Origin of the sequence: Mycobacterium uberis (assembly GCF_003408705.1) — a bacterium.
Taxonomy (GTDB): Bacteria; Actinomycetota; Actinomycetes; order Mycobacteriales; family Mycobacteriaceae; genus Mycobacterium; species Mycobacterium uberis.
Map to the genome: position 1 here is coordinate 57,672 of NZ_QAYL01000007.1, position 57,099 is coordinate 114,770.

The 57,099-nt window shown below is 57.8% G+C and carries 54 protein-coding genes and 10 pseudogenes (1 of these 64 cut by a window edge); 35 read left to right on the top strand and 29 right to left on the bottom strand.

Annotated features, from left to right (window positions below):
* Window positions 1–870 precede the first annotated feature (870 nt).
* Window positions 871–1,718: pseudogene (locus MUBE_RS06105) on the top strand (MaoC/PaaZ C-terminal domain-containing protein).
* A gap of 7 nt (window positions 1,719–1,725) precedes the next feature.
* Here the strand turns inward: MUBE_RS06105 and otsB are convergent.
* The 3 genes from otsB to MUBE_RS17510 all read right to left on the bottom strand — a co-directional run bounded on the left by otsB (window position 1,726) and on the right by MUBE_RS17510 (window position 4,433).
* On the bottom strand, window positions 1,726–3,009 hold the full coding sequence (otsB, locus tag MUBE_RS06110; protein ID WP_116539856.1) for a trehalose-phosphatase: 1,284 nt from the start codon (window positions 3,007–3,009) through the stop codon (window positions 1,726–1,728).
* Between the two features lie 41 nt (window positions 3,010–3,050).
* On the bottom strand, window positions 3,051–3,359 hold the full coding sequence (locus tag MUBE_RS06115; RefSeq protein ID WP_116539857.1) for a WS/DGAT domain-containing protein: 309 nt from the start codon (window positions 3,357–3,359) through the stop codon (window positions 3,051–3,053).
* Window positions 3,360–4,277: 918 nt separating this feature from the next.
* Window positions 4,278–4,433, bottom strand: coding sequence for a hypothetical protein (locus MUBE_RS17510; RefSeq protein WP_243632886.1), 156 nt, complete (start codon window positions 4,431–4,433; stop codon window positions 4,278–4,280).
* Window positions 4,434–4,599: 166 nt separating this feature from the next.
* On the opposite strand from MUBE_RS17510, the gene MUBE_RS06125 reads away from it, so the two are divergent.
* Window positions 4,600–5,244 (top strand): nitroreductase family protein, encoded by a 645-nt coding sequence (locus tag MUBE_RS06125; RefSeq protein ID WP_116539858.1) that lies wholly within the window; start codon window positions 4,600–4,602, stop codon window positions 5,242–5,244.
* Between the two features lie 108 nt (window positions 5,245–5,352).
* Here MUBE_RS06125 and MUBE_RS06130 read toward each other — a convergent pair whose 3' ends face one another.
* Window positions 5,353–5,817, bottom strand: a complete 465-nt coding sequence (locus tag MUBE_RS06130) for a tRNA (cytidine(34)-2'-O)-methyltransferase (protein WP_116539859.1) — start codon at window positions 5,815–5,817, stop codon at window positions 5,353–5,355.
* A gap of 372 nt (window positions 5,818–6,189) precedes the next feature.
* Between MUBE_RS06130 and MUBE_RS18920 the strand changes: the two genes are divergently transcribed.
* From MUBE_RS18920 to MUBE_RS15655, 6 genes are all read left to right on the top strand, one after another.
* Window positions 6,190–6,312 (top strand): hypothetical protein, encoded by a 123-nt coding sequence (locus tag MUBE_RS18920; protein WP_279386679.1) that lies wholly within the window; start codon window positions 6,190–6,192, stop codon window positions 6,310–6,312.
* Window positions 6,309–6,587, top strand: a complete 279-nt coding sequence (locus MUBE_RS06135) for a hypothetical protein (RefSeq protein ID WP_133297063.1) — start codon at window positions 6,309–6,311, stop codon at window positions 6,585–6,587. The genes MUBE_RS18920 and MUBE_RS06135 overlap by 4 nt, the downstream gene beginning before the upstream one ends.
* 234 nt (window positions 6,588–6,821) lie before the next feature.
* A complete protein-coding gene (locus MUBE_RS06140) occupies window positions 6,822–7,166 on the top strand; it encodes a hypothetical protein (RefSeq protein ID WP_133297064.1) in 345 nt (114 codons plus the stop codon).
* A 6-nt stretch (window positions 7,167–7,172) separates the two neighbouring features.
* Window positions 7,173–7,466: a hypothetical protein gene (locus tag MUBE_RS06145; protein ID WP_116539862.1), complete on the top strand. Its 294-nt coding sequence runs from the start codon at window positions 7,173–7,175 to the stop codon at window positions 7,464–7,466.
* Between the two features lie 24 nt (window positions 7,467–7,490).
* Window positions 7,491–7,748 carry a hypothetical protein gene (locus MUBE_RS06150; RefSeq protein ID WP_116539863.1) on the top strand — a complete coding sequence of 86 codons (258 nt, stop codon included), beginning with the start codon at window positions 7,491–7,493 and terminating at the stop codon, window positions 7,746–7,748.
* Window positions 7,749–7,882: 134 nt separating this feature from the next.
* Entirely contained in the window at window positions 7,883–8,056 is a 174-nt protein-coding gene (locus MUBE_RS15655; RefSeq protein ID WP_165849727.1) for a hypothetical protein, read from the top strand.
* Window positions 8,057–8,573: 517 nt separating this feature from the next.
* Here MUBE_RS15655 and MUBE_RS20045 read toward each other — a convergent pair.
* From MUBE_RS20045 to MUBE_RS18925, 3 genes and pseudogenes are all read right to left on the bottom strand, one after another.
* Window positions 8,574–8,739 (bottom strand): annotated as a pseudogene (locus MUBE_RS20045) (hypothetical protein); the annotation flags it as partial.
* Between the two features lie 102 nt (window positions 8,740–8,841).
* Window positions 8,842–9,060, bottom strand: a complete 219-nt coding sequence (locus tag MUBE_RS06165) for an FHA domain-containing protein (protein WP_165849734.1) — start codon at window positions 9,058–9,060, stop codon at window positions 8,842–8,844.
* A 200-nt stretch (window positions 9,061–9,260) separates the two neighbouring features.
* Window positions 9,261–10,467, bottom strand: a pseudogene (locus tag MUBE_RS18925) (oxidoreductase); the annotation flags it as partial.
* A gap of 141 nt (window positions 10,468–10,608) precedes the next feature.
* On the opposite strand from MUBE_RS18925, the gene MUBE_RS06175 reads away from it, so the two are divergent.
* Both MUBE_RS06175 and MUBE_RS06180 read left to right on the top strand, forming a co-directional pair.
* Window positions 10,609–11,457, top strand: a complete 849-nt coding sequence (locus tag MUBE_RS06175; RefSeq protein WP_116539866.1) for a bifunctional methylenetetrahydrofolate dehydrogenase/methenyltetrahydrofolate cyclohydrolase — start codon at window positions 10,609–10,611, stop codon at window positions 11,455–11,457.
* Window positions 11,454–11,735, top strand: a complete 282-nt coding sequence (locus MUBE_RS06180; protein ID WP_165849738.1) for a DUF3017 domain-containing protein — start codon at window positions 11,454–11,456, stop codon at window positions 11,733–11,735. Before MUBE_RS06175 ends, MUBE_RS06180 begins: the two co-directional genes overlap by 4 nt.
* Here the strand turns inward: MUBE_RS06180 and MUBE_RS06185 are convergent.
* Both MUBE_RS06185 and MUBE_RS17530 read right to left on the bottom strand, forming a co-directional pair.
* On the bottom strand, window positions 11,732–12,151 hold the full coding sequence (locus MUBE_RS06185) for a DUF732 domain-containing protein (RefSeq protein WP_116539868.1): 420 nt from the start codon (window positions 12,149–12,151) through the stop codon (window positions 11,732–11,734). The two genes, MUBE_RS06180 and MUBE_RS06185, sit on opposite strands and share 4 nt — an antisense overlap.
* 760 nt (window positions 12,152–12,911) lie before the next feature.
* Window positions 12,912–13,088, bottom strand: coding sequence for a hypothetical protein (locus MUBE_RS17530; RefSeq protein WP_243632889.1), 177 nt, complete (start codon window positions 13,086–13,088; stop codon window positions 12,912–12,914).
* Between the two features lie 55 nt (window positions 13,089–13,143).
* Between MUBE_RS17530 and MUBE_RS17535 the strand changes: the two genes are divergently transcribed.
* Entirely contained in the window at window positions 13,144–13,293 is a 150-nt protein-coding gene (locus MUBE_RS17535; RefSeq protein ID WP_243632890.1) for a BBE domain-containing protein, read from the top strand.
* A gap of 260 nt (window positions 13,294–13,553) precedes the next feature.
* Here the strand turns inward: MUBE_RS17535 and MUBE_RS15660 are convergent, their stop codons facing one another.
* The gene (locus MUBE_RS15660; protein WP_165849657.1) at window positions 13,554–13,724 is read right to left on the bottom strand and encodes a hypothetical protein; all 171 of its coding nucleotides are present in this window, start codon (window positions 13,722–13,724) and stop codon (window positions 13,554–13,556) included.
* On the opposite strand from MUBE_RS15660, the gene MUBE_RS20050 reads away from it, so the two are divergent.
* The gene (locus tag MUBE_RS20050) at window positions 13,704–13,877 is read left to right on the top strand and encodes a DUF222 domain-containing protein (protein WP_165849658.1); all 174 of its coding nucleotides are present in this window, start codon (window positions 13,704–13,706) and stop codon (window positions 13,875–13,877) included. The two genes, MUBE_RS15660 and MUBE_RS20050, sit on opposite strands and share 21 nt — an antisense overlap.
* 419 nt (window positions 13,878–14,296) lie before the next feature.
* Here MUBE_RS20050 and MUBE_RS20055 read toward each other — a convergent pair.
* From MUBE_RS20055 to MUBE_RS19375, 4 genes and pseudogenes are all read right to left on the bottom strand, one after another.
* A pseudogene (locus MUBE_RS20055) lies at window positions 14,297–15,383 on the bottom strand (phosphodiester glycosidase family protein); the annotation flags it as partial.
* A 1,135-nt stretch (window positions 15,384–16,518) separates the two neighbouring features.
* On the bottom strand, window positions 16,519–16,671 hold the full coding sequence (locus MUBE_RS17540; RefSeq protein WP_243632891.1) for a hypothetical protein: 153 nt from the start codon (window positions 16,669–16,671) through the stop codon (window positions 16,519–16,521).
* A gap of 201 nt (window positions 16,672–16,872) precedes the next feature.
* Window positions 16,873–17,592: pseudogene (locus MUBE_RS06210) on the bottom strand (pirin family protein).
* A gap of 817 nt (window positions 17,593–18,409) precedes the next feature.
* Entirely contained in the window at window positions 18,410–18,844 is a 435-nt protein-coding gene (locus MUBE_RS19375) for a sigma factor (protein ID WP_341537702.1), read from the bottom strand.
* On the opposite strand from MUBE_RS19375, the gene MUBE_RS06220 reads away from it, so the two are divergent.
* From MUBE_RS06220 to MUBE_RS06230, 3 genes are read left to right on the top strand one after another with little or no spacing between them, the layout of a single operon-like run.
* Entirely contained in the window at window positions 18,792–19,631 is an 840-nt protein-coding gene (locus MUBE_RS06220) for an alpha/beta hydrolase (protein WP_116539869.1), read from the top strand. The two genes, MUBE_RS19375 and MUBE_RS06220, sit on opposite strands and share 53 nt — an antisense overlap.
* 58 nt (window positions 19,632–19,689) lie before the next feature.
* The gene (locus tag MUBE_RS06225; protein WP_116539870.1) at window positions 19,690–20,439 is read left to right on the top strand and encodes a DUF2786 domain-containing protein; all 750 of its coding nucleotides are present in this window, start codon (window positions 19,690–19,692) and stop codon (window positions 20,437–20,439) included.
* A 14-nt stretch (window positions 20,440–20,453) separates the two neighbouring features.
* On the top strand, window positions 20,454–20,954 hold the full coding sequence (locus MUBE_RS06230) for a TIGR04338 family metallohydrolase (RefSeq protein WP_116539924.1): 501 nt from the start codon (window positions 20,454–20,456) through the stop codon (window positions 20,952–20,954).
* A gap of 478 nt (window positions 20,955–21,432) precedes the next feature.
* On the opposite strand, the gene ilvD is transcribed toward MUBE_RS06230, so the two are convergent.
* Complete coding sequence (gene ilvD, locus MUBE_RS06240; RefSeq protein WP_116539871.1) at window positions 21,433–23,124, bottom strand: dihydroxy-acid dehydratase; 1,692 nt, start codon at window positions 23,122–23,124, stop codon at window positions 21,433–21,435.
* 174 nt (window positions 23,125–23,298) lie between these two features.
* On the opposite strand from ilvD, the gene ricR reads away from it, so the two are divergent.
* The 3 genes and pseudogenes from ricR to MUBE_RS06250 form a co-directional block, all read left to right on the top strand.
* Window positions 23,299–23,589, top strand: a complete 291-nt coding sequence (ricR, locus tag MUBE_RS06245) for a copper-sensing transcriptional repressor RicR (RefSeq protein WP_116539872.1) — start codon at window positions 23,299–23,301, stop codon at window positions 23,587–23,589.
* 87 nt (window positions 23,590–23,676) lie between these two features.
* Window positions 23,677–23,896 (top strand): annotated as a pseudogene (locus MUBE_RS17555) (MFS transporter); the annotation flags it as partial.
* Between the two features lie 111 nt (window positions 23,897–24,007).
* Window positions 24,008–24,340: pseudogene (locus MUBE_RS06250) on the top strand (molybdopterin dinucleotide binding domain-containing protein); the annotation flags it as partial.
* On the opposite strand, the gene MUBE_RS06255 reads toward MUBE_RS06250, so the two are convergent.
* A complete protein-coding gene (locus MUBE_RS06255; RefSeq protein WP_116539873.1) occupies window positions 24,324–26,327 on the bottom strand; it encodes a M13 family metallopeptidase in 2,004 nt (667 codons plus the stop codon). The pseudogene MUBE_RS06250 and the gene MUBE_RS06255 overlap by 17 nt on opposite strands.
* Before the next feature lie 95 nt (window positions 26,328–26,422).
* Here MUBE_RS06255 and MUBE_RS06260 point away from each other — a divergent pair, with 95 nt between their 5' ends.
* Window positions 26,423–27,061 (top strand): hypothetical protein, encoded by a 639-nt coding sequence (locus MUBE_RS06260; RefSeq protein WP_207801669.1) that lies wholly within the window; start codon window positions 26,423–26,425, stop codon window positions 27,059–27,061.
* Window positions 27,058–27,747 carry a hypothetical protein gene (locus tag MUBE_RS06265; protein WP_116539875.1) on the top strand — a complete coding sequence of 230 codons (690 nt, stop codon included), beginning with the start codon at window positions 27,058–27,060 and terminating at the stop codon, window positions 27,745–27,747. Before MUBE_RS06260 ends, MUBE_RS06265 begins: the two co-directional genes overlap by 4 nt.
* 45 nt (window positions 27,748–27,792) lie before the next feature.
* Here the strand turns inward: MUBE_RS06265 and MUBE_RS06270 are convergent, their stop codons facing one another.
* The 3 genes from MUBE_RS06270 to MUBE_RS06280 form a co-directional block, all read right to left on the bottom strand.
* Entirely contained in the window at window positions 27,793–28,302 is a 510-nt protein-coding gene (locus MUBE_RS06270) for a helix-turn-helix transcriptional regulator (RefSeq protein ID WP_116539876.1), read from the bottom strand.
* On the bottom strand, window positions 28,299–31,343 hold the full coding sequence (locus MUBE_RS06275) for an MMPL family transporter (protein ID WP_165849739.1): 3,045 nt from the start codon (window positions 31,341–31,343) through the stop codon (window positions 28,299–28,301). Before MUBE_RS06275 ends, MUBE_RS06270 begins: the two co-directional genes overlap by 4 nt.
* 763 nt (window positions 31,344–32,106) lie before the next feature.
* The gene (locus MUBE_RS06280) at window positions 32,107–33,321 is read right to left on the bottom strand and encodes a lysylphosphatidylglycerol synthase transmembrane domain-containing protein (RefSeq protein ID WP_116539877.1); all 1,215 of its coding nucleotides are present in this window, start codon (window positions 33,319–33,321) and stop codon (window positions 32,107–32,109) included.
* Between the two features lie 163 nt (window positions 33,322–33,484).
* Here MUBE_RS06280 and MUBE_RS06285 point away from each other — a divergent pair, with 163 nt between their 5' ends.
* The gene (locus MUBE_RS06285; protein ID WP_116539878.1) at window positions 33,485–34,573 is read left to right on the top strand and encodes an AI-2E family transporter; all 1,089 of its coding nucleotides are present in this window, start codon (window positions 33,485–33,487) and stop codon (window positions 34,571–34,573) included.
* A gap of 65 nt (window positions 34,574–34,638) precedes the next feature.
* Here the strand turns inward: MUBE_RS06285 and mmpL3 are convergent, their stop codons facing one another.
* The 3 genes and pseudogenes from mmpL3 to trmB form a co-directional block, all read right to left on the bottom strand.
* Entirely contained in the window at window positions 34,639–37,506 is a 2,868-nt protein-coding gene (mmpL3, locus tag MUBE_RS06290; protein ID WP_116539879.1) for a trehalose monomycolate exporter MmpL3, read from the bottom strand.
* A gap of 63 nt (window positions 37,507–37,569) precedes the next feature.
* A pseudogene (locus MUBE_RS06295) lies at window positions 37,570–38,293 on the bottom strand (NYN domain-containing protein).
* A 60-nt stretch (window positions 38,294–38,353) separates the two neighbouring features.
* On the bottom strand, window positions 38,354–39,046 hold the full coding sequence (gene trmB, locus MUBE_RS06300) for a tRNA (guanosine(46)-N7)-methyltransferase TrmB (protein WP_243632901.1): 693 nt from the start codon (window positions 39,044–39,046) through the stop codon (window positions 38,354–38,356).
* A gap of 425 nt (window positions 39,047–39,471) precedes the next feature.
* On the opposite strand from trmB, the gene MUBE_RS06305 reads away from it, so the two are divergent.
* The 5 genes from MUBE_RS06305 to MUBE_RS06325 all read left to right on the top strand — a co-directional run bounded on the left by MUBE_RS06305 (window position 39,472) and on the right by MUBE_RS06325 (window position 43,635).
* The gene (locus MUBE_RS06305; protein ID WP_116539882.1) at window positions 39,472–39,735 is read left to right on the top strand and encodes a hypothetical protein; all 264 of its coding nucleotides are present in this window, start codon (window positions 39,472–39,474) and stop codon (window positions 39,733–39,735) included.
* A 615-nt stretch (window positions 39,736–40,350) separates the two neighbouring features.
* Window positions 40,351–40,692: a hypothetical protein gene (locus MUBE_RS06315; RefSeq protein WP_116539884.1), complete on the top strand. Its 342-nt coding sequence runs from the start codon at window positions 40,351–40,353 to the stop codon at window positions 40,690–40,692.
* A 170-nt stretch (window positions 40,693–40,862) separates the two neighbouring features.
* Window positions 40,863–41,171, top strand: a complete 309-nt coding sequence (locus MUBE_RS06320) for a hypothetical protein (protein ID WP_116539885.1) — start codon at window positions 40,863–40,865, stop codon at window positions 41,169–41,171.
* Window positions 41,168–41,329: a hypothetical protein gene (locus MUBE_RS15670; protein WP_165849735.1), complete on the top strand. Its 162-nt coding sequence runs from the start codon at window positions 41,168–41,170 to the stop codon at window positions 41,327–41,329. The genes MUBE_RS06320 and MUBE_RS15670 overlap by 4 nt, the downstream gene beginning before the upstream one ends.
* Window positions 41,330–41,805: 476 nt before the next feature.
* Window positions 41,806–43,635: a phosphoenolpyruvate carboxykinase (GTP) gene (locus tag MUBE_RS06325; protein WP_116539886.1), complete on the top strand. Its 1,830-nt coding sequence runs from the start codon at window positions 41,806–41,808 to the stop codon at window positions 43,633–43,635.
* 890 nt (window positions 43,636–44,525) lie between these two features.
* Here MUBE_RS06325 and MUBE_RS06330 read toward each other — a convergent pair.
* Both MUBE_RS06330 and MUBE_RS06335 read right to left on the bottom strand, forming a co-directional pair.
* On the bottom strand, window positions 44,526–44,657 hold the full coding sequence (locus MUBE_RS06330) for a CD225/dispanin family protein (RefSeq protein WP_116539887.1): 132 nt from the start codon (window positions 44,655–44,657) through the stop codon (window positions 44,526–44,528).
* A 326-nt stretch (window positions 44,658–44,983) separates the two neighbouring features.
* Window positions 44,984–46,061: pseudogene (locus MUBE_RS06335) on the bottom strand (acyl-CoA dehydrogenase family protein); the annotation flags it as partial.
* 112 nt (window positions 46,062–46,173) lie between these two features.
* On the opposite strand from MUBE_RS06335, the gene MUBE_RS06340 reads away from it, so the two are divergent.
* From MUBE_RS06340 to MUBE_RS06375, 7 genes and pseudogenes are all read left to right on the top strand, one after another.
* Window positions 46,174–47,193, top strand: coding sequence for a MaoC family dehydratase (locus tag MUBE_RS06340; RefSeq protein WP_116539888.1), 1,020 nt, complete (start codon window positions 46,174–46,176; stop codon window positions 47,191–47,193).
* Between the two features lie 620 nt (window positions 47,194–47,813).
* A complete protein-coding gene (locus tag MUBE_RS06345) occupies window positions 47,814–48,605 on the top strand; it encodes a crotonase/enoyl-CoA hydratase family protein (RefSeq protein ID WP_116539889.1) in 792 nt (263 codons plus the stop codon).
* A 629-nt stretch (window positions 48,606–49,234) separates the two neighbouring features.
* On the top strand, window positions 49,235–49,480 hold the full coding sequence (locus MUBE_RS06355) for a Kelch repeat-containing protein (RefSeq protein ID WP_116539890.1): 246 nt from the start codon (window positions 49,235–49,237) through the stop codon (window positions 49,478–49,480).
* Complete coding sequence (locus MUBE_RS06360) at window positions 49,481–49,666, top strand: hypothetical protein (RefSeq protein ID WP_116539891.1); 186 nt, start codon at window positions 49,481–49,483, stop codon at window positions 49,664–49,666.
* Window positions 49,667–50,300: 634 nt separating this feature from the next.
* A pseudogene (locus MUBE_RS06365) lies at window positions 50,301–50,657 on the top strand (sugar porter family MFS transporter); the annotation flags it as partial.
* 67 nt (window positions 50,658–50,724) lie between these two features.
* Window positions 50,725–50,880: a hypothetical protein gene (locus MUBE_RS17560; RefSeq protein ID WP_243632903.1), complete on the top strand. Its 156-nt coding sequence runs from the start codon at window positions 50,725–50,727 to the stop codon at window positions 50,878–50,880.
* The gene (locus tag MUBE_RS06375; protein WP_116539894.1) at window positions 50,881–51,120 is read left to right on the top strand and encodes an MFS transporter; all 240 of its coding nucleotides are present in this window, start codon (window positions 50,881–50,883) and stop codon (window positions 51,118–51,120) included.
* A 45-nt stretch (window positions 51,121–51,165) separates the two neighbouring features.
* On the opposite strand, the gene hsaB is transcribed toward MUBE_RS06375, so the two are convergent.
* Genes hsaB through hsaA form a run of 4 tightly spaced genes read right to left on the bottom strand, consistent with a single transcriptional unit; the run spans window position 51,166 to window position 54,703 of the window.
* Complete coding sequence (hsaB, locus tag MUBE_RS06380; protein WP_116539895.1) at window positions 51,166–51,729, bottom strand: 3-hydroxy-9,10-secoandrosta-1,3,5(10)-triene-9,17-dione monooxygenase reductase subunit; 564 nt, start codon at window positions 51,727–51,729, stop codon at window positions 51,166–51,168.
* A complete protein-coding gene (gene hsaC, locus MUBE_RS06385; protein ID WP_116539896.1) occupies window positions 51,729–52,640 on the bottom strand; it encodes an iron-dependent extradiol dioxygenase HsaC in 912 nt (303 codons plus the stop codon). Before hsaC ends, hsaB begins: the two co-directional genes overlap by 1 nt.
* Window positions 52,637–53,515, bottom strand: a complete 879-nt coding sequence (hsaD, locus tag MUBE_RS06390) for a 4,5:9,10-diseco-3-hydroxy-5,9,17-trioxoandrosta-1(10),2-diene-4-oate hydrolase (protein WP_116539897.1) — start codon at window positions 53,513–53,515, stop codon at window positions 52,637–52,639. The genes hsaC and hsaD overlap by 4 nt, the downstream gene beginning before the upstream one ends.
* Before the next feature lie 3 nt (window positions 53,516–53,518).
* Window positions 53,519–54,703, bottom strand: coding sequence for a 3-hydroxy-9,10-secoandrosta-1,3,5(10)-triene-9,17-dione monooxygenase oxygenase subunit (gene hsaA, locus MUBE_RS06395; protein WP_116539898.1), 1,185 nt, complete (start codon window positions 54,701–54,703; stop codon window positions 53,519–53,521).
* A gap of 232 nt (window positions 54,704–54,935) precedes the next feature.
* Here hsaA and MUBE_RS06400 point away from each other — a divergent pair, with 232 nt between their 5' ends.
* Window positions 54,936–56,012: a 2Fe-2S iron-sulfur cluster-binding protein gene (locus MUBE_RS06400; RefSeq protein ID WP_116539899.1), complete on the top strand. Its 1,077-nt coding sequence runs from the start codon at window positions 54,936–54,938 to the stop codon at window positions 56,010–56,012.
* A gap of 94 nt (window positions 56,013–56,106) precedes the next feature.
* A complete protein-coding gene (locus MUBE_RS06405; RefSeq protein WP_116539900.1) occupies window positions 56,107–56,601 on the top strand; it encodes a hypothetical protein in 495 nt (164 codons plus the stop codon).
* 111 nt (window positions 56,602–56,712) lie between these two features.
* Here the strand turns inward: MUBE_RS06405 and MUBE_RS06410 are convergent, their stop codons facing one another.
* Window positions 56,713–57,099 carry the final stretch of an acyl-CoA dehydrogenase family protein gene (locus tag MUBE_RS06410; RefSeq protein ID WP_116539901.1) on the bottom strand. Its footprint extends 1,758 nt past the window's final position, so only the last 387 of its 2,145 coding nucleotides appear in the window; the start codon falls outside the window, past its right edge; it ends in the stop codon at window positions 56,713–56,715.

Sequence of the window (57,099 nt, forward strand, 5' to 3'; positions counted from 1 at the left end):
GTCACCACCGAAGAAATTCTCACTTACACCAACGTCCGTCAACTCACCAACAACAACACCAAATAAACAGAACAAAACCGTACAACACATAGGTCCATAACGAGGTTCACCGGATTATCGATAGCGGCTAGCTGTGCTCAGGTGAAGTTTCGGGTGTTACTTCAGATCAGCTAGTGTCCAAACACTAATTGAGTTGTCGGTAATCACCACCCGGTTGATGTTTAGTAAGGGATGGTTGGTCAACAGGCTGTCCTTACCGGTTCTTCGCGTTCATTGGTGTCCCGGTCGTGATCTCCGTGCCCTCTGAGAACACGAGGCTTGTAGTGGCCGCTGTTGGTAGATTTTCCAGATGGTGGTGCTGAACGCAGAATGAAATCCTTGCTGCTGATCGATCCCGGTATGCTATTCTGGATATTACTGTTGATCTAGTCTACTGGTGTCCGCAGACATGTTGACGCGACTATTTCCTCAGATTTGTCGTTGTGCCAGCAAGAGTCGATCGCCTGTAGGCCTTTAAGGACTTTGACCGGCTTACTGGACTCGCTGCCCAACAGCGCCGCGGTTTGTTGGGCTTGCCTTTTACTTCTCCGAGGTGAAACTGGGATTTGGGGTAATTGACTCCGTCCACGTTAGCTGGAGATTAGGCGTTTCGGACGACGGTCAAGATGATTCTGCATGTCTGTGTTGTGTCGCCGCAGGTTCAGATGTTTACCGTTGCGTCCTGCACAGCTAGAATGCTAGATGCCTTCTAAGTCATGGTGCGGTTGGCAAATGACGGCAGTCTGCTCCACTGACCGCGTCAATGTAAAGGGTTTTGCGATGGTTGGGTGCAGAAAAGGCTTAAATGTTTTCGCTTGAAGGAAGAGGCGTATGGCAAGAGACCTCACTACCATCGGCGCAATGACCAAGCCAATGTTAACGGAATGGATTGATCGGGGCATCATGCTGCATACTCTCGGTGTCGGAGCTGAGAGCTAAGTTCTGTCGTTCAACGTAGACAACAGCCACGACATCACTGGACAAGCATTGCCTACCTACGCGGTGATTTGCTGTTTGGCGTTCGGGGCAGCGGCAAAGATCGGAAAGTGCAACTGGCCCTTGCTCTTGCATGGATCGTAGGTCGTCCGGCTGTATACGCCACTGCTGGCTGCGGGAAAGCTGTCGGTGGTCACTGAGGTCGTTGACCTGCAGGACAAGCGTGAGGGTAAAAACGCGATCGTTGTGTTGGCTAGTTGTGGCGCGAACCTGGAATTGGCGACGCTGATCGCCGAGACGTTGACTACGCTGGTGATCCGGGGTTGGACCGGGTTCGGAGGAGTCCCAGGCCAGCGGCTGGCGGCACTGGAAGTTCCGGACCGCGAACCCGACGTCCGAATCGTGCTGCCCACCCGTGAGGCTCTACCGGCTTTCCGGTGACCGCAATCCGCTGCATGGTGGTTCGTGGTTCGCTCGGTAGCTAGCCGGGTTTTCCAAGCCGATTCTGCACGGATTGTGTAGCTACGATGTGGCAGGACGAGTGTTAGTCGTTGAGCCGGACAAAGGCGTGGCGGCCAACATTACCTCGATTGTGGCTCGGTTTACCTGACTGCTGTTTCCGGCGAGAAGCTATCCACCCGGATCTGGCGAACCGGGTTGGGTGGTGTAGGTCGTTGGCTCCGACGGCTGCTGAGCTGCGGGTGGTGCTGGACGATGGGGCAGTGGAGTACCTGCCAGCCTAGCCGGGCGTTAGCCCATTTGCTCTGCTGTCACTGAGCGTGCCAACTGTTCGGCGAATTCGCTGACACGCATCGGACTGTCCAACGCGAACAGTGCGGCGGTTGCGCGGTCGCCGTCTTCCGCGTGTCGCACCACGATCGGAACACCATCGTGGCGTACCGCGTCGAACGCGTCCTCGTCGGTGATGTCATCGCCAAAATAGATCGGCATGAGCGAAGCGGAGCTGGCTTGAGCGCCGGCCTGGTGCAGGTGATCGATCACCCAGCCAAGTGTTTTTCCCTTGTCCCAGTCGATGTTGGGCTGCAGCTCGATGACCTGGCGGCCTGTCGTCACCCGAAGCGCGTTGCGTTGGCCCGCTGTGCGCACCGCCGCGACGACTTCGTCGACGCGGTCACGGGGGGTGTTACGGTAGTGCACTGCGACACCAAACCGCTTGCGCTCCAATGTGACTCCCGGGGTTGGCGCGAGCTGTTCACATAGCTGGGTGGCCGCCTGTTGCAGCACAGGTATCGTTGCGGTCGCCGCGTCATTTTGGTGGTGAGTACCGTCGGGCTCGGTTAACTCGAAGCCATGACTGCCAGCATACCAGATGCCAGGCACGCCGACCCGTTCGATCACATCGGCGAGGTCACGGCCGGACAGCACAGCGACCGGACAACGTGCTGCCAACTTCTGCAGCGCATCGGTCGCGCCGGGGACGGGTCTGGCCGAGTCGGGATCATCGATGATGTCTGACAGTGTGCCGTCGAAGTCGAAGAACACTGCCGGCTGCCGGGCATTGAGGCCGTCGGTCAAGCCAAAAGCCTGCAGCGCGTCGGGAAGCTTCGACATTCGACGGTCCCCGGTTCGCACGATGACTTCACGGAGGTCGGTGACTACCGTGTCGGCGCCATAGCTACGCAGTGTGTCGTGGTGGCCTGTCTGGTCTTCCCCGATTACTAGGCCGAGCACCAGCGCGAAACCGCCATCGCGTGCGGACGTGACGCCGGCCTCGTCGACTGCGACGACGACACACCGGCCCGGTCGCGTCAGTAAGCGGTTAGCCGCGGCGACTAGGGTGACGCTGTCTTCGTTGACTAGGCCGTTAACGTGCACGGAGAACAGATCGCTGAAGCCCGCTGCAGTCAGCACACCCTGGCTATTGCGGTTGGTCGAAAAAACGGCGGTGCCTATACCGATATCCTGCAGCTGCCGGACTAGTGCTACCGCGGAGTCGAGCCCAGCGTCGGTCACCACGGCGTCGAGGTCGAATAGTGTCGCATCGTGGCGCCGCGGGTCGATGATGACTGGCATTGACCCACCATCTCACGGTAGTCAGGGGGGTTAACGTCCGGCTAGCGACGTGCTCCAGTGGACGGTGTGACAGCCCGCCTGCAAGACGCTTTGCTGGGAAGCACGCCGGATGATGGTACGCGGAGGTCTTTTTTGGTGAACAGCAGTACGGAATCGTGGCTGAACGCTGTCAGCTGCGCGACCTCCAGCTCAAGACCGGCAGTAAGTCGCGTGATGTCGGACGCGGCGTCGTAGTCGGTAGTGATGCCGAATACTAGCTCGTTGCCGTAGCTCGGAAGCGTAACCGCAATGCTTAAATACTTTAATGCGGTCGGCGTGATCGGCAGCACACGCTCCACTAACTGGCCCATCAGCCGTAGCTAATCGCACTGAATCCATTCTGCTAGTAGGGTTCTAAACGCATCGGAGTCAGAGGTGATGCCGTCGACGATGACGGCCGCTCCAAATTGCTAAGTTTGCCTGCCGATCCGGATCGCGAACTTTGAGGAAATCCGCATCCAGTGTTTGCAATTGTGCCATTGTCCAGTACCCACCGTTAATTTCTTTATTGGCTTGGCATTCGCCGAGCATTCTGGTTGCAGTAGGACCCGGAGCGTTAAAAATGTGCATAGGTGTTGAAAACGGGTTTAACAACCGCTCTCGGCACGGTCGAATACGTTACTGGATCTAATACTTATTTGATAAGCTATGTTAGTGTTAAAATGGAGTGGTGGTTCGCCGAACCAGGAGGAAATGGAGCGGATGTTCGACGGCGACCGCGTGTTGATTGCCGGTGCATTGACTCATTGGCAATGATACGCAACGGTCCAAAAGGTGATGTTTTAAATCTCGAGGATGGGACCGGGATGGTCAACATGTTCTGTAAGCCAGGAGGGTGTGATAGGGCAAGTTGGTGCACACGGCGTCAGCGCTGTTGATTCGCGGCCAGACGCAAGACGTTAGCGGGTCGATCACTGCGGTGGCCGAGCGGATTGGGTCCCATCATCAGCCTCACGGTCGGCTCGAAGTGCTAGTCAGTTTGTGTTGACGGTCGTACCCGGCAGTGTGGCGGCGAATGGACGGAGTCTATTCGCGAGCGTCCATGAAATGCCATCCAACACGGCGTGTCATTGTGCAGACACGCGCTCTCATCGCTCGGTCCACTGCTCGCACCGCGAGGTTAACCCGTTGGCGTGGTCCACACCTTGGCTAGGGTGATCGTCAGCGGGCGCTGTACTCAGCCATTACCTAGGTAAGCCGAATTCCGCCGCGTCCTCACGGTACTTTGTTCAATAGGGCTCATCCGTACAGGAGTCGATATCGGTGGCTACCACTGCGGCGGTACCGCCGACCACGATGATGCCACCGCTATCGCCGTTGAAATCCAAGTTCAGGTTTACCTGGGGATGCGCCTTATGATAGGTGACTTTGTCTGCCCGTGGCATGGAGTACACCGCCAGATTGACTCCGTCGAAGTAGAATCACACCAGCTGCGGCACGGGGTGTCCAGATTTGGCGGCGGTGGTTAGCCACCCGTAGTAGTCCAACGTGAGTCGGATGGAGATTTCTTGTGTCAGTTCGATAGCCATGGTGTAACGATAGTCTTCTCCAATGACTCTCAACCTGTCTGTCGACGAAGTTCTTACCACTACCCGCTCGGTGCGCAAACGGCTCGACTTCGACAAAACGGTGCCTCGTGACGTGTTGATGGAATGCCTACAATTGGCACTACAGGCGCCTACTGGTTCCAATTCGCAGGGTTGGCAATGGATGTTCGTCGAGGACAGCGAGAAACGCAAGGCGATCGGTGACATCTACCTAGCCAACGCCCAAGTATACTTCAGCCAGCCTGCCCCCGAGTACCCTGAGGGCGACATGCGCGGTGTGCGGATGGGGCTGGTGCGTGATTCTGCGACCTATCTTGCCGAGCACATGCACGAGGCGCCGGTACTGTTGATTCCATGCCTATTAGGCCGCGCGGAAAAGTCGCCGTTGGGCGCCGTGGCGCACTGGGCATCGCTGTTCCCAGCGGTCTGGAGTTTCTGCCTAGCACTCCGCTCCCGGGGACTAGGCACATGCTGGACTACCTTGCACCTGCTTGGCGACGGTGAGCAGCAGGCGGCCGAAGTACTCGGTATTCCCGTCGATAAGTACAGCCAGGGCGGGCTGTTTCCCATCGCCTACACCAAAGGAACCGACTTCCGGCCGGCCAGTAGATTGCCCGCCGAAGACGTCACTCACTGGGATACTTGGTAGTTAGCCCGGGTTGCCGTTGGCGCCGCTGAATCGGTACTGGTGGCCCCGTAACCCATTCGCTGCGCGTCTGCTGCTTGTACCTGCCACTCGGGGAGGTGAGGACAGGCTTTAGATCGCCCCGGCAAACCCGTGTTGGCGCCAGGCCTCGTATACCGCTACCGCGGCGGCGTTGGACAGATTCAGTGAACGCCGCCTCGGCAGCATGGGAAGGCGCACTTGTTGGGTGATGTGGTCGTCGGACAGAGTTGCCAAGTCTAGCCCGGTCGGTTCGGGCCCAAACATCAACACGTCGCCGGCTCGATAGTCGATTTCGGTAAACACGGTGCTGGCATGGGTGCTGAACGCGAAGACCCGCGCCGGCAACAGCGCGTCCCATGTCTCGGACAGCGAGGCGTGGACGGTGACTGCGGCCAGGTCGTGATAGTCCAATCCGGCCCGTCGGAGCTTGGGCTCGGACAAGTCGAAGCCCATCGGCTTGACCAGATGCAGTTCGCAGCCGGTAGCCGCCGCAGTCCGAATGGCGTTGCCCGTGTTGGGAGGAATCCGTGGAGTATAAAACAACAGCCGGAACATCTACTGATCATGACAAACTGCTACCGCGATGATACGTAGTTGTTTGTTTCCCATACTACGACCAAGTAGCTAGAATACTATCTGCTCAATAACAACTTGGTGACTTTGGCCGGGGCTGTCATACTTGTTGAATTGCCAGAGGCTTTGCTCTTTTGTACTCATCCGCCTCGTGTGGGCGGAATTCAGTAGGAAGTCTCATGAGTTGCACGTTTCTCCGAGTGCTAGGAGTCCGCGCTGCGGACGGTCGCTCGGTTGCAGCCAAATGACTATGTTTTCCCGTCCGACCATTGCGTTCGTGGCCAGCGGACCCGATCATCTCGAAACGTCCACCGGTCGGGGTGCTGGGCAACTGGCTGGTTCGGCTGGAAAGCCGTGGCGATTGTGCTGGTGCCGCTGCTGTTGGCGACCTCCTTCGGAGTGCGGCGGTTAATTCGAGCTGTCTACACTTGGTTTGCTGCCCGCGCTGACCTGATCCTGGCTATCGTCGGCACTTGACTGTCGCACTATTGGCGAGTTGCACCGGACATGATGTGGAGGGAGCGAAAAAGAACTACGAGGCCCGCAAGTATGAGTTGCAAACGCGGCTGGCCCACACCGACGTGATTCCTGACGTGCGATCAGAGATGAGCACTCTAATTGAACGGTCGTCAGGCGCTAGTGGACAAGGTGCTGGCCAACAGCATCAGTTTGCGGGATTGGGTGACAACGTGCGCACCGATCCTGTTGACGCCTGCGGGCGTGATCAACGTGTCAATGCGCATCGACAGTGAGCGGATAAGGGCGGAGGCGCAGGGCTTATAAGCTGAGCAGTCGGGCCCCGGGGGCAGATGACAGCACAGCAGACCCGGATCACCTGCGGTGCTAAGATCCCCCAGCCGGAATTGCGTACCTAGATGATATCACCTTGGCTGGGGTCGAACTGTTGACAATGTTCGGGATAAGCGAGGTAGGCGGTGTCGGCTCGCTCGACTTCAAGATGCTGCAACTACAATTTGGAGATCCGGATGACGATCCTGTCCGATCGCGTCGGTGTGCTCTTTGACAATCCAGAACCGTTGCGCGTGAAGGATATCATCAGCGGGATCGTTGAGCGAATCATCAAGGACGTCACTACCTCGGTGACGAAATCGGTGGAGGGTCAGGCTGTCGCACAGTGCGACGCCGCGATCCGTGACACCGTCATAGTGCCGGCCGCCATCGTGATCGCGCTGGGTATAGTGTTGCTGGCGACCTGCTCGCTGATTCGATTGTTGCGCGTGCTGTGCGACGGGGCGCTGAAAGTTGCCCGCACCGGCCTTGAGAGCCAGATCGCTCAGGCCCGATCCGCTGCCGAGCTGATCCCAGAGTAGCTGACGGTGCACACCACTGAGGAAATCGGCCAGGTCGCATACGCAGTCGACGCACTGCACACCCAGGATCTGCTGTTTGCAAGCGATGAGGCGCGGTTGTGCTTGTTAGTCAACGACATGTTCGGAAATCATGCCACGGTACAGGCCGTTCACTGGTCGACCAGCAGCGGTCGCTTATTGATCAACTTGGAATGCAATGAGTACACTGCCGGCCAGTTGAATAGCCTTTTTCAGTTGGATTGCTTGGCCGCTCGGCTGTGCCGTGACAGCACCAACCTGTTGGTCCTGGCGGGTGCATAGCTTGCGCGTGATTCGCGCGAGTCTGTGCCGCTTTCGATAGTGATCAACGTTACCGTCTCCGAGGTTCAGGATTATCGCAGCGTCGAAACCGCGGGAGTTCCCGACTACAGGGTGAACGGCGCGGCAGCTGGCAGCATTATGTACCTACTTGCCGAGTTGATCGATAGCGTGCTGCGGCCATTTGCTGCCAACGACATTGGTCTGGGTGTCTGTGGCCTACGGCGAAGACAGGGCGGTTCTGGTGCAGGTAGCCGACTCCAGCTTGGGGATGAACGACGCTGATTGGCGCATCGCCAACATGTGACTACAGGCCGGTGGGTAGGTTACCTGCGACAAATCCTGTCACGTGGGCTTTGTCGTGCCGGGCGGCGTGGTCCCACGGATGACGAGAAGAGTCCGGGTATGACGGCGGAAGTTTGCCTGCCGCTGGCTGTGCTAGCCGGCAACTGCGCCTTCAGTGTGAGTTAGCCATTTCCTGGTGGGAGAAAAATGTCGATGCCGAGGACCGCCAATCGGCGACTGATGCGCTGATCGCGGTGAGCGAGTACGCGATGCAGAGCCTGGCGGCAACGTTTCCGGTGGGCGTCTGATCGCAGTGCAGCACGGGGCCGATTGTGAATTTAACCGGACGCCGTTTCACCGATGATGATCTGAGTTGGTTGCACACTGAACGGTGTGGTGTTCGCCTAATGCAATTTCAGTAGCGGCTATTCTGGCCGGGTCAGAAAATTGCGCATTGGCCTTTCGTAATTATACTTTTAAGTGGCCATTTCTGTGGCACAGCGTATTTCAGCATTGTAGCATGCTGGGTTCAGTGCTTGAGTAGCGCCGGCTGCGGTCGCTGACATTCGATTAGGGTAAACTTTATGTACGCGACACTTGGCGACAACGACCTGCGGGGCGTGACTTTCAAGTAGTCGTTTTGACGAACCGCTTCACTAGCGAGCACACACATTAACGTCCCGCAAGCGTTGGCGCACGGGCTGCGATTGGATGTATGATTTTTTTAGCGTGTAAGTCGGGTCTGTCACCGCTAGCCTAACGGGCATAGTCATGTCAAATGGAGCGCCTTTGCCCAGAGGTAAGATGGCAGTTGCAATCGTCGATTGTCGACAGGCCGACCGCTTGCTCCCGCTGCAAATATAGCGCGCTCGCTGATGAAGTTGCGGATGGTGAGCGCAGTGCCCATGAACACTGCCGTGCGATCGAGCAGTGTCAAGATCTGCGTAGTTTCGTCGGGCGCCGAGTTCATCGGTCGACCGTGAGGCATACCGCGTTTTACTCCCAAGCCGGCCGTCACGCGTTGCGGCTTCAGTGTGGTGAACCAGCGTCGTAGGTAAACGCCAGGTCGACGTTTCCGCTGGTGACTACATCGCTATTTGCTCAACACAGCATAACCGACCCGAAGCCCATTTACGAAGGTCCCGTTGACGTTGTGCGTATCGCGGATCTCGGTGCTGAGCGGTGTCCGGGTCAAAAACGCATGATAGCGTGAAGCTGGAAAGTTGCTAATGACGATCCAGTTTTCGGCGACAAGGCCGCTGGTTGCCGCGTTGACCGGCTTCTGTAGCGTCTCGCACTTGGACGACAACATGATATAGCATGGGAGTCTACTTGTCGCCAGATTTGAATTTGACATATCAGGTGGCTTGGTGATGCTTGGGCTGGGTGGCCGTAGCGGAGCCCGTGTTGGCCAGCTGCAGAGTCTGGTGGAAGTTGACTGGCGGTGTCGCCGAGCCAGCCGGCCGGAAATGCGGGTGGCTGCAGCCTGCTAGCCGGATGCAGAGGGTGTCCGGGTGCCTCGGTGACGACGCAGCGGATGCACTGGTAGATATTGGTGAGCATGGCGCTGGTTGCAGTTGCATGTACGCCGAACGTGCTTGGTGTTGATTGCTGTTCGCGGTGATCTGGTTGACTAAAACTAAATCGGGTTTGGCAAGCAACCTCTGAGCCATCGCTACGAACTCGAAGCCCTCCGCTATCGCTCGATCCATCGTTTCCTGGTTGGTGATGCCGCCGAGCAAAATCAGCGGCATGGACAGCTTGGTGTGGAACGGTCGGGTGTCGCGCAACAAATATGTGTCGCGGTACCGGGTACTAGCGGAGAAATTTCTTGCTCGTGATGTGTGTGTCCCAGCGCACTAGTGGCAGGAAAGCGGCGGAGAATTCCTTCACTGTGGGCAAATTCCTGTACTGGGGTATGGCGTGGAGTGGCTATAATATGAGTTAACCAACGAGTTGCCGCGGTGAGTTTGATCGTGTCCAGCCCGCCATCGTCCTGTAGCAATTTGGCGGTCGTGAGTACCTCGTCGGTGGTGATGCTTCTGCGCACGTTGTCGGTCGTATCGAGCTTGGTGGTCACCGCTATCTGCTGCTTGACGGCTCGACGCACCGCCGGCGCCAACCCACGCATGATCTCAGCTCGGTTTTCCAGCGATCCGCCGGATTCGTCATCGTGACTGTTGATCAGCGGGACATAATGCACTCGCTGAATAATGATGGCCCAAAATGGATTTTGACGGCGTCGAAGCCGGCATCGATGGCCAGGCGGGCGGCATCGGTGTGGGTAGCCGACACGTCGCCGATATCCTCGCTAGTCGCGTTTTTGGCGAACTGCATCCCGACCGGATTGAAGAACCGCACTGGCGCTAGGGCAGTGGCCTGGTTGGAGTAAGCATCGGCCACCGGTCTCGCATGGCCGATTTGTGCGTTCACCATCGCGCGCCTCCGAGTGGATCACTTCGGTAAGCCGACGCAACCCCGGCACCGTTTTCCGGGCGCATCCAGATTTAATTGGCGTTGGTATGGCTACCGGGGGAGACCGTGCAATACGTGACGGTGGTTATGGCGGTACCGACGGCCGTCGGTGGTACTCGATCAGGTCATCGGTCACCAACGATGCCGGGTGCGCGTCCTTGAATGTCGCGACCTTGATGACACGGTTATGCAGCGTGAGCGGAACGAGCTGTGCCGGTATAAACACGTCCGGCGCAGTGGGTATCTCGGGTTATCTCGGTAGTCTAATTCCATTCGTCGAGCGTGCGTGTCTGTACGCAATACACCCAGAATTGCTAGCATTTTAGGTACGCGCGGCCAAGGGTCAGCCCAGCTGCCAGATGGCCGGCATGCCAGACTGTCAGGCGTGGGCGCAATCACGCTGGACGGCAAGACCACCCGAGACGAGATCTTCGTCGACCTCAAGCAACGCGTGGCCGTGTTAACCGAATCCGGCCATACCCCCGGACTGGGCACCATCCTGGTTGGTGACGACCCCGGATCACAAGCCTACGTTCGTGGCAAGCACGCCGACTGCGCGAAGGTGGGCATCACCTCGATTCGTCGCGACCTTCCCGCCGACATCACAACGGCCGCGCTACACGACACCATCGACGAACTGAACACCAACCCCGACTGCACCGGCTATATTGTGCAGTTGCCGCTACCTAAGCGCCTGGATGAGAACGCGGTGTTAGAGCGTGTTGACCCGGCCAAGGACGTCGACGGCCTGCACCCCACGAACCTCGGTCGGCTAGTGTTGTCCACCCCTGGCCCGCTGCCGTGTACCGCGCGCGGCATCGTGCACCTGTTACGGCGCTACGACGTCGATATCGCCGGCGCGCATGCCGTCATCATTGGGCGCGGTGTGACGGTGGGTCGCCCACTGGGGTTGCTGTTGACCAGTCGCTTCGAGAACGCCACTGTAACGTTGTGTCACACTGGAACTCGCGATCTGGCCGCGCTAACTAAGCAGGCTGACATCGTTGTGGCCGCCGTCGGCGTGCCGCATATGCTGACCGCTGATATGGTGCGTCCTGGCGCCGCGGTCGTCGACGTCGGTGTCAGCCGTACCAAAACTGGGCTCGTCGGCGACGTGCGTCCGGATGTCTGGGAGATCGCCGGCCACGTCTCACCGAATCCCGGTGGCGTCGGCCCGCTCACCCGGGCGTTTCTGCTGACCAACGTTGTCGAATTGGCCGAGGAGTGGCAATAAACGTGCGTGCAGGGTTGCGAGCGCAATGGCCGATTCTGCTGGTTGGGTTGATCTTCGCTGTTGCGTTCGTGCTGGCGGGTGCGAACTTCTGGCGCCGTGGCGCACTACTGATCGGTATCGGTGTTGGGGTAGCGGCGGTGCTGCGACTGGTGTTATCCGACGAGCGTGCCGGTCTGTTGATGGTGCGTGGCAAGGGTGTTGACTTCGTGAAAACGGTGTTGGTCGGGACGGCGATGGTCTACATCGCGTCGACCATCGACCCTCTGGGCACCGGCTAGTTTCCCGGCATGCTCGGGACTGGCATTAGAACGGGTATATTGCCGTCGGCCATCTTGGCCATCATCGTGGGGCAATACATCGAAATCGCGATTCTCGTGAAGGTGTCGGCCATCTGTGGGGGCATGCCGCTGCTTCCTCGAACGCGCTGGACGGTAGCGGCGAAATTGCCGCCTAGCTGGGCTAACATCGGACAAACGGACTGGCCCATTGCCATCGTGCTTTCTGGTTCGCCTAAGTTTACGCCGGCGTTATTCAGCGCGTCGATGAAGGTGTCGTCGATCGTGTCCGCCTCAGCTGGTGATTCGAACGTTGCCGCCGCGGTGAAGAGGGCGGTAGTTGCCACCAGCAGGTGAATGGTCAATGGTTGACAGCGCAATAGCCCAAGCCGGCGGTGAGTTCTTGTAGGTGTGTTCATGACAGCTTTCCATCTTGTTCGAGTAGTGTCCTGTGGGCACTCAAGCCAACGTTAGGAACATTGATTGATAGCAGTCACATTTGGGGCACGCGGAGATATAAAGTTTATGCATTGTACGTTTCGCAAGCGGTGCGGCATGTTTCGGACTAATCGAAGCCACACTGCGATCTGACACGTGTCGCGATACCAGATTTTCATATGTGCGATAGCTAAGAGTTCCAGCCCATGATGACGAATCGGGGCCGAGTGCTGAATCATAGAATGTCACGGCAGACGTTTCTTCGCGGCGCTATCGGAGCGTTGAGGACTGGAGTTGTTTTCAGCATTGCGCGGAAAGTGGTGGACCCGGTTGTGCGCTGGGGACCTCTGGCATCCGCCATCGGCAGCAGTATACCGTTGCCAGCCAGCGGCGCTGCGTTTACTATAGGCAAACAATTTTTCAATTCGTTCTAAACAACGATTCTAAATTTGGCGATCGTCGTCGGGGCAGCCTGGCAAGCGGATGTCCAGAAAGCGTTCGCGACAGCGAACAAGTTCAAATAAGATCACCCCGTGCGGTGGTGAGTGTTCGCAGACTGTGGCCTCGACCACCTCCAGCACTCACTATGGTGCTCGGCCTGCACGGGTTTCCCGGCGAGACGGAACTTTGATCGTGACAGGGGGAATGCTATCACGGAACCCGTGATCACTCGGTAGGCGGTTCACCAGGCGTTGCCCGGACGATCCGCATGGGTACAATCTGACCGTCTGCGCCGTGGGGTTAGCGCTGGGTGGCGGGCTTGAAGCTGATTGCCGGTGCGTTGGCTTCATCGGTGACGTTCTGCAGTCGGCCACGGTGATGGTGCCGAGTAGCGACGTAGTCACCGATGCGGCACCGGAAGATTTGGCGTTCCCTTGGCGTCGGCAGGCCACGGTACTGCAGCGGTATTCTCAACACAATAGTGGTCAGATGTCCTCGGCTACGAAGTTTTTTCAAGATTGTACATCAGGCGGTGCAACAGTTTTCGGCAGGAGGATACGTCAACTATCTCGATCCCCCAACGTCGGCGTTGCGCTACTTCGGCTCGAACTTGGCGCAGCTGACGGCCATTTGCCAGAAATACGACCCCAACCGGATCATGTTTTCTGGTTTCGACTTCTGAGGTGCAACCACCGGTGTAGACATGTTGACTGTCAACAATGTTCGTCCGTTTAAAGCGGAACAATTTGTGTTACCAATGGTTTCATTGGTTTCAAACGGCAGTTTTTTGTCGGTGTCTTCCGATAGTTTGGTGTTGTGAGTTGAGTTCATTGTGGTGTCGTGGATAGGAAGGTGATCACGGCTGCGTTGGATACGTTGGATACCACGGTACGGGGTAGCGTGGCGGCAGGTTCTTGCATGCGATTGCCGAGTGGACGCGGATCAGCCGTACCGAAGTCTCCCCAACGCATCCGTGATGCCACCGATCTTGGTGAACGGCACGTGATTCACCAGCAAACCATTACCGCCACAGTTAGCGGCCACCACAGCAGCCCAGCGTGCCGAACGACTCGGTGCCGACCAGATCTCGCGGTGATCCACCGGTTCTGCCACCAACTACCCGGCTGGATCGATGCGGCCATCCGTGAACGCGCCAAGGCTGATCCGGCCAAGCAAGACACCCAATACCGGTCCGAACACCTGGCCGGGTTAGCCGATCGTCTCGCCGACTGCCTCAACCCCGACAGGCATCTACACCGACCATGAATCGGGCCCGCCGACGCAGACTAGCCCTAAGCAAAAAGCCGACGGCATGTCGGCGCTACACACCTAGCTGACCCCTGAGGCCCGCACCATACTGAAGGACATGTTAGCCAAACTGGCCGCTCCCGGGATATGTAACCCCACCGATAACACCGCCAAACAAATACCCCCACCACAACCACACAAACACAGACAAAGGCACCCAGAGGGGCACGTCACTTGACTTCCAAGTTAATTGTTGTAGCGCTCTTATTGTCGTCCTCGTGACCGGTGGTGAAGAAGTGCAGTCCAGGTAATACTTATCGGGATGCTGCGCTTTCACGGCAACTCAGTTAACTACGCCTTAAAAGGGATCGCTCATTAAGCTGCGACCAGATCATCGCTGGAGTTGACTGAAACTGGTGGAGTGAGCCTGTTAGATAGTTGAACGTAAGCCAGCTCGGCAGAGCTCGCTTGTACGAATAGCACAGTATCTGTACGGTGGCCTATGATCCCTATATGCGAGCCGGCGCCGGCCCACATATCCTCGATGTCGCCTCGTAGCACGATGGCCGATGGTCTACTGTTGCTTAGTAGGATTGTGGTGTTGTTGCCTACGCCACGAAATAGGTTCTGCGTATTATCTGGCGTGTAGTTGTCGCTCTCGAATATGTACTATTTGCCCTTTTGCTTTGCGTAGGTGAGGGCTGTTTGCACCGCATTGGTGCTGCTGTCGTGCAGCTGTCCGGTGTTTGCCGAGGGACAACAACCCGATCCCGGCGACTGCTACGAACTTCGCGTTCTTATTGAGCAAGTCCTGGATCGCTGAAGTGGCGGCATCGTAGTTGTGCTTGGCGCGGGGTCACACTTCGTAAAGTGCGTCATTCGATGGCACGAGCATCGTTGTCAGCCGCACTTCAGCTTTCATTCCCACCCGTCAGGCTTTGCTTACCGGAGCAGGTGCGGTCCCGGTGAACACCTGGTTGACGCGGCCCTAGCGCAGGTGTTGTCCACGAGCGCGCCTAGCCGGTGAAATGCAGTCGGTTTGTGCACCACGAGCCGCTCTTCTGCGGGCGTAAGTTGGAAAAGTCGGCGTTAAGCGATGGTCGGTTGCCCCATTCGTTGCCACGTCTGCAGCGGTGAGTCCAGCCTCTTCGAGGCTTGTCAGGATCCTTCGCTGGTGCGGGCCTAAGGGATCGTTTTCGCAGCGTGCTTGGTTACTGTTCTACCAGTAGGTGCGGAGAAAGCCGTTGCGCTGCATTCTTGGTTATCATTAGGTCTATCTTGTACTAGTTGCCGTAGACGTTGAGTATCGGCGTGGGATGACTAGTGCCTAAGTTTTGTAGGGTGGGTATGAGCTCTCGGTGTTGTTGGCGAGCATTTCGCGCGCGTCTACGCCGTGTGCGACGGGTTGTCCTAGTTTGCTGGAGAGGGTCGCGTAGACAAGTACGGCAGTGTAGCCGCCCGCTGGTCGATGCGGGGTTGGCGGGGCGGGGTCAGCACGATGCCCTTTTCGGTCCTGGTGCGAATGCGGCATGCACAGTATCAGTCATACGGGACGCACTGTAGACTTAAATAAAAACCAATGACATTATTGGATACGTTAAAATTGTGCTTGTTAGCTCGAATTTTCACGTGGCTTTAGATGGGATCAGTGTTGTGCTTGGCCCCATTCGGCGATGGTTACCCAGGCAGCTTCTCGGAATCCGGTGGTAGCTTCCACAGTCATATATTCGCGTGACGATATCACCCAACAATAGCCTGATAGCCATGCTCAGGGCGGTCATCAGCAAGACTTGCGCCATAACGGAATCTGCATGATCGTCGAGGTATAGCAGTGACCAAACTCTAAGGACTATCTGGTGCATCGGCTCGAATTCGGTCAGTAAGCGCAAGAACAGCGGTATCTCCTTACAGAGTAACTGGGGCACCCATCAATAGTAACCTGAAAAATCACGAATATTAACCTGCTGACTTAATAGGCTTACTGAGGCTAGCACTGCGATCAATGAGTTGCATGTAATCTCCGCCGTGCTGATCGCAACTATCGCTATAGAGCCACAATTGCTAACTGAGTGGAATAGACATACCGATCCCGTGTGCTATGGTCAGGTATACTGTCGACAGGGGTAATATCAACACTATCATCGGGCCCCACTTTACTACAAATATGAGGAAGCACGAGATATTGATCTGCTTAGCGTAACAATAACCGATCTGAACTCGTTCACTGTATAGCCGAGAATCGAATTCACTAGCGTGCCTAACACACTGTTATTAGTAATATTAACAAGAGGGCCTGGTAGAAAGCAGTTAATCTATCGCCAGTGTCATTAAACAATGGGTAGTAAATTGCGGATTTGATATCGATTTAACTATTCGGGTCCAGTGTCGACGCTCCAGTCAGTTGCGTCCCACCGGTCTGATCTGGGCGATTCGCCGTAAGTCATTAGCACACTTTGCTATCAACCACGTTCATTGCCTGGGTAAGAATCTGGCCAGCGATTCTAGATACCAGTGTGCTTGTACGCCTGCTGGCTGGGGTCGTGATTATCTGCCGATCCGTATAGGTGGGTAGGATTGTGCTTGCTCCGACATTCCGCAGCTGTGAAGAAAAGGTAGGTGGTAGCATCGTTTATCTGTACATTCCGGCGCTGTCCAGCAGCTATTGTATCTCGCTGTAGGAAACTACTCGGACGTCGAACTTGTTCTTGTCCAACCCGGCGAGTAGGTTTACGGCAATCTGTGCACCCGTTGGCTCGGTATCCTCGTTTACCACGGCGATGGAGAAATGCTTCAGATTGGTTGTCGGATTCAAGATTTCTCCAATACAATACTGCTATTAGAGCCAACGTGATTACGGTCGGTGCCGCCCAGAATCGCATGGTCCGTATTGCTTTTGCATCACGGGTCAGGTTTGACGCGGCGTGTCGTAGCTGCAGTTGAGACATGCGGGTTCCTGTCTGTCAGGCTCATTCGCTGTTACTGATATTGGCATGCTTAAAGACAATGGCAGGCTCTAGTTGTCCAACTTTGCGTGTAGCTCCCAGATCCGCACCTCCGATGCAGTGTTAGCTGTCACCCGCGCTCGTCGGCGTCGGTGAACCCGACTGTGTCGCTCTCCTCAAGGTCGCCAAAGCCTTCCGGGGCGAGTCGACCGCGCGAGAGGTAACGGTGCAAGTAACGTGGCCGCCGGCAGGCAGACTGTGTCGCCAAATTCTAACCGCGAGCCGCGCAACGCCGCGCTGCGATTGTTCAGTGAAATGGCGGCATCATGTCGGGGTATGCCCGAAGCGATGGTTACCAGGTCGCCGCTCAACAGTTTCTCGTCAATTTCGTGCTGCTGGTAGCTAAGCGAGTGCTCGGCCTCATCGAGCATTATCCACATCTGCACGAAACAAACTGGCTCCGTGGCAGAGTTGTTCTTCTCCTAATATCCAATTGCGTGACCCGTCGACATGCATTAGTTCAGGCTAGAGTAGACTACTTCGCGATTCCCGGTGGAATCCTGGTGCGTCAGCCCGTCTTGCAGTATCTAGTTGATGATCTCCATGTTGCAGTGTAGATGTCTATCAAAGTCTACACCCGAGTACAACTAGATTGTTGTCGTTCACTAATTATGAAATCTGTGGTGGGTGTTGTCCGGATCGTAGTAGTTGCCGAGCGATAGCGAATGCCTGGAATTAAGCCAGGATTTCGTGGTGAAGGCTTGGTCGGTCGCCCACCGTATCTCCGCTATGTCTAGACATGATCTCAGGGTAGTACTGCAAGCCGTCGTTAGGTACCCGTTCTGGTCAAATTTCTATTGATCAAAAAATATTTCGATAAAATCGGCGACCGAATGCAATACGACATCTAGTGTTACAGGGAGCTGAGTAGCCCAAATTTCGAAAACAAGGTGTCGTCAAGAAACGCCCCTACATGTGATAAAATATCGGTTTATGTTTAGAGCACATGCAACTGAAAGTGGCGGTTTGCTGCACCTGGCCGCCTATATGTTACTGCGGCCGTCTGGTCATTAGCGGATAACTGGATCAGTTGCATATCATTAGGGATACTAGGCAGGACATTGTTGGTGAATCAGTGTGCTGATGACTCAGGGAGCTTGATCCCAACCGACGTACTGCTGTATTTCCCGGAATGCCTCAGTGGTGAACAGATACGTTAGCCAATCGATATCGTTCACCTTGAACTCAGCGATCTAGATCTAACAGGTCAGCAAGTCCTGCGTGTCAGCTGAATCCGGTGCCACCAGTCGACTGGCGGCGCTGAGTAGGATGGTCTTCAACTAGAACCGGGCCCGCTGCAGCAAGCTGTTAACGGCGATCGTGGTCATGTTGATTATGTAGATCGTCTTAGCTGATTTACACGTGTGGCATGTCCTACTGCAGCAGTACCGCTTGTTGTTGGGGTTAGAAATGCTTGTAAGGCAACGATAAATGCCAACCACACTGATTAGCGCTACCCAACAATGATCGAGAGATCCGCCTGGTCATCGGTTCGATCTGGCAGCGCCTTTAGCCCGATCATTTCGCTCCACTCCATCAGCTTGACAGTCAGGTCGGAGCTAGATCTCCCCACCCTGAGTCGACAACGGCCGTCGCTGCCGACCCTCCAGAGCGCTCAGGCAGGTTGTGATGACGATGCAATGCAGCCCAGGTGGTCCGTGGTTTAGGCGAATTAATTTCGAAACGCTTATAATTTTTCCAGGCTCGCAAAAGTGTCTTCTGGATCGGACCCTCTGCGTCATGCAGTGACCTGGTCATCCAACAGCAGTGCGCAAGCAGTTCACCTCGGTAGGGCTCGGCTTGGGGGGGCGAAATTTTTTCCGCTGTCACCGGCGCGCTCGGTATCCGAATTATCAGCGAGCAGATTGACCCAACCGAGCGTACACATACCGTCTGACGTCTCACTCGAGAAGCCACTACGCTGCTTCTAATGACTATCACTCGCACTGAGCGGAAATTCGATGGTGTCGGCGGCGTACGCATTGTCTACGACGTCTGGACATCGGACATGCGGCCGCGAGCGGTGGTTGTGCTGGCGCATGGCTTCGGCGAACATGCCCTCCGCTACGGCCATGTCATGCAGCGCTTTGCCGAAGCGGGGCTGGCTATTTACGCGCTGGATCACCGCGGACATGGTCGCTCGGGCGGCAAAAGGGTCTTGGTTCGGGATATCTCCGAGTACACTGCCGATTTCGACATTTTAGTTGAGATCGCCACCCGGGAGTATCCTGGCCTCAAGCGCATCCTGTTGGGTCACAGTATGGGCGGGGCGATCGCATTCGCTTATGGCGTCGAACGTCCGGATAACTACGACCTGATGGTGCTATCGGGGCCAGCGGTAGCGACCCAAGATACGGTGTCGCCACTGCTCGCGGTGGTCGGTAAGGGGCTCGGCATCGTCGCACCCGGACTGCCCGGACAGGAGCTTGAGGTCGACGCCATATCTCGGGACCCTGCGGTGGTAGCCGCCTATAAAGGCGACCCATTAGTGCATCACGGCCGGGTCCCCGCCGGTGTCGGGCGCGCGATGTTGCAGGTAGGCGAAACCATGTCCCGTCGGGCACCTGCGTTGACCACGCCGTTACTGGTGGTGCACGGTTCAAAGGACCGGCTTGTTTCGGTCGACGGTAGCCGCCGCTTGGTCGAGTGTGTGGGATCCACCGACGTCGAGTTGAAAGTCTATCCCGGGTTTTATCACGAGGTTTTCAATGAGCCGGAGCGCGACCAAGTACTCGAGGATGTGGTCTCCTGGATCTTGAAAAGACTCTGATCAGCGTAGCGGCGGTAAGGTACGCAGAGTTGTCATACCATTCCCGTAGTTTGGCACTATGACTGACGACAAAATGCTGGACCGCATCGCCGCACTGCTGCGCCAGGCTGAAGGTACTGACAACGCCCATGAAGCTGACGCGTTTCTGGGTGCTGCGCAACGGTTGGCAACCGTAGCATCCATTGACTTGGCGGTGGTGCGGTCGCATGCAGCTAGCCGTTCGCCTGCGCAGGCCCCAACTCAGCGCACCATCACCATCGGGACAGCGGGCACCCGCGGGCTGCGGACATATGTACAGCTTTTTGTGCTGATCGCGGCCGCAAACGATGTTCGTTGTGACGTGGCGTCGAATTCGACGTTTCTTTACGCTTATGGGTTTGCCGAGGACATCGACGCGACGCACGCCTTGTACGCTAGCTTGGTTGTCCAGATGGTGCGGGCGTCGGACACCTATCTTGCGTCAGGCGCGTATCGGCCCACGCCGACAATCACCGCCAGACTCAACTTCCAGTTGGCGTTTGGAATGCGTGTCGGTCAGCGTCTGACCGAGGCTCGCGATCAGATCCGACGAGCGGTGACCAAAGACCGGGGTAGCTCTCCTGGCACCGCTATCGCGTTGCGAGACAAGGAGATCGAGCTGCGAGACTACTACCGCAGTGCGTCGAAGGCACGTGGTACTTGGCAAGCCAACAGAGTGTCGGCAGGCTATTCGTCGGCGGCGCGGCGCGCTGGCGATCAGGCCGGCCGACGAGCCCGGCTCGGCAATAGCTCTGGTCTGCCGGGTGCGCGTCCTATGCTGGGTCGGTGACGTTGCCGGATTCGATGCGTGATTCCCAGCGCGCCAAGGTTTATGCGGCTGAAGAATTCATTCGAACGTTGTTCGACCGTGCCGCTGAACATGGATCACCTGCTGTGGAGTTTTTCGGCGCCCAGTTGACCCTTCCATCGGAAGCGCGGTTCGGTTCGGTTGCGTCAGTCCAGCGTTACGTTGATGACGTCCTTGCTTTACCTATGGTGCGGCAACACTGGCCGAAAATATCGCCGCTCACGGTGCGGATACGGCGGATGGCCACCGCAGCCCATTACGAAAACCGTTACGGTGCAGGAATTATCGCGGTGCCCAGTAGTAATAGCACCAACTGGGCGATGCGCGAACTGGTGGTTCTCCACGAAGTGGCGCACCACCTATGTCAAGCGCAGCCGCCACATGGTCCGGAGTTTGTCGCCACAATATGTGCGCTTACCGAGCTGGTGATGGGACCAGAACTGGGGCACGTGTTTCGCGTCGTGTACGCTAAAGAAGGTGTACAGTGGACAAGATAGCAGCCGCTGATTTTTACGTACGGGTGTGTTAGGTTGGTAGAGGGATAACCAACGACGAGCGATTCTCGCTGTCGATCAGGGTGATGATGGTCAGGGACTGTGGCCGCTGCGGAATGAGTGCATTCTACATAGATCGTTGGATTCAGTGCGATAAGACAGCTTGCCGTGTACGATCTCATTGCTGGGATCGCGGCCGCGGTTTTGGCATATGGGATCGTGACAGCATCGAATCGCACTCACGGCATAACGTTGACACTGCCAGTGTTTGGCGTGTAGCTCATCTTCTTGCCGTGAATTCTGTGCGGTAATCTCGCTGACTACCGGCATAACCCGGTCACATGTCATTGCAGGTGCACTATTACTCTGGCTGCTCCTGAACGCGACCTACTTTAGTAACGCACTTGCACCAGGGTACCACACGTTCGTCCAGTCAGGCAGCAGACCGGCTGGAGCCGGAAGCGGCTGGGTGGGAAGAAGTTTAACCACAGACCGCGCCGATCGCAGCCGAGCTGACGAGCTTGACGTACTTAGCCAATACGCCGGTGGTGTAGCGCGGTGCAGGAGGAGTGAAATCCTTTTGTCGAGCAGAGAGTTCAGCCTGATCGACCAATACATCGAGGGTGCGGCTGGTAACATCAAGCCGGACCCGGTCGCCGTCACGCAGGAATGCGATTGGTCCCGCGTCGACTGCTTCCGGCGCGATGTGTCCTACGCAAAAGCCGGTCGTTCCACCGGAGAACCGGCCGTCGGTAAGTAGCAGAACATCTTTGCCTAGCCCCGCACCTTTGATGGCACCAGTGATGGCCAGCATTTCGCGCATTCCCGGCCCCCCCTTTGGGCCTTCATAGCGGATGACTACAACGTCACCTTTGACGATAGCGCCGTCCTCGAGTGCGTCCAACGCAGCCCGTTCGCCGTCGAACACCCTGGTGGCGCCTTCGAACACATCGGAATCGAATCCGGCCGTCTTGATCACTGCACCCTCCGGGGCCAGCGATCCGCGCAGGATCGTAATGCCCCCGGTCGGATAAATGGGATTGTGTAACGCACGCAGTACTTTGCCATCCGGTTCCGGCGGGGCAATGGCGGTTAGGTTTTCGGCCATTGTCTGGCCGGTCACCGTCAGGCAATCGCCGTGCAGCAGGCCTGCGTCCAGAAGTGTTTTCATTACCACCGGCACGCCTCCGATGTGGTCGACGTCGAACATCACATGGCGGCCAAACGGTTTGACGTCGGCAAGATGCGGCACCTTCAATCCGATTCGATTGAAGTCCTCGAGTGACAAGGGGACGTCGGCCTCGTGGGCGATAGCTAGTAGGTGTAGAATTGCGTTGGTTGAGCCACCGAGCGCCATCACCACTGCGATCGCGTTCTCAAACGCCTCTTTGGTGAGGATATCGCGAGCGGTGATACCGCGATGCAGCAGTTCGATCACGGCTTGGCCGCTGCGTCGCGCGAAGCCATCGCGACGGCGGTCTGTTGCCGGCGGTGCCGCGCTGCCTGGCAAAGACATGCCCAGCGCCTCTGCTGCGCTGGCCATGGTGTTGGCGGTGTACATGCCGCCGCATGCCCCCTCGCTGGGGCAGATCGCCCGCTCGATCGCTTCGACATCCGCACGGGGCATCAATCCGCGAGAGCACGCGCCGATCGCCTCGAATGCGTCGATGACTGTAACTTCGCGTTCGGTGCCGTCCGAAAGCTTGGCTCGTCCAGGCAAGATTGAGCCGGCGTAGAGGAATACCGCTGCGAGATCGAGACGTGCGGCGGCCATCAGCATTCCGGGCAGCGACTTGTCGCAGCCGGCTAAAAGCACTGAGCCGTCAAGTCGTTCGGCCTGCATCACGGTTTCGACGCTGTCTGCGATCACCTCGCGTGACACGAGCGAGAAGTGCATCCCCTCATGTCCCATCGATATACCGTCGGAAACCGAGATTGTCCCGAACTCAAGGGGGTAGCCGCCCGCCAAAAACACCCCCTCCTTGACCGCCTTGGCTAGCCGGTCCAGCGAGAGATTGCACGGTGTTATTTCGTTCCATGATGACGCTACCCCGATCTGTGCCTTGGCGAAATCGTCGTCGTCCATGCCGATCGCGCGCAAGATACCACGAGCAGCGGCCTTTTCTAGGCCGTCAGTGACGTCACGGCTGCGGGGTTTGATGTCAGGTGTCATTAATTCAAGTATAGGTGGGACACGTGTGCCTAGAATTGGTGAATAGTACCCTAGTTAGGGGATAATCCATATTGGTGTAGTGGGCGGTAGCGCTAGAGCTGGCGGTCTGAGGTTGACCGTGAACCAGATGTTGAACGCGTTATTGGGGGCCTGGAGAGGATACGGCGAGGTAAGATAACGACCTCATACGGGTATTCACAGCAGAAGGACAATTACGCTAAAAGGCTGCGACGTATCGAGGGACAAGTGCGGGGTATCGCACGGATGATCGACGAGGACAAGTACTGCATTGACGTCCTAACCCAGATCAGCGCCGTCAATAATGCGTTGCGGTCGGTGGCACCGAGTCTGCTTGACGAACACCTTGAGCACTGCGTCAGCCGCGCCGTCGCTGAGGGTGGTAGTGTGGCCAAGGACAAGCTTGCCGAAGCCTCAGTCGCTATTGCACGCCTTGTTCGTTCTTGATCTGTGTGTACGGTAGGGACAATGTGATCCTGCTCAGAACTACTGCCCACGGAATCGACAAGCTCGGCTGAATCCGTAGTCCACGTGATGACTACCGCCGCCACTGCCGCCATACGACCCTGGACACCACGGATCGCCGCGCAGCTTGCAGTGCTGGTCGTAGAGGTGTTCATCTATGTCACGGTGGGAATTTACTCGTGGGCGCGATATCGATGATTGCGCGAAACCTCGATGTCAGCTTGGTCTTAGTTGGCTGCCTGTTGTCGCGTGATATGCGCTGACAGCGGCTTTGAAGGGGCCCGTGCCATAGGCGAGCTGGACCGCGCATCTACTACCCTGCCAGCCAACATTTCGTGCTGTTGGTGGGCAGGCGGTGCGCATACATGGCTAACGACATCTTCTGATATTCGTTTTGTGACGCAAACAGGATGCCAACGGTGCCCTGCGTGTCGGCATCGGAGATGCGCATGCTCTCGGATTCGCCGGTGGAGGACGTGCCCAGATTACGACCGCGACCGGTAGCGCCGAAACGACCGTCCAAATCACCGAGACAATGGTTCCCGGACATACATTGCTGCTCAATGGATTTGGGTTCGACTACACCGACGACAACGGCCACGTACTCACCCCGGGCGTTGCTCCGAACACACTCACGTCCACCGACTGGCGAGACCCTTACGCTAGTACGTCTTGGAACAAGCATGTTCCCGCGAGAATCGAGGCGCGGGGAGCAATCAGTTCCAGATCCTGACCCTGCGCTGTGGTTCCAAGAACAATGCGTCGTCCTCGGTTAAGTCAAAGGCATCATAAAATGCGTCAACGTTACGGATAACGCCATTGCACCGGAACTCTGGCGGTGAATGCGGGTCTACGGCTAACCGCCGGATTGTCTCAGCATTTCGGGATTTGTTCCGCCACACCTGCGCCCAGCCGAAAAACACGCGCTGCAAGCCGGTGAGGCCGTCGATCACGGGAGCAGGTTGGCCGTTCAGTGACAGCTGGTAGGCCAACAGTGCGATGGACAGCCCGCCCAGGTCACCAATGTTCTCGCCGACGGTGAAAGCGCCATTTACGTGGTGGTCGTCGAGCCCCCGGGGCGTGTACGCATCATATTGCTCAATGAGTGCCTTGGTGCGGGCACCGAACTCGGTGCGGTCGTAGTCGGTCCACCAGTCGACCAAGTTGCCGTCGCCGTCGTATTTGGCGCCCTGGTCGTCAAAGCCGTGTCCGATTTCGTGTCCGATTACCGCTCCGATCCCGCCGTAGTTGGCGGCGTCGTCGGCTTCGGCATCGAAGAACGGTGGCTGCAAAATGGCTGCAGGGAAAACGATTTCATTCATCCCTGGGTTGTAGTATGCGTTGACCGTCTGCGGCGTCATAAACCATTCGTCACGATCTACCGGGCTGCCGAGCTTGGCTAGCTCGCGATCGTGGTTGACCGCATACCCGCGCTGGCAGTTGCCGTAGAGATCGCCCCGGTCGATTACCAGCTTGGAATAGTCCCGCCACTTCGTCGGGTAGCCGACCTTGGCGGTGAACTTGGTTAGCTTAGCCAGTGCGCGCTCTCGGGTCTGTGGTGTCATCCAGTCCAATTCATTGATGCTTGACCGGTAAGCCTGTTGCAAGTTGTTCACCAGGGTGTCGATGCGTTCCTTGGCTTTAGGTGGGAAATACCGTTGTACATAAAGCTTCCCGACGGCGTCGCCCATTAGGTTCTCCACCAGTGAAATCCCTCGCTTCCAGCGGTCACGGATTTGCTCGGTGCCGGTCAGCTGGCGGCCATAGAAATCGAAGTTCGCAGTAACCAGGTCGTTAGTCAGCCACGGGGCGCGGGCGCTGATCAATCGCCAACGCGCCCAGCACTGCCAGTCTTCGAGGCTAACGCTTTCCCATAGTGTATCGAAAACGGTGAGGTAATCAGGTTGGCGTACAATTAATTCAGCGATCGAGTCCGGTGTGCTGCCCAACGCAGTTACCCAGGCGGCCCAGTCGAAGCCCACCCCGTCGCTTTGTAATTCAGCAAACTTACGCAGGTTGTAGGACAGGGCGGCATCGCGGCGCTTGACCACGTCCCAGTGTGCGGCGGCAAGTTTGGTCTCCAACGCCACGATGCGGTCAGCGGTCTTGTCGTGGGTCCCAGGATCTTTGGGGCGTTCGTCCCGATACACCAGGCTGAACATCCGTGCGATGTGCCTGGGATAGGCCGCCAGCACCTCTGCGTGCTGCTCATCGCGGAAATAGGATTCGTCAGGCAATCCGATGCCGGATTGGCTGAAGTGCACCAGGTAACGGGTCGAATCTTTGGAATCGGTATCCACATAGACGTCGACGCCGCCGCCCACCCCGGTGCGTTGCAGCGCTCCGAGGACGGCGGCTAAATTAGAGGCATCGGTGGCGTTGTCGATCATGGCCAACTCGTCCAACAACGGCCGAATCTCCCTGTGTTCGACGGCTTGTTCATCGAGGAAGCTGGCGTACAAGTCACCGATGCGCTGTACGTCGGCATCCGCGGTTGTCCCCGACGCGACTTTCCTGCTGGCTTCTGTGATCAAGTCACGCACCTGCTCTTCGGTCTGATCGAACAGGCGGCGGAAGGCGCCGTCGGTTGCCCGGTCGGCGGGTATCTCGTAGTCGGCCAGCCAGCGGCCGTTGACATGACCGAAAAGATCGTCTTGGGGTCGAGTATTGGCATCGACATAGCTAAGGTCGATGCCTGAGTGGATGCCCTTTACAGTCACGCCGTCATCTTTCCATTTTTTCGGCGACAGCTCGAGATGACCTGCAACCGTGCCTACGCATGAACTGCTCAAGGGCGCCAGGTACCCTCGCGGCCATGCCTGATGGGGAGCAGACGAAGCGATCGACTTACGAAGAGTCTGCCGACGTTGAGGACGACTCCGAGCCCGATCCCTCTGGTGGTTCCGTTTTCTCTCAGTACGGCATAGCGTCGACCGTTCTGGCGATGCTGTCGGCCGCTGCGGTAGTGCTTGGAGTCGTCATTTGGCACGCACACCACGGTGACGCGGCTGAACGCGCCTATCTGACCCGCGTGATGCAAACCACGGTTGACTGGACGGGTGTGCTAATCAACATGAACACTGGCAATATCGACGCCAGTTTGCAGCGATTGCATGACGGAACGGTCGGAGAACTTAACGTTGACTTCGACGCCGCCGTACAGCCTTACCGACAGGTAGTGCAGAAGCTGCAGACACAAAGCAAGGGCCAGATCGAGGCGGTTGCGATTGAGTCAGTGCACCACGATCTGGATACACAGCCTGGTGTCGCGCATGCCGTGGTTACCACAAAACTGCCGCCGTTGGCGACCCGCACCGACACGGTGATGTTGGTCGCGACATCGGTGAGTGAGAACGTGGGCAGCAAACCGACGACGGTGCGCTGGCATTTGCGGCTCGATGTCTCCAATGTCGACGGCAAGCTAATGATCTCTCGTCTTGAGTCGATCCGATGAGAAACCGGTGGCGGCTGCTGGCCTTCGACATCGTGGCACCGCTGGTTGCGATCGCCGCGCTGGTGATGATCGGAGTGGTACTGAACTGGCCGCTGTGGTGGGTGTCGGCGTGTTCGGTGTTGGTGTTGCTAATTGTGGAAGGTACCGGGGTCAATTTTTGGCTGCTGCGCCGTGATTCTGTCACTGTCGGCACTGATGATGACATGCCCGGATTGCGTTTGGCCGTCGTCTTAGCGTGCACCGCTGCCCTGTGTGCGGCGGTGCTAACCGGATACACGCACTGGACGTCCCCGGACCGCGACTTTAGACGGGATTCCCGAGAGGTAGTGCAGATCGCCACGGGGATGACAGAGGCGATGGCGTCGTTCACCCCGGGTGCCCCGACAAGCTCCATTGATCGGGCTGTGGCGATGATGGTGCCTGACCAGGCGGGCGTGCTGAAGGAGCAATATCGAAAGTCCAGTGCCGATCTGGCGAAGCGTAGCGTTACTGCTCAGGCCGTCGCGCTATCGGCCGGAATCGAGGCCATCGGGACGTCGGTGGCCAGTGTGGCGGTAATCCTGCGGGTAACTCAGAACACGCCGGGCCAACCACCCAGCCAGACGGCGCCTGCATTGCGGGTGACATTGATCAAGCGCGGCAGTGACTGGCTGGTGACTGACGTGCTACCAATCCATGCCTCCTAGCTTGGCGACAATGCGTGTGCGGTAGGAGAGACTGGCAAGTCAATTTTAGTCACTTTTGGCCAAACGCGCAGCTTTGGCCTTGACAAACCGGTCCGACAACCGACGCATCCGGATCATCAATGTCGCCGACGGACTGGTGCTGCCGTCAAGGTAGTTGGCCAGATCCTCTGGCGCTACCCCGATGCGTGAGGCGAATTCATGTTGCCCTAGGCCGGAGCGATCGATAAGCAGCCGCACGTGGCGGGCCACTTCGGCGCGCTCGTTGGTCTCCAGGTGGGTGCGGGCCCGCTCTAGCACCTCCCAGAGGGCTTTGCAGATGCCATACGGTCGTGTGCCCTCGAGGACTTCTTCGACCTGGCGGGCCGTTCGTCCATAGGGGTCGCGTTTTACCGCGGCGGCAATAAGCTTCCAGATCTCGATGTCACCGCCGTGCAGTGCCGAGCCGATAGCGGCGGTGGACCAGAATTCCACCGGTTGGCCGGGATCGTCACGGCTCTGGTCCGCGGCGGGTTGTCCCGGCGTCGTTGCGGGATGTCGGTCTACTGCCAACGTCACCTCGCCTCCTCGAGCATCCCTACAGCCACCGACAGGCAGCGTTGCCTGACCTCCTGCCATTCTGTCTTGGCGTCTGGGTCGGACCACTGATCGTCAGTGAGGTCAATGGGATAGGGGTCTGAGAGCCGGCATACCAACTGGGTTGCCATCCATTGCCGCATGGGTAGTTGACAAGAGTAATATCTGTCTAACTCGGCCAGCACCACGGCCGCGGTCGTGGGCTCTATCGCGTCGACCATCTCAGCTAATTCAGTGTAGTCGCGCCTGCTGTTACGGCACATGATCAGATAGCCCACCAGGCGCAGCGTTTCTGCGCCTGTGGGGATCAGCAACCGGTCGCCGGTGGGCAGTTGGACGTGGCTGGTTTCCATCGGGCTGCGCCGCTGGTAGGTCGGCTGGTTGGGGGCGTCAGCTTGCGAAACTATCTGCGCCTCCAGAGCGTCGATGGCGACTGACAGCCGGCCGCGCCACAGCGTGATCGGGTGAACTGGCCGGTCAGACCTGGGCATCATCCGTGCAATGATGTTGCGGTACGTCAGACCGACGATGAGCTTCCTGGTTGCCGAGTGAACCTTGGTACTGGTCGTTGTGCCGCCTGGGGCTGCAGGGGGCGCCGAGGTGCCATCGCCGGCACTCCCCTCTTTTAAACCCATTTCAGGGCCCTTTGCTGACTCCTGCGCCACGCCTGGTAATACGCGATCAGTCCGTTTATTGCTGCGTCCACACCCAGTGAAGGCAAGTGGGTCGGCCACGCAGATCGCGTCGGGCGCTAGCTGCTTGAGTTTCGCCGCTGACTTGAGCGCCGTCCGCAGGTCACCACTGGGCATTATGGCTGCCGAGATGTCGTCGGGGATGACCATGATATCGCTGAGATCGACCGCCGGGAGCGGCCTGTCGAAGTCAACGGACGGCAACGTCCGGGACAGCCAGCAGGGTAGCCACCAGTTCCATTGCGCGAAAATTGTCATCAGCGCCGGCACTAGAACCAGTCTCACCACAGTTGCGTCGACCGCGATCGCGACGGCGCACGCCACGCCAATCTCGGCGATTAGTGGCATGCTGGCAAACGCGAAGCCGATGAACACCGCAATCATGATCAGGGCAGCACTGGTAATCGTGCGTGCGCTGGTGCGCACGCCGTAGGCAACAGCGTCGCGAGTGCGTCCGGTCTGCAGGAAGCGTTCCCGGATGCGGGTTAGCAGGAAGATTTCGTAGTCCATCGACAACCCGAAGGTCATTGCCAGCACCAGCGGGGGAACCGTACTGTCGATCGAATTGATGTGTGCGAAGCCGAGGTTCGCCAGCCAGCCCCACTGGAACACCATCACTAAACTGCCATAGGCGGCAGCCACCGACAGCAATGTCATCAGCACGCCTTTGAATGCCAGAAACACCGAGCGGATCGAGATCAGCAACATCACGGACGCGATCAACGCAACGAAGACCAACATCAGCGGCTCCGTCTTGGCCACATGGTCATCGAAGTCTTTAATCAGCGCGGTCGGGCCGCCGACATCCAAGTGGGCCGCGCCGGGAACCTTAATAAGCTCTGTCCGCATCCAATCAACAGTTTCGCGGGCGCCTAGGTCCTCGGGATCGATCGACAACACCGCGCCCAGCAGCGCACTGCCGTTATTGTTGGCGAATTGCGGCGGTGTCACTGACATGACGTTCGGCGCTTGCCCCATCCGGTTACGGATCGCCGCGATTGTCTGGCTGTGTTCGGGTGCTGACGCGCCACCCTCAGAAAAGGTAATCAACACCTGAACGGGACCTAGCGCGCCTGGGCCGAGTGCTTGGGCTGCGGCGGACACCCCCGCGCGGATCTCATGTGCAGAGTCAAACTGGCGCAGCAGGCTGTTGCCCAGCACCAGCGATGTCGCCGGCGCCGCTATGATGATGAGGAGGGCCGATGCCGTCAGCGCCGAGATCCACGGTCGGTGCATCGCCCATGTTACCCAGCAGTTCCAGAACCGGGACTGGGTGCACTCAGGCCGCCGCGACCAGTGCAGCAGCGCTGACCTTTTGGCGACAGCCCGGCCGAATGTGGCTAACACCGTGGGTATCAAGGTGGCCGACGTCAGTATTGCGATAGCGACGGCCAGAATCGCTCCGGTCGCCATCGACTTCAGCGCAGGGGTGTTGATCAAGTAGATCCCGGTGAGCGAGGCGATGACGGTCATACCGGACAGCACCACCGCAAGCCCGGAAGTGGCCATTGCGGCGTCGATGGCTTCCTGTGGTTGCCGCCCGGAACGTAGCTCTTCGCGGAAGCGCATCAGGATGAATAGGGAATAGTCGACGGCCAGCGCGATGCCAAACATCGACACCGTCGAAGTCACAAACACCGACATGGTGGTGTGCATCGATACTAAGTAGACCAGGCCCATGGTGACCACGACGGTGCAAACGCCGAGTGCTAGCGGAACCGCGGCGGCGGCCAGCGAACCAAATACCGCAAGTAGGACGATCAGGATGATTGGCACGTTCCATCGTTCTGCTTCTGCGATGTCATGCTTGCTGCCGGTTGCCGCAGCGGCGCTGAGTGCACCCTGCCCGATGACATAGAGCTGCACGTGGGCGTTGGCGGTTCGCCCGGATTGGTCACCCTTGATACCTATCTTGGTACGCAGCTGCTTGGCGACGTCGCTTGTGCCCGAGTTGCGAGCGTCCAGCCGTAGTGACACCACATACGGCCGGTCGGGTCGCGGTGGCAGCTGGGTTAGGCCGGGCACCTCCGAGACGCCGGGGAACTCGCCGGCAATCCGTCTGAGGAGCGCGACAGCGTCGTTCATGTCCTGGTAGCTGGCATCCGGGCGGGGAGCAGCCACCAGCGCTAACGAGGCCGCTCCCTGGTCAGGATATTGTCTTTGGAGCTGATCGTGCACCAGGAGCGACTGTGATCCGGCAACTTCGAACCCTCCGCCGGTGAGATTCCCTGATTGTGTCATCGCCAGATAGATTGCTGGCACCAGCGCGAGTAGCCAGCCCGTGAAGACCAACCAGCGGAACCGACACAGGTAGCGGCTTAGGCGCATCATCAACTGCTGGATTTCTTCTCTCCCTGCCTTCTCGCACTGTGCCTGCGCACGTGAGCGTACCGCAGCATGCTGTGGATTGAAGCGACTGATTGGCAGCTGAGCTGCGGTGACAGCGATGCTACTAAGGCGATGGCACGACACTGCAAGTTGACGGGCGAACTGGATTTGAGCCATCTGGACTTGGCGTCGACTTGGCCATGTTGGGGTCGGAAGACCCCTGCCATAGCTAGCAGCCGTTTGCAAATCGTGCTGATTCAGCGGCCAGGCGCAAACCATAACGGAGTCATCCATGAACACAGGCATTGCGGCCAGGATCCGTGGGCTTTGTTGCAGGGTTGATCACCGCCGTCATGCCAGGTGCTGCGGTGGCCGGTGTTAGCCAGGGCCGTCGGCGGCCAGTGCGCCGGATCCATGTGTGGCCAGTGCAATGGCCAGGACGATCGGTTCTGGTGCCAAGTCGATGAGCGACTATGTTGGATACGCACTTAGAGACAAACCAGGCGATGGCAACAGCTGTTTCAGTAGTAAGTGGGTTCGCAATCGTTGACGTCGCTGAAATCCTATTTCGAGACTAACCCCAAGGTTGCTGGTGATCTGCAGACGATGTTACAGGGCGATGGGCCTCATGCAATCGGTGTAGAGAGGGCTGCCGGGCTTGCCTGACGGGGCCCACCAGTGCGCTGCCGTAAGTGACATCCATGGCCATCTTCACTCACCGTGACCGTGGCGGCTACCGGGTTCTTCGCGGTCCACAGTACGTCGGCTAATTGGCGCCAGCTGTCTTCTGCTCTGGAGGTGGTAATGGGCTGGGCAGGGTGGTCTCGGTAGGGCCTGCTAAAGATGAGTCCCGGTGTTGTGATCTAGCCATTAGACCGCTGGCCGAGTTATTGGTCGTGGTAGCATCTAAGTCGTCGGGGTCGGCGATGTTCTCGGTCCGGAACATGAAGAAGAACACCACCCAGCCGATAGCGGCGATGAGTAACCAGCTGATAAGCCGATAGATCAGCATTGCCGAGATGGCGCTGGGTAACGACATGCCACTAGATACCAGGCCTGGTACTAGCACTGCCTCGACGACCAGTAGGCCGCCCGGCATCAGCGGTATCGTGCCAACCGCACGTGCGGCCGCGTAGGCGACTATCAACCCGGCCACCGAGGCGTGGTCGCCTGCTGCGTAAGCAGCGAATCCCAAGCAGGCCACGTCGGCGATCCAGTTGAACAGTGACCAACTGAATGCCACCGCCAAATCGTGACGGCCTAAGCTCACCGACTTGAGTTGGGTGAGCGTCTGACGCCATGTCTCCAGGCCGGTATCGGCCGGTTTGTCGCGAACCGAGTTGGCCCACGACAAAACCCGTCTGCCGATCCCTTCGATCAGCTCCGGCCGTGACGCCACCGCCTGGGCCAGCAGCAGTAGTGCGACAAAACCACCCAGGGTAAACAGTAACGAGAACGGGTTGTTTTTCGCACCCAAGAAGAAGGCGCCTCCCAGACCGAGCAGCGCCAATCCTACCGCCTGCAACACACCCGACATCACCAGCTGCCACGACGCCACCACCGTCGACGCACCCCAGATACGCTGCTGACGGAGCAGAAACGTCGCCGATAATACCGGTCCACCCGGCAGTGTAGTGCTCAGCGAGTTGGCAGAATAGAAGGCGGCTTCGGACCGCAATTGCTTGACGTACACCCCGGCAGACTTCAGCAGGGCGCGCTGAATCTGAGCAAAGCTGTGCATCGACGCGGCCGCAGCCAGCACCGCAGCGAGCAGCCACCACCAGTTAGCTTCATACACACTTGTCCAGGCCTTGGCCAGCTGGTCCCATCCTAGTGCCACTTCGACGGCAAGCACGATGGCTACGATGCCGAGGACCGCCCATCGCACCCACCAATATTTGCCGCGCGCAGCTCCACACCCGCCAACGGGTGGTGCCTCCACGCGTTGGCGGAGTCTATGGACAGGGGCGTCGTGTGACACAGACTTTAGAGTAACCGTACAGGTAGTGCTATAAGCGCAGCGCATTTCCAATCGTGTCAGGGTTTGGTCTGGATATCGCGCCAGCCCTTGCTTTTGTAGCTGGTCTCGTGTGACCCTGTTAAAGCTGCTTAGCCAGTCAGAGGGCAGGTCTAGGCTTGGTGGTATGTCGGCGCGCCTTGACGACGCTTCGGTCGAGCCCCGGGTCCGCAAGATCACGGCTTGGGCGTGGCGTTTGCTAGTCATCTTGGCTGCGGTGGTTGCCTTGCTATGGGTGCTGAAAAAGCTTGAAGTCATTGTCGGTCCAGTGTTGCTGGCGTTAGTGATTAGCGCGTTGCTGGTTCCGGTGGTGGACTGGCTAGACGTCCGCGGTCTACCGCGTGGTGTCGCGGTGTTGCTGGTTTTGTTGGCCGGATTCGCGATCCTGGGTGGTATCCTGACATTTGTTATCAGCCAATTCGTCGTGGGTTTGCCCGATCTGACCGATCAGGTGACCCACAGCATCGATAAAACCCGAAGATGGTTGATTGAAGGGCCGGCGCATTTGCGGGGCGAACAGATCGACAATGTGGGCAATGCCGCTATCCAGGCACTGCACAACAACCAAGCGAAGTTGACCAGCGGTGCATTGTCCACCGCGGCAGCCATCACCGAGTTGGTTACGGCGGCGGTGTTGGTGTTGTTCACGCTGATTTTCTTCTTGTACGGTGGCCGCGACATCTGGCAGTATGTCGTCAAGATCTTCCCAGCCACTGTCCGCGGCAAGGTGATGGAAGCCGGTCGTGCTGGATACAGGTCACTGATCGGATATGTTCGGGCCACGTTCCTAGTGGCTCTGACCGATGCAGCCAGTGTCGGCGCGGGGCTGGCGATCATGGGTGTGCCGCTTGCGTTGCCATTGGCTTCGTTGGTGTTTCTTGGTGCCTTCATACCGCTGGTTGGTGCTGTGATAGCTGGTTTTTTGGCCGTGGTGGTCGCCCTGCTTACCAAGGGAATCGTCTATGCACTGATCACGCTCGGTTTGCTAGTTGCGGTCAACCAAGTCGAGACTCATTTGCTGCAACCGTTGGTGATGGGCCGCGCTGTATCGATTCATCCGCTCGCGGTGGTCCTGGCTATTTCCGCCGGCGGCGTGCTGGCGGGGATCGTTGGCGCGTTATTAGCAGTACCGACGGTTGCGTTCCTCAACAACGCAATCCAAGTGCTGCTGGATCCGGATCTATCCGCCGCGACAGGACAGCAGATTGAGACATAGAGGGGATATCTAGCCGGCGGACGACACCGGGGACAATTAATTCCAAAGATGGTCGGGAGTGAGGATTATAGTCGTCCCTCGCGACGCAGCAGATCCTGCGCGCTAACACCACCACCGGCGGCACGACGGCGCTGGCGCGAATTACCGCCTTGTCCTCGGGCGTTCAACTTCTCGGTGGCGGCTTCGGAGTCGTTGTCCTGTGGCCGTATGATCGGCAGAGCTGTCGTGGGTTCGGCCGGGTCGCCCGCGTTGTCGTTGGAACGGTTCGCCGAAACCGGCATAGCTCGCGTCTGACCGGTGGGTGGTGGTGGGGTTGGTAACGGAGATCGCGTAGCGGCGAATGGCGCGGCCTGCACGCCTTGGCTGCTGGACACCACTGTCGTGGTCGGGGCGTTGCCAGGCACTAAAAGGCGGGTTGTTCTCGTTTCCACCGGCTGGCTCAGCCTCGTCGGTATTCGCGCAGTGCTCGCACCGGAGGGCAGTTCCTGAGGCCGTTTGGTCTCCGCCCGGCTTGCCACGACCGAACGCGCTCGTTGCGATGGCTCCAGCACTGCGGGGTGAGTAGGATCATGCGGTGTGCGTGGCGCCGTAGTAGCCAGGTTGGCCCCTGTGACAGGAGGTCGGACGGGACACCCGTTGACAGTGGGTCGCCTGAGCTCGTCGGACAGGTGAATTTCACCCAGCCCGATGCGATTCTGCAGGCGCCGAGCCCAGCGCGGCGCCCACCAGCAGTCGTCGCCGAGCAACTTCATTATTGACGGCACCAGGAACATACGCACTACGGTCGCGTCCAGCAGCAGCGCCGCCATCAGCCCGAAGGCCAGATATTTCATCATGACTAGGTCAGAGAACACGAACGAACCGGCAACCACGGCAAGGACCAGTGCAGCCGCCGTAATGAGGCGGCCGGTAGTCGCGGTGCCGATCCGGACGGCCTCCTGGGTTGACATGCCTTCTGCGCGCGCTTCTACCATCCTGGATACCAGGAACACCTCGTAGTCGGTCGCCAAGCCATAGCCGACCGCAACGACGAGAGCGATGATCACCACCATTAATGGTGTCGGTGTGAAGTTCAGCCATTTGGAGAAGTGCCCATCGACGAAGATCCACGTTAGGATGCCCATGGTGGACCCGAGGGTGAGTGCGCTCATCACCGCGGCCTTGATCGGTAGGACGAAAGACCCGAACGCTAGAAACATCAACAGCATGGTGGTGGTAATAAGCACAACGGCCATCAGTGGAGCTTGCGCAACTAAGCTGTGAATCGAATCCTGCTCGAGGGCCGGGGTACCACCGACCCATACCGTAAGGCCTTTGGGGGGTGTTATACTGCGCAGTTCGTTGATCTTCTTCGACGCATCATTCGGGTTGATTAAGCCGTTCTGCAAGACCCGGACCGACGGATTCTTCGACGCACCCGGCGCCAAGGTACGCTCTTGCCACATGTTTGCGTAATTGTCGTCCGGCTCGATGAACCCGCTGATCGCCATCGCTTTACTACGAATGTCAGCGACCTCCTGGTCGGTGACGGGTTGATGGTTGGTGGTCTGGATTACCAGCGTCAACGGATTGGTGCGGTACCCCGGGAAGAGCTGGTCGAAATGCTCCTGTGACTGCCGCACCGCGTTATTGGGCGGCAGGTACTTCTCGCTCATACCACCGAATGAGAGGTTGCCCAGAGGGATAACTAGCAGGATCATGCTGACAACGATTGGGATGGCGAAAACCAGGGGCTGCTTCATCACGAAATTGACGAGCCTGCCCCAAAATCCGGCCTCGACTTCTTCGCGGGTCTTGGTCTTTTGTAGACGGTCCGCGAGCCAGTTAAGATAGGTGCGCGAGACTCGCCAGTTGCGTAGGAAAGGCACCCGAAATAGGGTCCGCACACCGAGCGCGTCGACGTGCCTGCCCAAAACCGCCAAGCATGCGGGCAGCAGCGTGATTGACAATAGGGCCGCAAGTGTCACCGCTGCGATGAGAGCATCGGTCAGCGACTTGACAAAACCCTGCGGCAACAGCAGCAGGCTGGCTCCCGATGCGGCAATGAGCACCGCCGAGAATGTCACCGTGCGGCCGGCCGTCATCACCGTGCGCCGTACCGCGGTCTCGGTGTCGTAGCCTTCCGCTATTTCCTCGCGGAACCGGCTCACCACGAACAGGCCGTAGTCTACTGCGATGCCTAAGCCGATCAGCGAAACCACCGGCTGGGCAAAAAACTGTACCGGTCCGAAGAGCGCTATGAAACGCAGAATGCCCAGCGCTCCCGCGATGCTCAGGCCACCTACTATCACCGGCAAGCAGGCTGCAATCACACCGCCAAACACCAGGAACAATACCACCGCCACCAGCGGCAGCGCCAAGACTTCCATCCGTCGTTGGTCGGTGGCAATCGTGCCGGTCAAGGCGTTAGCGATGGGGTTGAGGCCGGCGAGTTGGACGGTGCCGCCGTCAAGTTTTTGCAGTTCGGGTGCGATGGCCTTGTAGTTGTTGAGGATGGTATCGTCGTCGTCGCCTTTAAGCGGGATGGACACAAACGTGTACTTCTTGTCCGGGGTAGCCATGCCCTGCACGACCATGTTGGTCGTGTCGGGTGCTCGCAGGTAGCCGGCCCATCCCATCACCTTGTTGGAGTGGTCTCGCTGAAACTGGTTGAGTCCATCAGTGATACTTTTCGCCCACGCCGGATCATTGACGGTTTTGCCGTCAGGCGCATGGAAGATCGCCACGATGTGGCCGCTGCGGTCCCGGCCATAGACCTGGTCGCCAAGGATTGAAGCTTTCACCGACTGACTGTTGTCGTCGTAAAAACCGCTCTGTGTGACGTGCTTACTTAGACTCAGCCCGAAAACTCCGCCGCACAGGCACAGAGCTACCGTTACCCCGATTACAATGAACCGGTAGTGGTACACAGTTCGACCCCACCAGGCGAACACGTAAGCTCCTTACTGGATCGTAGCGATCCGCGCAGTGCCTTTTCGGTTTTCAACGCGCCAGTGTCACACACACGAGTTCAATAGCGCAGACGGCTGCCGGAAATGGCTGCAGCCACGCCCCTTGTTCAGGTAGCGAATCTAAGCCGATTCGCGGCAGTGGCTCCCGGAAAACATCAGCGATGTCCTCCAGGTCGACGATCTCTAAGGTATCCGACGTTAGCGTCCAACTAGTGTGCTCACGAAATTCGATCATTTGAATGTCGATTCCAGCACGCGTGATTTCTTCCAGTGGTTGACGAAACGTTTGGCTATTCGCGGAGGCCACCACCAGCGCTGCGCGCCCCTCGTTGTACCGTTGCTCGATGTGGGTCAGCATGTCGCGGTCGACGTCGATTTTCAGCTTGACGAAGACCGGGAACCCCATGTTACGTAGTCCGGCCACCCACGGTTGAACCACGTCGGCGCTGCCTGGCGCGGTGTTGGTGAACACAGTGGCCTCGAGTTCAATCGTGTTATCTGGATAGCAGGCTGCAACCTCTGCTGTACGGGTTAGCAGCCAACGACCCGGCGCGTCGAAGCGTGGATGTACCAGGGCGGTTAGGCGGTGACCCAGGATAGAGCTCAAGCTCATGTCGAGGTTAGGCGCGTCCCACACCAAGATCGCACGCTTGACCTGGGGAGCGAAACTCTCCAGGGTCCCGACGTAGTTACCGCCCAGTGCCGACGGTGTGAGCGACTCTGGTGTTTCCGGGTCCGTTATGGAGGTTGTGTCTTCGGTCACCCGCATAGTCCTCGGTTTATCAAGATCAATTCCGGCTTTCGGCAAATCAACTTCACTTTCAGCAAATTAACTTCGTTTTTTCCAAATCATCTCGGTGGCGGCATTGCCGGCGTGCTGCGCTTTCTTTTCGTACTTGGTGGTTGGGCGAACAGCTGAGATTGGCAGCCGGATGCTGCTATCCACACGACTCAACAGTGGTTCGCTATCGCCGAACTTGGCGATTTGCTCTGTGTAGCCAGGGTGGTCCGTCGCGGCGTGTAAAATCCCACCAGGGAGTAGTCGGTCAGCGATCAGTTCAACCGTAGCTGGCTGCAGGAACCTCCGTTTGTGGTGGCGTATCTTCGGCCATGGATCGGGAAAAAAGACACGAACACCGGTCAGCGATCTCGGCGCGATCAAATATTGCAGCACGTCGACCGCGTTCCCGTGAATCATCCGAATGTTGCGCACCTGATCTCGATCGATCGCGCACAGCAGCTGCGCCAGCCCGCGTCGGTAGACCTCTACCGCGATCACGTCGATATCGGGTTCGTGTTGTGCCATGGCCAGCGTTGAGGTGCCGCTGCCGCAGCCGACCTCGAGCACTACTGGGGCAGAACGCCCGAACCACGCGTCGGTGTCCAGCGGTTCGTAGCTCGGGGTTTGGGACACCACTGAAATGCCTATCTTTGGCCACAGTCGCTCCCAGGTCTGGCGCTGAGCGTTTGACAAGGCGGAGCGTCGCGTACGAAAAGCAGTGGGCGGGAGATGGCGTGCCACACTACTTTGTTTGGAGCCAGGCTCAAGCCGGTTGCGGTCAAGCGACTCTGATGACGAGTGCAAGTCCGCTTCGCGGACTAGGCTGGCTGAGGGCCCCGCCGTGACCGGCGTGTCGGGACATACCCTCACTCCAGGTTGCGTATGCATTTACCCATGTTGGCCTATGAACCCCTGACGTAGCTGCCCCTGGCCCAGATTGATATCCAACAGTTGTTTTCAACTTATAGCGGTGGATCGCATCGCGGCAGCGGAAATGCTGCCATTCGATAGGGTTTTGATCGGCCCCGGCAAACGAACCGAGCTGAGCGACGAGACAGGCTTTGGGCTCGAATAGGCAAAACCGACAAGGGATGTGGTGATCGGGCTAATTGGTTCGGGCAAGTGGAACGTGACAGAACGAGGGATGCCAGATTTTTGTCGACGAGTTGGCTCAGTTTGCGATCAAGACCGCTGAGGGGCAGGTGACGGCGATCGCCGAGCTGAATGTTTACGCTATCGCCGAAGTGATCAAACCCAAGGACGCAGAAGCCATAGCCACAGCGCGACCTCTGGCCGCGTGTGGTGCTGAGCAAAACCGATTCGGCAGAGTTCGTGGACGATGGATCCATCGCGGTGACAGTGGCCACGGAACCGCTGCACACATTTTCTTTTCTGAGCTGGTCGGGAGTATCTATACAGCCTATGATTAGTCAGTCAAGTTTACACGCCGTAGCCGCGCTCGGCAATTTGCTCGATGACGCGGTGTGGGCCGTGCTGCAAGTGCTGGCCGCCGATCCGGGTGGTTAGGCTTGTCGCGTTGGCTCCGTTTGATGGTTTTCTCGGCCAGCGAATAGCCCAGTGCCGACTGGGGAGCGGCTGCGCGCGCTTGCGAGGGTTCGCTGCGGAAAGGCGGGATCGCTGATCAAGTGTGGGCGTTGCTGTGCCAGTTTAACGGTGCCAATGCCGTCGTCGGCAAGATCGCTGCCGGTGCCACCGAAGTGCATTAAAGGCGGGTGTTGGAGGCTGTCGCTGTCTGCGATGACACGGTCAGCGAGCGGATCTGCGAGTTATGTTTCGTGACAACACAGTGGTCACTCCGATGGCTGTCTCCTTGACCTGACCCAGGTGTCTGTACTGGGAGCGGTCATGCCCCGATTGCGTTCGCTTGCTATCAAGGAGCAACTTGGTACGGAAGCAATGACATACGGATTTCTACCATAGGCAAAAGTTCGTCGAGTTAACCGACCTGAGGCCTGGCGATGCGCCGTTGGCAATGATGTTTAGTCGTTTCTGCAGCTTCTGAACTGACAGAGTCGGATTGTGCGTTGCTGGACGCCGCTGTCGACAACATCGACGTGACGGTTGGCGTGGTGTCCAAAATAGACGTGCACCGGACCCGGCATGAAGTGGTTACTGCCCACCACAACGCCCTACCCACGCACGAGCCCCGCTGCTGTCAGGTGTCCTGGGTGGGCGCGGCTGCCTTGCCCGACGTCGGTGAACCGCAGGTTGACGATTCGGTCGACAGTAGCTCGTTGAGTCGGATATTGGCTCGGCGAAATAGGCTGCGGTCGTGGGCTCTCGGCTTCAAATGCTGGTGGGGAAAGCGGGATCGCGACGCTGAGGACGCCGGCGAGCGGGTACGGGTTGACGCGTTGCGCGCATAGCGCAGTACGGCCCTGCGGGAGCTACACCAGTCCACATCTAAGCGTACCATTATGCTGTACAGTCTGATCCAGCAAGTTCGGGTCCAGTTGTCGTACTTTGCCCTCAACCCTAATGTTCACCAATGTGCAGCGAGTTACAATAGGAGGCCTCGAGTCTATCTTGGCGGGACATGCCAGGTTTCGAAGTGCATGCACACGGCCGCATGGCGCAGGTGTTCGCCGAGGCGAGTGACGATACTGCACGACAGCTCGTCGAGGTCGCGGAGGTGATGGATGTGTCGGTCATCCCATCTGCCTTCGAGGTACTATCGGAGGCTGGCGTCCCGTTCCCGTTGCCGCAATCGCGTCGGCCGGAAGTCTGGCTGATGATGTTGTTGGGTGCCGGATTCGGACTGGGGTGTGGCACTGACGCTGGGTCGACTGACGGCCGACCTTGTTCCCGGGCTATAAGACCACAAGGGCCGTTTTGTGTGCGGTGATCGGGCTGGTGTTGACTGTTGTGATGGTCAACATCCGCGGCTTGTTACGTGACTGTGCGGTCGCTAGACCGGTGGGTGTGCGGCGTGACAGCGTCGCTGTGATCCACGGTGGACTTAGCTGGTTGCGCCCCGGATACTGGCTGCCGAATTGGCGTTGAGCACTGTGTGGGCAGGGCACAATGAGGCCGAAGGTGCTTAGCTAGACAATCAGGTCAGTGTCGTTGACAGCGAATTGTGCGAATACACCATTGCCTTAGTGCAGACCTCAGCGGTGCGTGATCGGGAGACGCTGATGATACAAGCCGCGCTAGATGTTGTGCATGCAGAACTGATTGGTGATCCGAGGATACCTACACCAGAGGGTGACTACGATCCCTAAGGCCTGGCGGGTCCGAAGGCTCGGTCGCGCCATGCGAATCGGTTTCGAGGATTGTAAATGGTGGCAATTCCTGACGCTTTTAAGGCTTCTGGATCGCTGTTGTGAGGAGGCTTGTACCTGCCCGAGCCTTTCGCGGCAGGTTCGTCACGATAATCTGATAGGTAAAGCGTTTGTGTGGGCAAATGCATGTGAGTGCGCTAGTAATCACGAGAAGCCGACTAAGTACGCAAAAGAATTCAGGAGACGGAGACTTCAATGACCTCAGCAACCATTCCCGGTCTGGACACCGCACCAACAAACCATCAGGAGTTGTTGTCGTGGGTAGAGGAGGTCGCCGAACTGACTCAGCCTGACCGAGTGGTTTTCGCGGACGGCTCCGACGAAGAACGGCAACGGCTCACCGAGCGGCTGGTCGCGGTGGGCACCTTCAAGAAGCTGAACGACGATAAGCACCCCAATTCCTACCTGGCGCTGTCCGACCCCTCCGACGTGGCGCGGGTGGAGTCTCGGACATTTATTTGTTCCGAGCGGGAGATCGACGCCGGACCGACCAACAACTGGATAGATCCCGCCGAGATGCGGTCCACCTTGACCGAGCTGTACCGCGGCTGCATGCGTGGCCGCACCATGTGGGTGGTACCTTTCTGCATGGGCCCGCTGGGCGCCGAGGACCCAAAGTTGGGTGTGGAGATCACCGACTCCGAATATGTCGTCGCGTCGATGAAGGTGATGACCCGGATGGGTGCGGCCGCCCTAGAGAAGATCGGTGACGAGAGGTTTTTCGTTAGGGCCTTGCACTCGGTGGGTGCTCCGTTGCAGCCGGGTCAAAAGGATGTGCCTTGGCCGTGCAACAAGACCAAGTACATCACTCACTTCCCGGAGACCCGTGAGATCTGGAGTTACGGTTCTGGCTACGGTGGCAACGCACTGCTCGGTAAGAAATGCTACTCGCTGCGCATCGCTTCAGTAATGGCCCACGACGAGGGCTGGCTCGCCGAGCACATGTTGATCCTAAAGTTCATCTCCCCGGAAAACAAGGCTTACTATTTTGCAGCGGCGTTTCCGTCGGCCTGTGGCAAGACCAATCTCGCCATGCTGCAACCGACGATCCCAGGCTGGCGCGTTGAAACGCTCGGCGACGATATTGCCTGGATGCGGTTCGGGCAGGACGGCCGAATGTACGCGGTCAACCCCGAGTTCGGATTCTTCGGAGTCGCGCCGGGCACTAACTGGAAGTCCAACCCGAACGCCATGCGGACCATCGCCGCGGGTAACACCGTTTTCACCAATGTCGCGCTCACCGACGACAACGACGTGTGGTGGGAGGGCCTGGAGGGAGACCCACAGCACTTGACCGATTGGAAGGGCAACGACTGGCACGCCGGCACGATGGAGACCTCTGCAGCACACCCGAATTCGCGCTACTGTACGCCGATGTCGCAGTGTCCGATCCTGGCGCCGGAGTGGGACGATCCGCAAGGCGTGCCGATCTCAGGTATTCTTTTCGGCGCCCGCCGCAAGAACACGGTGCCGCTGGTGACGCAGGCCCGGGACTGGCAGCACGGCGTTTTCATGGGAGCCACCATGGGCAGTGAGCAAACCGCCGCCGCCGAAGGCAAGGTTGGCACGGTGCGGCGCGACCCGATGGCCATGTTGCCGTTTATGGGCTACCATGTCGGTGACTACTTCCAGCACTGGATCGACCTGGGCAAGAACTCCGACGAATCGAAGCTACCGAAGGTATTCTTCGTCAATTGGTTCCGTCGCGGTGAAGACGGCAGGTTCTTATGGCCAGGTTTCGGCGAAAATAGCCGGGTGCTGAAGTGGATCGTCGATCGCATTGAACACAAGGTAGGTGGGCAGGACACCCCGATCGGCATCGTGCCGACCGCCGCGAACCTGGACTTGGACGGACTCGACATCACCAGTGACGATGTTGCCAAGGCTCTCGCGGTCGACGCAGATGAGTGGCGCAACGAACTGCCGTTAATCGAAGAGTGGTTCGAGTTTGTCGGTGATAAGCTGCCCACCAGCGTCAAGGACGAGTTCGAAGCGCTCAAGCAGCGGCTGGCAAAGGTTGGATAGTAGTCAATCACCTATCGCTGCAACGACTTTGGCAAGCTTAAAGTGTACTCGATCCGACGATGGCTGTCGAGTTGCGCGGCTTCGAGATAGCGTACCGTTTCAGCGGCAGGCAACCGATTCATAAGTCCAAATTGTCGCGCAGCGTCACCAGCCTCGCGATTTGATCATCGAAATGTATGCGCCAGTCCTTGGACAGCCGAGCTCAGTCAACGTCAGCAGGGGTACCCCATCTAGCAACTTCGCCAATGTAGCCGTGACTTCGTCTTTGAGCGATAATGTCATATCGTTCTGCAGTGGTGGCGACCTCACTGAATTCGGCACCTTTACTTATCCGGCGAATGCACATGTAGCGTGCATCCGGACACAAGCCTGGCCCTGATACTTGATGCGCTTGATCGCGCGGCTTGGTCCGCTCTGTCGCGCCAAAGTGCACTGCCGGATACTAGGAAGCGGATGGGATATGGCGGCGTTTTGCAGATAAACTGAAACGTGGAACGACTCGGTATTTAGACTGCCAGAAATGGTTCTGGGACTGCTGCCTCAATCCGGAGGTACCGTCCAGCGTTACACATACGGTAGACAGCTGGCGTACGGCATGCCGTGTGCTGTCGGGGCACAGGATCGACAATGATACCGCACTTGCGTGGAGACTTGTGGATGCAATTACACGGGGAACAGCGAACTAACCGTAGCGGCCGGTGGTCCACACATCAAGCCATTGATTTTCAATGCTGCGTGCACGAGACGCTGCCGCAGAATCCCGAAGATATATCTACGGAACGTTCGAGACGGTCACCGGGAGGGATATATGTCACCGGGAGGGATATATATAGAGAGAGAATTGTACCAATCACGACAACGACGGAACCAACGATCGCGCCGATGATGTTTCATCTCTTGGCATTATTGGAAATAACTTGCGACTTAGTATAGTGTCCGTTACTCCACAGTCCGGAGGCCTTAGTGGAGTACGTGATCGACACAATCCTGAAAACAAGACAACGCAGAACTGTGCACAGAATAGCCTAGACGAGGTAGTTGTTTAGTTCCTGTTGGTTCTGTCAACTTCCCTGTTGTTACAGCCAACCGGGTTGCTGTACTTACTGAACTGGTTGTTGGTCCTGTTGCCACTCCAGTTGTTAATCAGGCCAATCTGAGGCAACCGAGTACGGCGATATCGGACTACTTATGGCGACTATCTTTCCTCCGTTGTGACAGGTTAACTGTTGGCGTCGAGTTGCCGGTGCCAAAGTCAGGAAAATATATAGCAACGATCAGTTGTTAGCGTGTATTTTACGAATTCCTTTGCGAAAAAATTGAGGCAGCCGGTTCGAAGACTTTCCCCGCTACCACCACGGGCTACCAGCTGCCCGACTATGACATTGCGCCGGATTTCATTGGTGCCTTCGGCGATGATCATCAGTGGCGCGTTACGGCAGTAGCGTTCGGTATCAATATTCGCATTATGTAGTCGTAACTACGCATAGATGCGTACCACGTTCAGGACGATCTCTATCGCGATCTCGGAAACGGACAGCTTGGCCACCCCGGCTTCCATATAGCAGCGCTCGCCGCTGTCGTAGTGTTCATCAGCATAGCGGATGAACTGGCGGACGGCGATGAGTTTGGTCGCCATATTGGCCAGATAGTTATCGACAGCCTAATGCTGCCAAATCAGCCGGCCGAAACTTTCCTGAAGCTGAGCATAGGCCTAAACGTGTTTTCGAGCGCCGTCGTCGCCACGCTCAGGGCTTGGATCGCTACTGGAATGCGGGTCCGTATCCAGACTCTTACGTCATCTGCTAAAAGCCTTCCTCCATGCTGCCACTCAAGATTGTTGACACCGGCACCGCAAAGTTATCGAATGTCAGCTCGCAGAACTCAATGTCTTTGTAGCCCAACTTAGGTAGTTCGCACGACACCGTCAGAACTGGCCTGTGCTCGACAAGCAGAAGCGACCTGCCTTGTGTGGCGCGGTTTGGTCTGCGGGTCGGTCTTACACAGAAATACGGTCAGGCTGGACTTGTGTGCGTTGCTGATCCAGGTCATTAGTACCGTTAATCAATAAGCTGCTGGAGCTGTAAGGAAGCGCCGTCGTCGACATGTTCTGCAGGCCGGAGTTGTCATCTTGTCCAGTTAGCGCCATGGATGGCAGGTAGCTGCACTTCTGATGCTCAGTGTCTAACAGGGTCAGCAGTTTGGCGACGACGGTACGTCCGTTCGTTGCGCCGGCTAGACTTATCTAGCCTCAGGTCAGCTCCTTGGTGATACGCACATAACGCGGCATTGGTACCGGCAATTCGCTATACTTTACCGGAAATCGCCATGCTGTAGATGCTGATCCGCTTTATCTGCTTGATCCACTTCTCGGAATAGGTATTGGCGTGCTCGACCTGGTACGCGGTTGGTTTGACATCGCGATCGATGAATGTTCACAGAGTGGTGACCAACATTTCTTCTTCGTCTTTGCGCTTACTGTTCATTCGCGTCATCTTCCGTATTGACCCCTTAATCGGTAGTCTGCCAGCATGTGGCGTTATGACTGTGAATAGGTATGCAGGCCAACGCGAAGGTGGGCCCTACTTTGACGAGCTTTCAATCGGTCAGGTGTTTGACTGGGCGCCTGCGACGACACTGACGTCGGGGATGGCGGCGGTTCATCAGGCGATTGTGGGCGACAGGATGCGCCTGACTCTGGATGCCGAATTGTCCACTGCAGTAATCGGTGGGCACGCCACGTTGGTGCATCCAGGATTGGTTTGCGATGTGGCGATAGGGCAATCGACGTTGGTTACTCAGCGAGTGAAAGCTAATCTCTTCTACCGTAATCTCGTCTTTCATCGCTTTCCGGTCATTGGAGACACACTCTATACCCGCACTGAAGTAGTTGGACTGCAGGCTAACTCGGCGAAGCCTGGCCGGGCACCCACCGGAATGGCGGCGCTGCGAGTGACTACGATCGACCAGGACGATCGGTTGGTGCTCGACTTCTATCGTTGCGCCATGTTGCCTACCGGTCCGACTTGGCATCCCGATGACGCACTGAGCCGCAATGATGACCTGTCCACAGTCGGTGCGGACGTCGTCACGCCGGCTTCCAATCCAACCGGACAGTGGAACGCAGCGGGTTTCCGGGAGCGGGTACCCGGTCCGCATTTTGACGCAAGTATTACTGGCGCGGTGTTACACAGCACTGGCGACATCGTCAGCAGTGCACCGGAACTGGCTAGAGTTACATCAAATATTGCTGCTACACATCATGATTCGAGGATAGGAGGACGTCGGCTGGTATACGGCGGACACACCATTGGCCTGGCGCTGGCCCAGGCTAGTCGGATGCTGCCCAATCTAGCGACGGTGTTGGGCTGGAGGTCTTGCGACCACATAGGTCCCGTCCACGAGGGGGAAACTCTGTACAGCCAGCTGCACGTCGAGTCTACCGAGGCAACCCAGCAAGGGGGTGTGTTGGGGTTGCGGTCGCTGGTTTACGCAGTGTCTAAGGGGGGCAAGTCCGACCGACTGGTGCTGGACTGGCGTTTTAACGCGTTACAGTTTTAGTTGTTGCACGTGGTTAACGTTGGGTTAGGCTCGGCGTCGTGAGTTGCGCACCATCCCAGTGGGCCAGCGACTGAGCAATTAGCGAGCTAGTTTAGCTTAATAGATACGCTAGCGCACCATCGGACTTCTTTTTGTGCCAACGTGTTTAGGTCGCATCGGGCGTGTTGCCGCACCCGTCGGCTGCCGTGTGGGTGTCGGTATCGAGGTGGTCACACTGCTGACCGTTCCCCGCCGGCGGCACAGGTGGGCGCTGATGACGACACTGTGCTACGTGTGGTCTCCGAAAGGGAGTGCCTATCATCAAGGTGCGCCGAAATATCTGCAGGCAACTGATCAAACCCAGCAGCCGTTCGTTCCTAGGCAGGTGTCTGGCTGCTTACCGCGATGGTGTTCGTGGTGAGCGCTGTCGCCTACGCAACCAGAGTGGTGGTTGTGCGTCGGCGGTCCGCAGGCCGGTCCGAGTAGGTCTTTGAGGAGGTGGACAAAACTTTTACGACTTTTACGCAGGGCTTGTGATGTTGTGCGACAACCATCAACCATATGGAATGTGTGACCAGGGCTGGAGTACCTCTCAGGCCATGATGCGGGTCCCCTGATAGCATAAGGAGTTACGCAGCACTGTGGTCACTGGAAACGACAACACCGCTAATACCGAACCCGAAGTACTGGTTGAACGGCGGGGTCGAATTCTTATTGTCACGATTAACCGACCAAACGCCAAGAACGCTATCAACGCCGCGGTCAGCCGGGGCTTGGCTGATGCGGTGGATCGGCTCGACGGCGATGCCGACCTTTCGGTGGGAATCCTGACTGGTGCGGGCGACTCGTTCTGTGCAGGCATGGATCTCAAGGCATTCGCTCGCGGAGAGAATGTCATTGTTGAGGGCCGCGGTTTGGGCTTCACTGAACGTCCGCCGGCCAAACCGCTCATCGCCGCGGTGGAAGGATTTGCCCTTGCCGGTGGCACTGAGCTAGCGTTGGCCACCGATCTGATCGTTACGGCCACGGACTCAGTATTTGGGATCCCGGAGGTCAAGCGAGGTTTAGTGGCGGGCAGTGGGGGATTGTTGCGATTGCCCGAGCGCATCCCGTATGCGATCGCCATGGAGTTGGCGCTGACCGGTGACAACCTGCCGGCTCAGCGTGCCCACGAGCTCGGGCTGGTCAATGTCCTAGCCGCGCCAGGGATGACGCTGGACGCGGCGCTGGTGTTGGCAGAGAAGATCACCGCTAACGGGCCGCTTGCGGTAGCTGCCACCAAGCGGATCATTACCGAGTCACGCGGCTGGAGCCGCGACGCCATGTTCGCCGAGCAGATGAAGATCCTGCTTCCAGTGTTCGGGTCCAACGACGCGAAGGAAGGCGCAATCGCGTTCGCCGAGAAGCGTCTCCCGCGCTGGACGGGAACCTAACCGGTCAAGATAGGGCTGCACGGTCGTCCCCAGCCAGGCGATCACGTCCTCGATGCTCGTCGACGTGATCGGGTCGCTATTCAACTAGTAACGTGTAAACGCTAGTCCGGCTAGCTGGTTGCCAGCTTGATGCGTAGCTCGGTGTAAACCACGCCGAATCCCGCCGATACCCGTTCGGCAAGGCTATCGTGCAACACCTGTTGTGCCGCGGGTTGGATGGGCGTCGAGCGCTACAGCGTCAGTAACGGCTCAAAACCGACATCTTGGTCCCAATGCTGCAGAAACCGGCTCACCAGTCTGGAGCTGATTGATTCGCTCTTCTCGTCGAGGAGTGTAACCAGCTGGTGCAGCGGATGTTCGGTACCGGTCAGCGTGGACGCAGTGAAAAGCTCCTTTTTACTGCCAAGTAATAGGCTATTGCGATATCCATGCTAGCGTGCGGTGGCAATTGTGCGGACAGTCGTCTGCTCATACCCGTCGTGCATGAAACGTTCGTGCGCTGCGTAGATGATCCACTGTTGGCTCTTCGACCAGTGTGCCACCGGCCTGTGCACCGAGCTTCCTGCTATGCACGGCAATGTAGTTCAGCTAAGCTGCGTCCCGCAGACTAAGGTTTTAGATGGCATCTCATGGAAGGATGCAGCAATCACGCCTACCCCTGCGATTACCTGGCTGTGCTGTCGGATGACACCTATGTGTACGCGATAGGCGGGAGGTTCCTTTCCACCTGTAGGGTCTCCATAGCGTTTGAACTGTTCTACCCGAAATCAGGAGCGTGGACTAAGTCGCTCAGCATACCGGCCAGTGATGAAAGCTTCGGCGTGGTGTTCACAGATGGCCTGATCGTGGTGGTCGGTGGCGAAAAGCCGACATAGGTGCTGAACGTGGTCGAGATGTACTACCTCACCGAAGGTGAAGTAAAATACTGTACCCCCATGCCGATAACACGGCACGCCGAGATGGTAGTAACCGTCGACAACCCTGTATACTGCATCAGTAGCGCCAACCCGACCACGCATCAGAGCGTTATCGTGACTATCGAGGCATTAGACTTCATATAACACCCTAAGACGTGAGCGGCAAGACGTTGGTAACTACGTTCCATTTGCGCGCCGCTGCGGTGCACGGTTGCTCAGCCAAACTGGCGACATGGCTCATTGCTAACCGCAGATCCGTTAGGTGAAAAGGGGCCACATGGCAAATCACAGTCCGATCGTACAGTCAAAATCAACCCATTCTGGAGACCTCTCATCGGTCCGCAACGCAGCTCAGGTCACTTCCATTGCCGCTCTTGGCGGTCTGGCTATCTAGACTACGGCAGCGCAATGATCAACAGAGCTGCGCAGCCGTTCAGAACGATTTCCACACCGGCAACGCCGTTGTTGGGCTTCACCGTAGCCTTCACGCTGCTGAGGCGGCACTCAAGGCGTTGACAGTAGGATGGCTTGCCGACCTAACTTAATTCGATCACAGTATAGCGCCCACCTGTCTCGCAGAGACGTCACCGTCACAACATCCGCGGGTACCTAAGCTCGCTACAGCAACGCGCTATCGTGTCAGGCATCTTCTTGCCGCTAACGGTCGACTGGCTGCTGGCACACGTGGCAGGCGACTCGCGTGAACACATGCGGACTAGGTCCGCAGGCCTGGCGATGGATGTTCATCGTGATGACCGTGCCCGCTGCCGCGTACAGCATGCTCGCCTACACGGTTCCGGAGTCCTCTCGTTATCTTACCGCAAAGCGGTATATTCCAGAAAACAATCAGGGCATCACGTTGCTGTTGGGACGACGAAACCCAGACTTGATGATCTCGCGGATCCAGGATTTACTGCAGACCAAAAACCACGGTCCTAGCGAGATTGACGTAAGCTGTCCGGCGTGCTGTACAGCGGCGTATGGATGGGCTTCGGGTTGTGGATCTTTCAACAGTTCGTCGACATCAACGTAATCTCCTAATTAGTCCAATGTGCTGTGGGAAACAGTCGATTTCACCGAAAAATCATCGTTCACGATCACCGTCACCACCTCAGTAACAAACATCCTGACCACACTGATCGCGATCGCGCTGATCGACAAGATCGGACACAAGTCACTACTGTTGATTGGGTCCCGCAAGCATGTACATAACGCTTGTTATGGCGGCGGCGATTTTTGGTATCGCAAAGTTTATCGACAGCAAATCGCACCTCGAAGGCGCCGTTGGCCCAGTCGCGCTGATCACGGCCAACCTCGTTATGATCACGTTCGGCATGTCATGGGGACCAGTCGTCTAGGTGCTACTCGGTGAGACGTGTTCCCGAACCGGAATTCGAGCCGCCGCGTTGGGTGTGGCCGCAGCCAGGCAACGGGCGGCCAACTGGTACATCGCCGTAACATTCCCAGCGTTGCGCAACATGCTGAGCCTTGTGTACGTATTTTATGCGCTATGCATGATTTCGTCGCTGTTGTTTGTCTGGCGCTGGGGCACCGAGACCAAGGACAAACTACTAAAAGACACACACCGAGAAATTTAGTATAATGAAACTCACGGAACCGTGCGTGCAATTCACAGAAAAAATTTACAGCCAGGTGTCCTGCGTGGTGGCGGTGAGGAATGCCTCTAGGTCATCGCGCCAGTAAGCTGGTGTGGTCTTATCCGGTTCGATGCCAGTGTAGTCGCCGTGATAGAACAGCAACGGCCGCGGCTTGACCTTGGGAATCTCCGACAATGAGGCAACCGCACCAAACACCACGAAATGATCGCCGCCGTCATGAACCGACGCCACCGTGCAGTCGATGTAGGCTAGCGATCCGTCAATAATCGGCGAACCGAGTTGTGAAGGGCACCAATCGATACCTGCGAACTTGTCGGGTTCCTGCGAACCGAATCGCGCCGAAATGTGTTTCTGTTTTTCGGTCAATACATTGACACAGAACCGACCGCTAGCCTGGATGGCCTGCCAAGACCGTGACACCTTGGTCGGACAAAACAATACCAGTGGTGGGTCCAACGACAACGCAGCGAATGATTGACACGCGAAGCCGCTAGGGATCTCGTCGTGTACGGTGGTGATGATGGTGATCCCGGTGCAGAACTGACCCAGCACCTGCCGGAAAGTCCGAGAATCGATCTGCGTCGACATCAGTGCGCTAGTCGCCGGGCGCCGACCGTGAAATCATGACCCCACAGGCTCACCGCGGTGCTTTCCCGGGCGATCCAGTCGTTATCGTCAACTCTCCTTCCTCCACAACCGAATTCAACGTCGAAACCGCTAGGCGTTTTCATGTAGAACGACAACATCAGATCGTTGACATGACGGCCCAGTGTGGCCGACATCGGCACCTTGTGGCGCAACGCTCGGTCCAGACATAGACCCACGTCGTCAGCCTGCTCGACCTCGACCATCAGGTGCACGATCCCACTAGACGTCGGCATCGGCAATAAGGCCAGACTGTGGTGACGCGGATTACAGCCGAAGAAGCGCAGCCAAACGGGGGCTCCATTAGTGGGCCGCCCAACGAACTGCGGCGGTAGCCGCATCGAGTCACGCAGCTTGAAACCCAGCACATCCCTATAGAAGCACAAAGTCTCGGCATCGTCACGGGTAGACAACACCACGTGGCCCAGGCCTTGTTCAGCGGTGACGAACCGGTGCCCGTACGGGCTAACCACCCGGCCATGTTCTAGAGCGGTGCCGTGAAAAACCTCGAGACAGTTGCCCGAAGGATCGGAGAACCGGATCATCTCGTCCACCCGGCGGTCTGCCAATTCCGTGGCGGTAGCTTCTGTATACGGTGCATCTTCCACATCGAGCCGATTCCGAATCTCTTGCAGACCTTCAGCATTCGCGCATTCCCAGCCGACTTCTATGAGCCGGTCGTGCTCGCCGGAAACGATCACCATCCTAGCTGGAAAATCGTCCATCCGCAGATATAACACACTGTCGTCGCTGCCCTTACCTTCGGCCATGCCAAGGACTTTCAGGCCGAATTCACGCCAGGCTGATACATCGGTAGCCTCAATGCGCAGATAACCGAGCGACCGGATACTCATCTCGTGCCTCCCAGGAAATCAATAGTCAAGTTATTGAATTCGTCAAACTTCTCCACCTGCGCCCAGTGCCCACACTGTCCGAAGACGTGTAGCTGCGCACGTGGAATAGTCTTTAGTGCGACCAATGCACCGTCCAGTGGGTTGACACGATCTTCGCGGCCCCAAATCAGTAGCACCGACTGGCGTAGTCGATACACTTCGCGCCACATCATGCCAAGCTTGAAGTCAGCTCCAGCAAAAGACTTTCCCATCGCACGTGTAGCCATCAACGACTCCGGTGTGCTGGCCAACGCAAATCGCTGATCCACCAACTCTGCAGTGATCAGGTTCTTGTCATACACCATGATACGCAGGAACGCCTCGAGATTCTCTCGGGTGGGCTCAGCAGAGAACTTCGATAGTCGTTTGACGCCCTCGGTCGGGTCGGGCGCAAACAGATTGATGCTTAGCCCGCCGGGACCCATCAACACCAGTCGCCCAGCCCGGTCGGGGTAGTCGAGAGCGAACCGCACCGCGGTACCTCCACCCAGCGAGTTGCCCACCAGCGGAACACGCTCCAGATTCAGCTGGTCGAAGAGCTCGTTGAGCGCGGTCGCGGCAAAGCGGTTGAACTGTCCATGCTCAGCGCGCTTGTCAGAGTGACCATAGCCAGGTTGATCGATGGCCAACACATGGAAATGCTGCGCCAGTACCACAATGTTGCGCGAGAAGTTCGTCCAGCTCGATGCGCCGGGACCGCCGCCATGCAGCAGCACCACTGTCTGGTCGTTGCAGACACCGGCTTCGTGGTAGTGCAGTTTAAGCGGCCTATCTTCTACCTGGACTTCCGCGAAGCGCGAGGTGGATTCGAAAGTCAATTCCTCAGTGGTGGTCATGGCTCAGACCATCGTGTCGCCAGGCGGCAACCCGAACTCGTTGTTCCCGAAGATCACATAGGCACGTTCAGGGTCGTTGGCGGCGTGCACCCGTCCGGCGTGCGCGTCGCGCCAGAATCGTTGAATTGGAGCATCATTAGACAACGCAGTAGCACCGGAAGCTTCGAACAGCCGGTCGATCGAGGCAATCGACCTGCTAGTGGCGCGCACCTGGTCACGACGTGCTCGAGCACGCAACTCAAAGGGAATCTCCTTGCCAGCTGCCAACAATGCATACTCGTCCCCGACATTGCCGATCAGTTGACGCCACGCGGCGTCGATATCACTCGCCGCCTCGGCGATGCGAACCTTGGCGAACGGGTCATCCTTGGACTTCTCTCCCGCAAACGCCGCACGCACCCGTTTGCCTTGATGCTCCACATGCGCGACGTACGCACCATAAGCCATACCCACTATCGGCGCCGAGATTGTGGTCGGATGCATAGTTCCCCAAGGCATTTTGTACACAGGAGCGGTGTTCTTCTGTAGCCCTCCGGCGGTGTGGTCATTCATTGCCTTGTAGGACAAAAACCGGTGTCGGGGAACGAAGACATCTTTGACTACCAACGTATTGCTACCGGTGCCGCGCAAACCGACCACATACCAGGTGTCGTCGATTGCATATTCGGTGCGCGGAATCAAGAAGCTACCGAAATCCACTGGCCGGCCGTCCTTAATGACCGGGCCACCCACAAACGTCCAGCTGGCATGATCACAGCCCGACGACCAGTTCCATGAGCCGCTGACCAGATAGCCGTCTTCGACCACGACACCGGCGCCCATTGGCGCGTACGACGACGAAATCCGTGTTTTCGGGTCCTTACCCCAAACCTCTTCCTGAGCCCGCTGGTCAAACAGCGCCAAATGCCAGTTGTGTACGCCAACGATCGAACTCACCCAGCCGGTAGAACCACATGCGCTAGCAAGTCGCCGCGTCACCTCGTAGAACAACGTCGGATCGCATTGCAGACCACCCCACTGCTCGGGTTGCAAGAGAGTGAAGAAACCGATGTCGTCAAGGGCCTTGATAGTCTCATCCGGCAGCCGCCGCAGATCCTCGGTCGCTTGGGCGCGCTCACGAATCTGCGGAAGCAGATCATCGACAGCGGCCAAGACTGACTGCGCATCACGCTGTTGAATGGACGTCACTTACGTTTGCCTCCTGGGCGTGTGGACTGGGACGATCTGCCGACCCGGCAGCGGAGCACGATAGGGTCGGACAATGAAACTTAATGGACACCCTAAAGGTAAGGCTAGAACACGTTCCGATTCGTGTCGAGCAGAGTGTTCCTGCAGCTGGTAGTGGCGAGGATCATGTTTTCTGTAACATGTTCTAGTTAGGCTGAAGGTTCTAGATTTAGGCCGGAAGGGGAGACGGGTATTGACCGAGGCAATTCCGGATGAACCGCTCGGGAGCCACGTCCTTGAACTGCAGATCGCCGAGGTCGTCGCCGAGACTGACGACGCACGGTCGCTGGTGTTTGCGGTACCGAAGGGACCAGGCGGCCAAGTCATCCCGCCCGATCGGCTGCACTACGCGCCCGGCCAGTTTCTGGCGTTACGTATTCCCAGCGACCGTACCGGCTCAGTGGCGCGCTGCTACTCATTGTGCAGCTCACCAGTCACCGACAACGCGCTCGCCGTCACGGTAAAACGCACCGCGGACGGATACGCGTCCAACTGGTTGTGCGACCATGCACAGGCGGGTATGCGCATCTACGCGCTAGCTCCGTCGGGTAATTTCGTGCCTAAAACACTGGGCAGCGACTTTCTTTTGATGGCCGCCGGCAGCGGAATCACCCCGATCATGTCGATCTGTAAGTCGGCGCTCGCTGCGGGCAACGGGCAAGTAGCCCTCTTCTACGCCAACCGTGACGACCGCTCTGTGATCTTCAGTGACGCGTTGTGTGAATTGGCCGACAAATATCCCGATCGACTGACGGTCGTGCACTGGTTGGAGTCGCTACAAGGACTTCCGAACGCCTTCGCGCTGGCGAAACTGGCCGCGCCTTACACCGACCGACCGGCATTCATTTGTGGGCCCGGTCCATACATGCAGGCCGCCCGGGACGCCCTCGCAATGTTGCGAGTACCGGCCCAGCAAGTACACATCGAGGTGTTTAAATCGCTGGATTCAGATCCGTTCGCGGCGATAAAAATCGAGGACACCACTGACGAGCAGCCCGCCACCGCGGTGGTGCAGCTAGACGGTCAAACCCACACCGTATCATGGCCGCGCCAAGCCAAGCTGCTCGATGTGCTAGTCTCAGCAGGCATCGATGCGCCATTCTCGTGCCGGAAAGGCCACTGTGGTGCGTGTGCTTGTACCTTACGCAACGGCAAAGTCACCATGGAAGTCAACGACGTGCTCGAGCAGCAGGACCTCGACGACGGACTCATCTTGGCTTGTCAGTCCCACCCGGAATCCGCGTTGGTGGAAGTGACCTACGACGAGTAAGCAGTGGACTACATTGAGCGTGGGTCCAGTTCGACGAACACTGAAGAGAAGCAGCATAAATCGGCTTTTCAGGAGCAGCGCAATCGTCGCACTGATGCCGATGTTGGCACCCACGCCGATCTCCGCGGCGAACAGCAACACCGCCACCATCCTATTCCCGGTTGACGGTGTGACTCAGCAGGAAACACACGCCATGGTCGATTGCCACAAAGCAACCGGAAGTTGCGACTTCACTGCTGGAGCACAGCTATGTACACCAGACGGTGTGACCGGATTTCCCCCAGGCCTATGGGCCCGCCAAACCACCGAGATCCGGTCATCAAACCAGTTGGCTTACGTGGACACCCATGTCACCAGCCCTTTCGAGAGAATCATGAAAGCAGGTGGGTCCGACGTGATTACCACTATCTACTTTGGTGAAGGCCCGCCAAATAAGTACCAGATCACCGGCGTCATCGACTCAACCGATTGGTCGACCGGCCAGCCAAAGACGGACTCAAACATCATCGTCTGCACACACATCCAAGTGGTTTACCCCGGGATCAACCTCACCTCCCCCAGCACCTGCGCCCAGACGACATTTTCTTAACGTGCTTCTGGCTTGCTGCTATCGGCTACGACACTACCGTCGCCGTGATTGCACCCAATAGCCGTGCTTTTAGCAGATCCACAGCCACGGCGACAATCTCACTTCCAAAGACTAACGAGGCAAACCAAGTAGTCGCTCGGCGGCCAACGTGAGCAAAATCTGCTCGGTGCCTCCGGCGATGGTCAGGCACCGGGTTTTCAGGAAGTCGTGCACGGCGCGATTCTCCATAAGGCCCCCTCCCTTGGACATGTCCATCATGTATTCAGCCAGTGCCTGCCGATAACGGACCCCGATGAGTTTGCGCACGCTGGACTGTGCCCCCGGATCCTGGCCTTCAACAGCGAGCTGGACGATGCGCTGGTCCAGCAGCGTGCCGGTCGCAGCGGCGACGATCAACCACCCCAGCCGGTCTTGCTTAGCAGCATCACTATCGGTTTCTGCTAGCACCTCGAGCAGCTCTTCCATCGGGTTGTCCAGCGAGATATCGGCGGCCATCGC

What these genes read in the sequence shown, in the direction of transcription:
- MUBE_RS06320 (WP_116539885.1), top strand. Translation starts at nt 40,863, where the DNA reads ATGCCAGGTTTCGAAGTGCATGCACACGGCCGCATGGCGCAGGTGTTC.
- MUBE_RS06125 (WP_116539858.1), top strand. Translation starts at nt 4,600, where the DNA reads ATGACTCTCAACCTGTCTGTCGACGAAGTTCTTACCACTACCCGCTCG.
- MUBE_RS17510 (WP_243632886.1), bottom strand. Translation starts at nt 4,433, where the DNA reads ATGCCACGGGCAGACAAAGTCACCTATCATAAGGCGCATCCCCAGGTA.
- MUBE_RS17560 (WP_243632903.1), top strand. Translation starts at nt 50,725, where the DNA reads ATGTACATAACGCTTGTTATGGCGGCGGCGATTTTTGGTATCGCAAAG.
- MUBE_RS06325 (WP_116539886.1), top strand. Translation starts at nt 41,806, where the DNA reads ATGACCTCAGCAACCATTCCCGGTCTGGACACCGCACCAACAAACCAT.
- ilvD (WP_116539871.1), bottom strand. Translation starts at nt 23,124, where the DNA reads ATGACACCTGACATCAAACCCCGCAGCCGTGACGTCACTGACGGCCTA.
- MUBE_RS06185 (WP_116539868.1), bottom strand. Translation starts at nt 12,151, where the DNA reads ATGAACACACCTACAAGAACTCACCGCCGGCTTGGGCTATTGCGCTGT.
- MUBE_RS06130 (WP_116539859.1), bottom strand. Translation starts at nt 5,817, where the DNA reads ATGTTCCGGCTGTTGTTTTATACTCCACGGATTCCTCCCAACACGGGC.
- hsaB (WP_116539895.1), bottom strand. Translation starts at nt 51,729, where the DNA reads ATGTCGACGCAGATCGATTCTCGGACTTTCCGGCAGGTGCTGGGTCAG.
- MUBE_RS06265 (WP_116539875.1), top strand. Translation starts at nt 27,058, where the DNA reads ATGAGAAACCGGTGGCGGCTGCTGGCCTTCGACATCGTGGCACCGCTG.
- otsB (WP_116539856.1), bottom strand. Translation starts at nt 3,009, where the DNA reads ATGCCAGTCATCATCGACCCGCGGCGCCACGATGCGACACTATTCGAC.
- MUBE_RS06355 (WP_116539890.1), top strand. Translation starts at nt 49,235, where the DNA reads ATGGAAGGATGCAGCAATCACGCCTACCCCTGCGATTACCTGGCTGTG.
- MUBE_RS19375 (WP_341537702.1), bottom strand. Translation starts at nt 18,844, where the DNA reads ATGCGTACGCCGCCGACACCATCGAATTTCCGCTCAGTGCGAGTGATA.
- MUBE_RS06165 (WP_165849734.1), bottom strand. Translation starts at nt 9,060, where the DNA reads ATGTTGTCGTCCAAGTGCGAGACGCTACAGAAGCCGGTCAACGCGGCA.
- MUBE_RS06340 (WP_116539888.1), top strand. Translation starts at nt 46,174, where the DNA reads ATGACTGTGAATAGGTATGCAGGCCAACGCGAAGGTGGGCCCTACTTT.
- MUBE_RS06220 (WP_116539869.1), top strand. Translation starts at nt 18,792, where the DNA reads ATGACTATCACTCGCACTGAGCGGAAATTCGATGGTGTCGGCGGCGTA.
- MUBE_RS06115 (WP_116539857.1), bottom strand. Translation starts at nt 3,359, where the DNA reads ATGGGCCAGTTAGTGGAGCGTGTGCTGCCGATCACGCCGACCGCATTA.
- MUBE_RS06225 (WP_116539870.1), top strand. Translation starts at nt 19,690, where the DNA reads ATGACTGACGACAAAATGCTGGACCGCATCGCCGCACTGCTGCGCCAG.
- hsaC (WP_116539896.1), bottom strand. Translation starts at nt 52,640, where the DNA reads ATGAGTATCCGGTCGCTCGGTTATCTGCGCATTGAGGCTACCGATGTA.
- hsaD (WP_116539897.1), bottom strand. Translation starts at nt 53,515, where the DNA reads ATGACCACCACTGAGGAATTGACTTTCGAATCCACCTCGCGCTTCGCG.
- MUBE_RS06405 (WP_116539900.1), top strand. Translation starts at nt 56,107, where the DNA reads ATGCCGATGTTGGCACCCACGCCGATCTCCGCGGCGAACAGCAACACC.
- MUBE_RS06285 (WP_116539878.1), top strand. Translation starts at nt 33,485, where the DNA reads ATGTCGGCGCGCCTTGACGACGCTTCGGTCGAGCCCCGGGTCCGCAAG.
- MUBE_RS06275 (WP_165849739.1), bottom strand. Translation starts at nt 31,343, where the DNA reads ATGATGCGCCTAAGCCGCTACCTGTGTCGGTTCCGCTGGTTGGTCTTC.
- MUBE_RS06230 (WP_116539924.1), top strand. Translation starts at nt 20,454, where the DNA reads ATGCGTGATTCCCAGCGCGCCAAGGTTTATGCGGCTGAAGAATTCATT.
- MUBE_RS06260 (WP_207801669.1), top strand. Translation starts at nt 26,423, where the DNA reads ATGCCTGATGGGGAGCAGACGAAGCGATCGACTTACGAAGAGTCTGCC.
- MUBE_RS06140 (WP_133297064.1), top strand. Translation starts at nt 6,822, where the DNA reads ATGACGATCCTGTCCGATCGCGTCGGTGTGCTCTTTGACAATCCAGAA.